Genomic DNA, 54,698 nt, shown 5'->3' with positions numbered 1-54,698 from the left:
GGGTTGCCCCGGAACACGGTTTCAACAAAGGCCATGCCCTCGCGGATCGCCACCGGGGTCAGGTTCACCCGGTCGGTCACATCGCCAATCGCATAGATCGACGGCACCGCGGTTTGCGAATAGGCATCGACCAAAATCTCGCCGCGCCGCCCGGTCTCGACCCCCAGCCCCTCAAGGCCCAGGTCATCGCTGTTCGGATCGCGGCCGATGGCGAACAGCACCTGATCGAAATGCATCTCCGATCCGTTGGTCGCCTTGACCTTGATGCCCGCGCCATCACGAACCATTTCCAGGATATTGGTGCCGCAATGGATATTGACGCCGTTCTGGCGCATCTCGTCGGCGATCAGCCCGCGCGCCTCGTCGTCAAAGCCTCGCAGGATCTGCGCGCCGCGATAGAATTGGGTGACCTGACAGCCCAGCCCGTTCAGAATTCCGGCGAATTCGCAGGCGATATAGCCACCGCCAACCACCAGAATCCGGTCCGGCAGGGTGTCGAGGTGAAAGATCTCGTTCGAGGTGATGGCCAGTTCGCCACCGGGAATATCCGGTGTTACCGGGCGGCCACCGCTGGCAATAAGGATGTGCTTGGCGGTGACGACCTCGCCGCTGGACAGCGCAATCGTATGGGCGTCGCGCAACCGGGCGCGGGCGTCATAGGTGGTCACCCCGGCGCCGCTCAGCAGATTGCGATAGATGCCCTCCAGCCGATCAAGCTCGGCCTCAAGCTTGCCGCGAAAGGCGGGCCAGTCGAACACCGGATCGCTCAGCGTCCAGCCATAGGCGCGGGCATCCTCGACCATCGCCGGATATTCGCTGGCAAAGACCATCAGCTTTTTCGGCACGCAGCCGCGGATTACACAGGTGCCGCCATAGCGGTCTTCCTCGGCCAGCGCGACTTTGGCACCGGTTTCCCCGGCCGCCACACGCGCGGCGCGCACGCCGCCCGATCCGCCACCGATGACGAAGAGATCATAGTCGAAATTGCTCATGTCCGTTTCCCCGAAAGGTCGCGCCCCATAGACCACAGCACCGCGCGAATGGCCAGAGCCGACACCGGGTCAGGCGGGGTAACTCGACCGCGCCTGCACCCGCCAGCGCCCGTCGATCCGCGTCACGATCCAGAGCGACGGATACACCCCGATCACCGACCCATCCGCGCGGTAGTGGGTGAATTCCACATCCAAATGCGCCTTGTTCGCATCCGCGTGAATGATCGTCCGACGGGTCCAGGCGCTGTGATGCCAGCCGCCGGTATCGGACCGGGCCAGAAAGGTGTCTACCCCGTAATCTTCTGCTTTTTCATAAACCTGGACGCCCGAGGTGGACAGGCGATAATGCGGGAAATGCAACGTTGCCCGCATGCCATCGCTGTCCTGCGCGTTCAGCGCGACCATGAAATCGTCCAGAACCTTCAGAGCCGCCTGCTCGACATCGGCCATCTTGCGTCTCCCTTGCGATGGCGCTCAGGCTGCGCGCAACGGTCAGGATTGTCCAGCAGCGCCCTCGTCGGTCGCAGCCATGTGGTTCAGTCGCTCAGATCGCGGAACAGGTTGTCGTCCTCAAGGAAATCCAGACGATCCTCTTCGATCGAGCCATCGTTGATGTCACGCACCTCGACCCGGCCATCGCCATAGCCGACCACGACCTTGTCGCAGATGTCGATGAACAGCCCGTTTTCCACCACCCCGGGGATCTGGTTCAGCACCATCGACAGCTGCCGGGCGTTGCCGATCCGGTTCAGATGCAGATCGAGAATGAAATTGCCCTCATCGGTAACAAAGGGGCTGGAACCGTTCATCCTGAGCGTCGAATTGCGGCCCAGCACATCCATCGAGATCAGCATCTCCTCGATCAGCGCCTGGCTGGTCTGCCAGCCAAAGGGAATCAACTCAAGCGGCAGCGGAAAGGCGCCCAACGCCTCGACCTCCTTGCCGACATCGGTGATCACGATCATCTGGTCACTGGCGGTGGCGACGATCTTTTCCTGCAGCAGCGCGCCGCCGCCGCCCTTGATCAGGTTCAAATCCTGGTCGAATTCATCGGCCCCGTCGATGGTCAGATCCAGCCACTTCGCCTCGTCCAGGCTGATCACCTGAATGCCGCAATCGCGGGCCAGTTCGGCGGTCCGGACCGAGGTCGGCACGCCCTTGATCTTGAGCCCGTCCTCGCGCACCAGCTCGCCCAGGCAGCGCACCATCCAGGCGGCGGTGGATCCGGTGCCAAGTCCGACCCGCATGCCATCCTCGACAAAGTCGACGGATCGCTTGGCGGCAACAAATTTGGCCTTGTCGATGGGTGAAAGTTCTCCGGACATGGGGCAGCTCCGTAAGGGGGTCGCCTCGCTTATAGGCAAGGCCGCACCGGGATGGTAGCCCGATGGCGCGCGTCATCGCCGCGGGGCGCGAAAACTATTGCACAAATAGTTTTCTCTAAGGCTTTTCGTCGAAAAGCCTTGCCACCGCCAGCCCCAGAACGCGCCCAAAACTGCACGCCCGAAATCTTTTTGGCAAAAAGATTGGGATCTATCCCCTTTAGATACGGTCGTCGGGTTCGCATCTTCTATTCAAGAGAGGGATGTTCGACCATGAAACCTTGAAGTGGTCCCATAAAACTGGACAGTCAGCTAGGTTCTGAGTTGGCGGCTCTCGAACACGATGCATGCTGACTTCTGTGCCGATGCGTTGAACGAGGCCATCGCCAAGCACGGCCCGCCCGATATCATGAACACGGATCGAGGCGGACAGTTCACCGGATCGGCATGGATCACGACATTGACCGAGGCCGGGGTGCGCATCTCGATGGACCGGCGCGGACGTTATCTGGACAACATCTTCATTGAGCGTCTCTGGCGAAGCCTGAAACAAGCGGCGATCTACCTCGAAGAAATCAATGATGGCTTCCAGGCCCGGCGTGTCATCAAGAGCTGGATGACATACTACAATACCAAGCGGCCCCATTCCGCGCTTGATCGGTGCCCGCCGGACCAAGCATACCGGACCGGCTTGGAAGAGCAAAAAGCAGCATGAAACCTAAACCCGATACACCTTGGAAACGCTGCGAACCTGTCCGAAAAGATGGGACGACTTCAAAGGAACCGTTAAGCCATGCATAGACCTCACTGAAATGAACCATCAGTACGCGGTCGCCTTTTTTTGGAATAGTGCGCTCCTCGGTCACGCGGGCCAACTCACGCTTCAACCGTTTGATCTCGGCGGCCTGCTCCGCAACCTCTGATCTGACGCTTGGCGACTTCGAAAACTGCGCCTTCCAAGTGTACAGCGACTTGCTACTGACACCTAACCGCTCGGCCACTTCACTGACCGCGTAACCACGCTCAACATCCTGCGCCACAGCGTCCCGCTTAAACTCGTCTGTAAATCGAATTCCCTTGCTCATATCGGTCCCCCCTTGGTCCCAAAATTACCAAGTGAAGCATCTAAAAATCTAGGGGCACCTCAGTCACGAGCTTGGCGGGCTTTGGCCAGTGTCGCTGCAGGAAGTCGCCGATCACCAACAGCCGTGCCTTCCCATAAATGCGATACTTGAACCGCCACGATTTCGCGCCACTGACTTTGACCAAGATGAACAACCCTTCAAGGTCGCTGACTTTGTAGGCCTTTTCTGTCGAATGTAGGTTTCGAATCTTGATATCGCTTAGCGACATGGTGGGGGTATGCAATTCTTTCAGTGTTCATCGTACCCCCAGAAATACCCCCAATGTGGGGGTGCGCTGCTGGACGCACCTAAACAGCGCCGGACAAACGACCTCGCCAATGACCTTATAAACAAGGGGAAATCGGACATCATCGTACAAGTCTGGATGATAAAATGGTGCCCCCACACGGACTCGAACCGCGGACCTACTGATTACAAATCAGTTGCTCTACCAGCTGAGCTATAGGGGCAATGGCGACCGTTTACGGCCTCTGGCACAGCCAATCAAGTGCGATCATCACGCTAGCTGCGGTTGGCGCGGGCCAACAGTGCGACGGCGGCCAGGCCGACAAGGATCACCAGGATTGCCGCCGGGGCGGCGTCGCCGATATTCTCAAGCGAGGCTTGGTCATGCACCCGTGTCGCGAGGGTGTCGTAGTTGAACGGGCGCAGCAGCAGGGTGGCGGGCAACTCCTTGACGCAATCGACAAAGACCAGCAGCAGCGCCGAGGCCAGGGTGCCGCGGATCAGCGGGAAATGCACCGCCCGCAGCACCTGGCCACGGCTGCGCCCCAGCGAGCGCGCCGCCATCGGCAGCGACGGTGACACCCGCCCGAATGCCGCATCCGCCGCCCCTTGGGCAATCGCAAAGAAGCGCACCGAATAGGCCAGGATCATAGCAAAGGCGGACCCGGTCAGGATCAGCCCGATATTCCGGCCGGTGACCGCCTCGACTGTGTCGGCCAGGGCGTGATCGACCTGCGCCAGCGGGATCAGGATGCCGACCCCCAGCACCGCCCCCGGCGCCGCATAGCCAATGGTGGTCAGCGGCATCAGCAGGCGCGGCAGCCGCCGCCCCGACAGGCGCACCCCATAGACCAGGAACACCGCCGCCAGCACCGTCAGCAGCGCCGCGATGCCGCCGACCGTCAACGTGTGCAGCAAGGCCCGCCCCAGCGCCGGATCGGCCCAGGCCCCGGCATTGTCCAACGCATGGCCGAGGATCACCGTGCTCGGCAGGACAAAGCCCAACAGCACCGGCAGGCAGCAGAGTGCACAGGCCAGCCAGCCGGCGCGCCCCTGCAATATCACCGGGCGCACCGGGCGATGGCCGCGCGCGGCGTTGTAATGGCGCGAGCGCCGCCGCGACAGCTTTTCGATCAGCACCAGCGCCACCACCAGGGTCAGGATCACGCTGGCGATCTGCGCGGCGCCACCGGCGTTGTTGCTTTCCAGCCAGGTCGAGAAAATCCCGGTGGTCAGGGTCTGCACCGCGAAATAGTCGACGGTGCCGAAATCGTTCACGGTTTCCATCATCACCACCGCGACCCCGGCGGCAATCGCCGGGCGCGCCAGCGGCAGCCCGACCCGGCGGAACCGGCCAAAGGCGCCGACGCCGAGTGACATCGCCACCTCTTCGCTGGCCCCGGCCTGTTCGCGAAACGCCGCCCGCGCCAGCAAATAGACATATGGGTATAGCGCCGCCGACAGCACCAGCACCGCCGCCCCCAGCGATCGGATCTGCGGGAACCAATAGTCGCGGGCGCTGGTCCAGCCCATCAGATGGCGCAGCCCGGTCTGCACCGGCCCGGCATATTCCAGGAAATCGACCAGCGAATAGGCCCCGACATAGGCCGGAATCGCCAGCGGCAACAGCAGCAGATAATCCAGCCAGCGGTCGCCCGGGAACCGGTAACGGGTGACGATCCAGGCCGCCCCGGTGCCCATCGCCGCAGTCAGCAGCCCGACTCCGGCCATCAACCACAGGGTGTTGGCCAGATAGCGCGGCAGGGTTGTCGCCCAGAGATGCGGCCAGATATTGTCGCCGCCCTGCAGCAGTGGCGCCAGCGCGATCCAGATCACCGCGAGGATCGGCGCGATCGCCAGCAGCGCAATCACGATTGCCCCCAGCGACCAGACCGATGGCCCGCTCAGCCGCCGTGGAATTTGTGTCGGAATCTCCACCATCCCTGCCCCATGCCGCAAACCGCTTTTACTGTCCAGCCGCGCCGCGATATAGAACCAGAGACCGAGCATGAGGGAAACGGCCGAAATGGAAATCGTCCTGCACGCAGGCGCGCATTGCACCGACGAAGACCGGCTGATGAAATGCCTGCTGAAGAACAAGCACCTGTTCCTGCCGCAGGGCATCGCCGTGCCGGGGCCATCGCGCTATCGCCGCCTGCTGCGCGACGCGGTGCAGGCGCTGGCCAAGGGCCCGCCCGCGGTCAATGCCCGTGACATCCTGCTGGACCAGATCGTCGAACAGGACGGCGCCCAGCGGGTGCTGCTGTCGAGCGAGAATTTCTTTTGCGTGCCGAAACTGGCGGTCAGCGAAGGCATGTTCTATCCGCGCGCCGAGGTTCGGATCGCGGAATTCGAGCAATTGTTCGCCGGCGATCAGCTGACTCTCTGCCTCGGCATCCGCAATCCGGCCAGTTTTCTGCCGGCGCTGTTCGCGCAGAGCCCGCAGGAGGAATTCCTGAGCTTTCTCGACGGCACCGACCCGACGCAACTGCGCTGGTCGGAATTGATCCGGCGCCTGCGCGCCGCCCACCCGGATGTGGAAATCGTGGTCTGGTGCAACGAGGATACGCCGCTGATCTGGGGTTCGGTGATTCGCGAGGTGGCCGGGCTCGAACATGGCACCAAGATCACCGGCGGCTTTGACCTGCTCTCCGAAATCATGAGCCGCGAGGGCATGCAGCGGTTCCGCGCCTATCTGCATTCGCATCCGGTGATGACCGAACGGCAGAAACGCCGGGTGATCGCCGCCTTCCTCGACAAATTCGCGATTGAAGAGGAAATCGAAGAAGAGCTCGACCTGCCCGGCTGGGACGAGGCCTATGTCGATTTCCTGACCGAGCAATACGAAGAAGACGTCTTTGCCATCGAACGCATCCCCGATGTCCATCTCATCGCCCCCTGAGGGCGCGCCCGGAGGGCTGTTCCTGGCGGCGCCGCCAGGGCTCGAGGCGGTGCTGGCCGAAGAGGCGCGCGAGCTGGGCCTGACCGGCGTCAGCATCGTCGCGGGCGGCGTTGAAACCGATGGCGGCTGGGCCGAGGTGCAACAGGCCAATCTCTGGCTGCGCGGTGCCACGCGGGTGTTGTGGCATATTGCCAGCTTTCGGGCGCTGCATCTGGCGCAGCTCGACAAACGCGCCCGGCGGCTGGACTGGGCGGCGATCCTGCGCCCGGATGTGGCAGTCAGGATCGAAACCACCTGCCGAAAATCGCGCATTTATCACGCCGGGGCCGCGACCCAGCGGGTGGCGCGGGCCATCACTGAAACCCTCGGCGCGCCGCGCGCGACCGAGGCTGGCACCGGGCTGCTGGTTCGGGTGCGGATCGAGGATGACCTCTGCACCATTTCCATCGACACCTCCGGTGAGCCGCTGCACCGGCGTGGGCACAAACTGGCGGTGGGCAAGGCCCCGATCCGGGAAAGCATGGCAGCGCTGTTCCTGCGCCAATGCGGCTATGACGGCTCCGAGCCGGTGCTCGACCCGATGTGCGGCTCCGGCACCTTTCCGATCGAGGCCGCGGAAATCGCCGCCGGGCTGGCGCCGGGGCGGTCCCGCGGTTTTGCCTTTGAGCAGCTCGCCGGGTTTGATGCCACCGCCTGGCAGGGTCTGCGCGCGGACGCGGCGCGTCCCGGCACCCCGGGCCTGACCTTTTATGGCCGGGATCGCGATCAGGGCGCGATCCGCATGGCGACAGAAAATGCCGAACGCGCCGGGGTGGCGGCGCTGACCCAGTTTGCCTGTCAACCAATCAGCGCGTTGACCCGCCCCGAAGGCGCGCCGGGGCTGATCATGGTCAACCCGCCCTATGGCGACCGGATCGGCAATCGCAACCTGCTGTTCGGCCTCTACGGCAGCCTCGGCCAGGTGCTGCGCGACCATTTCCGTGGCTGGCGCCTGGGGATGGTGACCAGCGATGGCGGGCTGGCCAAGGCCACCGGGCTGAATTTCGCCGAGATCGGGCCGCCGGTGCCGCATGGCGGGCTCAGCGTGAAACTCTACCGCACCGACGCGCTGCGCTGATCCTGGCCCGACAGGCCAGACGGAATCGCAAAGGCCCCCGCCGTTTCCGGCAGGGGCCTTGTCAATCAATCAGCCTGATGCTGCGCGAAAGCGCTGGCTCAGGAGGCTTCGGTGATGAATTTCACGGCGTCGCCAAAGGTCTGGATGTTTTCGGCGGCGTCATCGGGGATTTCGATCCCGAATTCTTCCTCGAACGCCATCACCAGTTCGACAGTGTCAAGGCTGTCAGCGCCGAGATCGTCGATGAACGACGCATTCTCAGCAACCTTATCCTCTTCCACACCCAGATGGTCGACAACGATCTTTTTCACCCGGTCTGCGACATCGCTCATGATACTTCCTCACGTCTTGGGCGCATTGGCCCGGTTCTGCCCTCGCCCCAGCGGGGTCGTGCTCGTCATGCCCATGTGGGCGGCTCGATCCCGCGGCTGCGGGTGCCTGGTGTCCTGGAACCCCCGGCGAAATATCAGCCGCCTATAGCATATGGCGCAAAGGAGGCAAACGCTTTCGCTGCCCGAATGCAACCGGCGGTTTCAGCGTCTCGACTCAAAGCATCGCCATGCCGCCGTTCACATGCAGGGTGGCGCCGGTGACATAGCCCGCCTCGGGACTGGCCAGATACAGCACCGCCGCGGCAATCTCGCCCGGCTCGCCCATCCGCCCCGCGGGCACCTGGCCCAGAATCGCGGTCTTTTGATCGTCGTTCAGCTTGTCGGTCATCGCCGTGGCGACGAACCCGGGCGCCACGCAATTCACCGTGATGCCGCGGCTGGCGACCTCATAGGCGATGCTTTTCGACATCCCGACCAGCCCGGCCTTTGACGCTGCGTAATTCGCTTGGCCCGGATTGCCGGTGGCGCCGACGATCGACGAGATATTGACGATCCGGCCCCATCGCGCCTTCATCATGGGCCGCATCACCGCCCGGCACAGCCGCATTGTCGAGGTCAGGTTGACCTCGATGACGCTCTGCCAATCCTCATCGCTCATCCGCATGAAAATCTGATCGCGGGTGATCCCGGCGTTGTTGACCAGCACATCGACCGATCCCATAGCCTCGACGGCCTGTTTCGGCAGCGCCTCGACCGCCGCCGCATCGCTGAGGTTGCAGGGCAGCACATGCGCTCGCTCGCCGAGTTCGACGGCCAGCGCCTCCAGCGGCTCCAGCCGCGTGCCCGACAGGCCGACGCTGGCCCCGGCACCATGCAGCGCCCTGGCAATCGCGCCACCAATTCCACCGGAGGCCCCGGTCACAAGTGCGGTCTTGCCGCTCAGATCAAACATCTCGCTCTCCATCCCGGACCAAGGTCCGCCTGCTTCCTCTGGTCAAAAATATCCTGCGGGGGTCCGGGGGTGCAAAACCCCCGGCCACGTCGCCAAATTTCTACCCTGTCCGACTCAGCCGCACCGGGCCCAGCCCAATCCGACTCAGCCCGACCCGACTCAGCCCTTCAGGCTTGCCGCCGCCGCGGCCACCTGATCCGGGGTGCCGACGGCGCGACATTCAATCTCGCGCGCGATGCGGCGGATCATCCCCGACAGCGCCTTGCCGGCACCGATTTCCCAGATCTCGCTGACCTCGTGGGCGGCCATCCACATCACGCTTTCACGCCAACGCACCGATCCGGTGACCTGCTCGACCAGCAGTGAGCGCAGGGTTTCCGGATCGCTGACCGGACCGGCCTCGACATTGGCGATCACCGGCACCGCTGGGCGCTGCAATTCGACATCGTCCAGGGCCTGGGCCATCGCCTGCGCCGCCGGTTCCATCAGGGCGCAATGGAACGGGGCGCTGACCGGCAGCAGCATCGCCCGCTTGGCGCCCCTGGCCTTGGCGATCTCCACCGCGCGTTCGACCGCCGCCTTGCTGCCCGACACCACCACCTGGCCCGGATCGTTGTCATTGGCAGCCTGACAGACATCGCCCTCGGCCGCCGCTTCGGCAATTTCGACGGCGGTGGCGAAATCAAGCCCCAGCAGCGCCGCCATCGCGCCCTGACCCACCGGCACCGCGCTCTGCATCGCGTCGCCGCGAATCCGCAGCAGCCGGGCGGCATCGGTGACGCTGAGCGCTCCCGCAGCCGCCAGCGCCGAATATTCGCCCAGCGAATGACCGGCGACACAGGCGGCATCGGTGATCTTCACGCCTTCGGATTCCAGCGCCCGGAACGCCGCCAGAGAGGTCGCCATCAGCGCCGGCTGCGCGTTGCGGGTCAGGGTCAGCGCCTCCTGCTCGCCCTCCCAGATCAGGGTCGAGAGTTTCTCGCCAAGTGCCGCGTCGACCTCGTCGAACACCGCCTTGGCGGCCGGATAGGTTGCGGCCAGCGCCTGGCCCATGCCGATGGTCTGGGCGCCCTGCCCGGGAAATACAAATGCGCGGCTCATTCTGCCCCCTCCGTCGCTGCCGGGCCTGCATTCGGCCCTTGGGGCCCGGGGATAGCGCGCCCGAGCGGCACTGTCCATCGCGATGCCCCGCGCAAAGCCGCAAGCCACCGCCTGCAAGCGGAACCGGACCACGCCACCGGCTACATTGTCCGCGCCAGCAGAAACCGGGCCATGACCCGCCGCAACCGCCCCGGCGCCGGGGCCGGATTTCTTTGCCCGTCGCGGCCACCCGACGGCGGTCTTTGACGCCAGCCATCCCTATGCTGGATGGGCAAGAGGCCGAGGGCACATTATCCCTGCAGGGCCAGACCCGGCCGCTGTCGTTTCCGTTTCGCCTGACCATCAGCGACGGCATCGGCGCCAACCTGCCCGACCCGGCGCCCCCGGCGCGTGTCGTCACCTTGTGCTTTGGCATTGAGGCGCGTCGATTGACCCGTCGCGCCCTTGCGCCGCTGCCGGTTCCGGGCTATGCGGACGCCGCCCCTGCACCATGCATGAACCGCGCAGTCTCTCGTGACCGGCCGGCAGGGGCGCAAATGGCCCGTCTATGAAATGCGCCTTGATAGAAATGGAGTGCACATGCCGCTTTATGAGCATGTATTCATCTCGCGCCAGGATCTTTCCAACGCGCAGGCTGAAGGTCTGATCGAACATTTTGCTGCCGTCCTGTCCGACAATGGCGGGAAGCTCGTGGATCACGAGTATTGGGGCGTCAAGACGATGGCCTACAAGATCAACAAGAACCGCAAGGGCCATTACGCCTATCTGCGCTCCGACGCCCCGGCGCCGGCAGTTCAGGAAATGGAACGGCTGATGCGGCTGCATGACGACGTGATGCGGGTGCTGACCATCAAGGTCGATGAGCACGCCGAAGGTCCGTCCATCCAGATGCAGAAACGTGACGAACGCGACGATCGCCGTCGCGAGCGCCGTTGATCCCAAGCCTGAAGAAAGGAACATAAGATATGGCTACCAAACCATTTTTCCGTCGCCGCAAGGTCTGTCCCTTCTCGGGTGATAACGCACCCAAGATCGACTATAAGGACACCCGCCTGCTGCAACGCTATGTCAGCGAACGCGGCAAGATCGTGCCGTCGCGCATCACCGCCGTTTCGGCCAAGAAGCAACGCGAATTGTCCCGTGCAATCAAACGCGCGCGCTTCCTCGCCCTGCTGCCCTACGCGGTCAACTGAGGAGCTGACACATGGACGTTATCCTTCTTGAACGCGTGGCCAAGCTGGGCCAGATGGGCGATGTGGTTTCCGTTAAGGCGGGCTACGCGCGCAACTACCTGCTGTTGCAGGGCAAAGCCCTGTCCGCCTCGAAAGAGAACATCGCCGCCTTTGAGGTTCAGAAAGCGCAGCTTGAAGCGCGTAATCTGGAAACCAAGAAAGAGGCCGAAGCCCTTGCTGAAAAGCTCGACGGACAGCAATTCGTCGTGATTCGGTCGGCCTCGGACGGCGGCAATCTCTATGGCTCCGTCACCCCGCGTGACGCCGCCGACGTCGCCGCTGCAGAGGGCTTTACCGTTGCCCGCAAGCAAGTGGTCATTCCGGACCCGATCAAAGAACTGGGCCTGCATGCGGTGCATATCACCCTGCATCCCGAGGTCGATGTGGTGATCACCCTGAACGTCGCACGTTCGCCGGAAGAGGCTGAAATTCAGGCCTCGGGCAAGTCGATCCAGGAACTCGCCGCCGAGGAAGAGGCCCAGGCCGAATTCGAAATCTCGGAATTGTTCGACGACATCGGCGCAGCCGCGTCGGACGACGACGACGATGCTCCGGCCCGCCCGCAAGCGGACAGCGACGACGACAACGACTGATCGTCTCGCCGACAGAAATCAGGGCCGCTCCACCTCTGTGGGGCGGCCCTTTTTCATGCGCTGACGGATTGAACAGGCACCAACAATCCATTGGCGCCAAAGCAAAAGGGCCGCTCGATCCGAGCGGCCCTTTGGTGTGAAATGACAGCCCGAGGGGCCGCCCTTATTCTTCGTCGAGCGCCTCGATGGCTTGTTGCAACTCTTCTTTGCTGACGGTCTTTTCCGTCACCTGGGCCAGCTCGACGACGTAATCGATGACCTTGTCTTCAAAGATCGGGGCGCGCATCTGTTGCTGCATCTGCGGGTTGTTCTGCACGAATTCAAAGAATTCGCGTTCCTGTCCCGGATATTGCCGCGCCTGATTCATCATCGCCTGGGTCATCTCCGCATCGGTCACCTCGACCTCGGCCTTTTGGCCAAGCTCGGCCAGCAACAGGCCCAGACGCACCCGGCGTTCGGCCAGTTTCCTGTGCTCGTCGGTGGTTTCGATGCTGTCGTGGTTGTGATCCTGGACGTCGGGGTTTTCCTCGTGCCAGAGCTGATGCGCGATCTGGCTGGCCTCGGCCTCAAGCAGGCTCGGCGGCAGCTCAAAGTTGACCTTGTTGTCCAGCGCATCCAGCAGGGCGCGCTTCATCACCGCGCGCGCGGCCTGCACATATTCGGCCTCGAGCCGCTCACCGATCTGCGCTTTCAGCGCATCCAGCGACTCGGCGCCGTATTTGGTCGCCAGATCATCGTTGACCTCGGCCTTCTTCGGCGCCTTCACTTCTTTGATGACGCAATCAAAGGTCGCCTCTTTGCCCTTCAGGTTTTCGGCCTGGTAATCAGCGGGGAACGTCACCGTCACAGCTTTTTCGTCACCGGCTTTGACGCCGACAAGCTGTTCCTCGAAACCGGGAATGAACTGACCTGAGCCCAAGACCAGCGGATAATCCTCGGCCGATCCGCCCTCAAAGGCTTCGCCGTCGACCTTGCCGACGAAATCGAACACCACCTGATCGCCGTCTGTCGACTCGGTTGTCTTGGCTTCGAAATCCTGTGCGCTTTCGGCCAGGTTTTCCAGGGCTTCCAGAACCGCCGCATCCTCGGCCTTCACCACCATGCGTTCCAGGGCGATGTCGGTGAGGTCAACCTCGGGGATCGCAGGCAGCGCCTCATAGGTCATGTCGACCACGACGTCGTCGCCCTCTTTCCAGTCTTCGCCGCCCTGCATCTTGATTTCGGGCTGCTGGGCCGGGCGGTCACCGCTGGCTTCGAAATGTTCGGACATGGCGCCGTCGATGGCTTCTTGCATCGCTTCGCCGATCATCCGGGCACCAAACTGCTTTTTCAGCAGGGCCATCGGAACCTTGCCCTTGCGAAAGCCCTTCATCTCGATCTCGGGCTGCGCTTCGGCCAGTTTGCCATTCACCTTGGCGTCCAGTTCCCCTGCGCTCAGGGTGATCTGGTAGCCACGTTTCAGGCCTTCGTTCAGGGTCTCGGTGACCTGCATCCTCTGTCGTCCTTTTCAAACCGGTCGGGCGCCGCACAGACGCGGGGCCAAAATCAGTGGCACTTCTATGAGCGGCGTTGCTGTCTTGCAAGGCGAAATCCCGCGTTTCATGGGGGACGCGAACGGGAACGCGGCGGCAATGCGGCATATCCAATGCTCGGCTGGTCAATCTCATCCGATGACCGCCTGGGCCGAGAATATTCGCACCGCGCAGACGCTCGCCGTTTCCACGGCACCCCTGCCGCAGCCGCCATCTGGCAAAGCCTGACGACATCCTTGTAGAAAGACCGTGGTGCGGGTGAAGGGACTCGAACCCCCACGCCAAAGGCGCCAGAACCTAAATCTGGTGCGTCTACCAATTCCGCCACACCCGCATCCCTGCCACCGCGAAACTACGCTGACAGGTTCGCGCTATCTAGCAAAGCCCGAGGAAGCTGGCGAGAGGGAAATTGCCGGTCGATTTGCCCGGTGGCGCCCCCCGCAGGCCATGCGCCACCACGGAACGCCCCAACATTTACTGAATGTTTCGACATTCCCGACATCCAGACCCGGAGGCCGGGAAAGGCCGGCAAATGGGGCACAGGACGGCGCGATTTCGCACGAATGCCCCGCATTGATCTGGTTGACGGCCAATTTCCGCCATATTCTGACGTCAAAAACGAGCCAGGCAAACAGGAACACGATCATGAAACCGATCACTGTCAAACACATCAACGACAACGCGACGCCCCGGGCGACGATCAACGGCTTTGTGGCTGGCACCAAGGTGCTGACGCTGGACGGTGAGCTGCCGGTCGAATTCCTGAACACCGGTGATCGGGTGATCACCCGGGACAGCGGCATGGCCGTGATCCGCAACATCCGCACCCACAAGACCCGCACCGCCGCCATCTCGATCGCTGCCGGATCGCTGGGCCATACCCGTCCCGACGCCGACATGGTGCTGCCCGCCGACCAAAAGGTTCTGGTCCGCGACTGGCGCGCCGAGGCACTGTTTGGTGAAAAACAAGCGCTGGTTCCGATTTCCCGCCTGGTTGACGGCCAATATGTCCGCGCCCTGGGCGAGGTCGAGCTGACGGTCTACGAACTGGAATTCGACGCCGATCACGTGATCTACGCTGGCGGCATGGAGCTGGAAGCCGAGGCCCGCGTGACCGAGGACGCCTGAGCCTTCCATATAACCTGAGCCTTCCATACAAGTTGAGAGAAAAGGAAAAGGGCTGCCCACCGGGGCGGCCTTTTTCCTTTGGCGGCGCTGGTTTCTGCCGCGCCTCAGCCGATCACCTCGCGCAGCACCTGCGGCAGCACCTCGGGCAGATCCTCGGCGATCAACCCCGGGCCAAACGCCTTTGCACAGCCCACATGCAACCAGGCCGCGTCGCAGGCGGCGCGAAACGGATCCCAGCCCCGCGCCAGCAATCCGGCGACGAACCCGGCCAGAACATCGCCGGCCCCGGCGGTTGCCAGCCAGGGCACCGCCCGCGCATAGGCGGCAGAGTTGACCGCACAGCGCCCGTCCGGCGCGGCGATCACTGTATCCGCGCCCTTGAACAGCACCACGCAGCCCGCCCGCGCCGCCGCCGCGCGGGTGGCATCGACCTTGGAAAACGCCGGGCCGCTGTCCGGCACCTGAGTCAGCCGCGCCGCGATGTCGGGAAACAGGCGCGCGAATTCACCCGCATGCGGGGTCAGGACACAACGCGCGGTCAGGTGCCGGAACAGCGCCCGCTCCTGCGCGATGGCGCTCAACGCGTCGGCGTCCAACACGACAGCGGGCGCGCTGGCCGCGTTGAGGGCCGCCGCGATCAACGGCCCTGCCCGGTCAATGCCCAAGCCCGGCCCAAGACAGAGCGCGGTGATCCTTCGATCCTCCAGCACCGCCGTCAGCGCCTCGGCATCGTCGACCCGGCGCAGCATGATCGCGGTGATCTGCGCTGCGACCTCCATCTGCGCCGATCCGGGCACCCCCAGCGTCACCAACCCGGCACCGATCCGCAACGCCCCGCGCGCCGCCAGCCGCGCGGCACCGCTGCGAGCGGCGCCGCCAGACAGGATCAGGGCATGACCATGGGCGAATTTATGGCCGTTGGGTTTGGCCAGGTTTCCCAGGCGGTCTTGGTCCAGCAGCTTCGCTGGTGGATTGGGGCGCACCGGGGCAATTGCCCCGGGCCTCATCCCCAGACCGATATCCTTGATCACCAGCTTGCCGCAGAGCTCCGGCCCTTGACCAAGCACATGACCCAACTTGGCGCTGTCGAAAGTGACCGTCAGATCCGCCCGAACGGCCGCCGTACCCAGCACCTTGCCGCTGTCGCTGCAGAGGCCGGAAGGCAGATCGACGGCGACGACGCGCGCGCTGTTATCCCGCAGCGCCCCTAACAGCGGTGCCGCAACCGGCCGGGTCAGCCCGGTGCCGAACAGCGCATCGACGATCAGCGCGCCGGGCTGCGGCGCAAGCCCGCCCTCGGGAAAGCCCTGCACCGCCCCGATCTCGCACCAGCGCTGATAATTCGCCCGCGCGTCCGGTGGCAGGTTTTCCGGGTTGGCGGCCAGATAGACCGCCACCTCCCAGCCCCAGCCGCTGAGCAGCCGCGCCACCACAAAACCATCGCCGCCATTGTTGCCCGGCCCGCAGAGCACCACGGCACGCGCCGGCACACCCGCCAGATCAGGCCATTGCGCAAAAATCGCCGCGACCACGCCCTGCCCGGCCCGCTCCATCAGCTCGAGCCCGGAGACCGCGCCGCTGTCGATCGCCGCCTGTTCCAGAGCCCGCATCTGCGCCGCCGTCAGGAGTTCCTGCATTTCGACCCCATGTTTTCATTTCGCCTAATTTTTAGTCTAGTCGCACAAAAAAATGTCGCGGCCCCTGCGGGCGTAGCCGACTTGCCGATGTCACGACGATAGCCAATTGTGGCCCCTGAGTGAAAGTGGTCTGACAGCGGTCGGACGGGTCTGCGGAGGAGTTTCCGATGAAAAAGATCGAAGCAATCATCAAGCCTTTCAAACTTGATGAAGTAAAAGAAGCGCTTCAGGAAGTTGGCGTTCAAGGTCTCTCGGTGATCGAGGTTAAGGGCTTTGGACGGCAAAAGGGGCACACCGAATTGTATCGCGGTGCTGAATATGTGGTCGACTTCCTACCGAAAGTGAAAATCGAGGTCGTCCTCGATGACGACCAGGTGGATGGGGCCATTGCGGCCATCATCGATGCCGCAAAGACCGAAAAGATTGGCGATGGCAAGATCTTCGTCTCGTCGGTCGAACAAGCTGTCCGCATCCGCACCGGTGAATCCGGTTCGGACGCGCTTTAACGGACTTCCAAAACGAAGGGATTTAGGGAATGAGCAACAAGGTTCTCAATCTTATTAAGGACGAAGAGGCGGAATACGTCGACATTCGTTTCACCGACCCGCGCGGCAAGCTGCAACACGTCACCGTATGCTCCGATCTGGTCGACGAGGATTTCCTCGAAGAAGGCTTTATGTTCGACGGGTCGTCGATCGAAGGCTGGAAATCGATCGAAGCCTCGGACATGAAACTGATGCCCGACTCCGAAAGCGCCTATGTCGATCCGTTCTATGCCGAAAAGACGATCTGCATCCATTGCTCGGTCGTCGAGCCCGACACCGGCGAGTCCTATGACCGTGACCCGCGGGGCACGGCGCAAAAAGCCGAGGCCTATCTGAAATCCTCAGGCATCGGCGATGTCGCCTATATGGGCCCGGAAGCGGAATTCTTTCTGTTCGACGACGTCAAATACTCTGTGGCGATGAACAAGGTCTCGTTTGAAGTCGACGCGCTGGACGCGGCCTGGAACACCGACACCGATTACGAGATGGGCAACACCGGCCACCGTCCCGGCGTCAAGGGCGGCTATTTCCCGGTCAACCCGGTCGATGACGGCCAGGACATCCGCGCCGAAATGCTGTCGACGATGAAACGTATCGGCATGAAGGTCGACAAGCACCACCATGAGGTGGCGTCGTGCCAGCACGAGCTGGGGCTGATCTTTGGCAGCCTGACCCATCAGGCCGACGAACTGCAGAAATACAAATACATCATCCACAACGTCGCTCAGGCCTATGGCAAATCGGCGACCTTCATGCCCAAGCCGATCAAAGGCGACAACGGCACCGGGATGCATGTGAATATGTCGATCTGGAAAGACGGCAAGCCGTTGTTTGCAGGCGATAAATATGCCGACCTGTCGCAGGAGGCGCTGTATTACATCGGCGGCATCCTGAAACATGCCAAGGCGCTGAATGCCTTTACCAACCCGGGCACCAATTCCTACAAACGCCTGATCCCCGGTTTCGAAGCACCGGTTCTGCGCGCTTATTCGGCCCGCAACCGGTCGGGTTGTGTCCGGATCCCCTGGACCGAAAGCCCCAAGGCCAAACGCGTCGAGGCCCGGTTCCCCGATCCCTCCGCCAACCCCTATCTGTGCTTTGCCGCATTGCTGATGGCCGGTCTGGACGGGATCAGGAACAAGATCGATCCCGGCGAGGCGATGGACAAGAACCTCTATGACCTGCCGCCCGAAGAGCTGGCCGATATCCCGACCGTCTGTGGGTCGCTGCGTGAGGCCCTGACCGAGCTTGAGGCCGACATGGACTTCCTGCTGGCCGGTGACGTTTTCACCAAAAGCCAGATCGAGGGCTATATCGCGTTGAAGATGGAAGAGCTGGAACTCTACGAGCACACACCGCACCCGGTGGAATATGCGATGTATTATTCCTGCTGATCGCGCAGAAAATGACAGCATCAAGGGCGCCCCATGCGGGCGCCCTTTTTCTTTGGCGCCTCGGGATGCGGCGAAAACAGGTCAGAATCACGCCGGTTCTGCCCCCTTGCGGGCGAAACGCGCCTTTGAGAGCCCGTCAACAAGAGTGGTGATTTCGCCAGATTGTCCACGTTTCATGGGGTATTTCAGGCGGGACTAAGACAAACCGGGCCGGAATGGGGCACCCTGCCCCGAAAACTCCGCGATGCCGCAAAATTGAGGGATCTGCGTTCCCATTTTCATCTCAATTGACTGCGACATTGGGCTCAACGGGGAAAGAAATCCCTGATCACGCGGAAGAACCGGAGACTCACATGTCTGCCAACACCAAACAGATCGATGCAGCGCTGCTGTTCACTGACGAAACCCTGTTCAACGCCGCGCGCCTGGCAGGCCCGGCGCGACAGGCCCTCGACCTGTTCGGCGCCAATGGCAATGTGAAGGTCGAACCCGGCTATGACCGTATCCGCTTTGTCAGCCCGATCGCCAGCATCGAAGCCCGCATTGACGAGGTCGACCATGCCGATCCCGATGCGCCGAAGCTGCTTGGCCATATCACCCCCAGCCTCCGCCTGCTGATCAGCCTGCGCCAGCATCAGGCTCTGCCCTTCGCCGATCAGGGGGCTCTGGTCGCGCTGCTGGCCGAAGTGCTGCACGGCTGGATCGAAATCACCGGCGCGCCGTTCCTCCAATGGCTGGACACTGACACCATCCTGCCCTCGGCCCGGTTCCAAGCGGTGGTCACGCCGATCCGCTGGAAATCCGCCGAGGTTGAGGGGCCCGAAGCCGCCGCAGAAATGCCCGCAGATAACGCCACGGACAAGCCCCCCCCCAACGTCGCCAATACCGCCAGCCGCCCGACGATTGCCATGCCCCGCCGTGTCAAAGCGACCGGGGTCGAACGCAACCGTCGCTGTGGCACCGCCATCGATATGGTGCAGTTCAAGGCCCAAATCAAAGCCGCCAGACAGGCCCGGGCCTGGGCGGGTCTGAGCGACGCGCCGTTGCTGCCTGAACTGGCCAGGATCGGCAGCGAATCGCTGGAAGATGTGTTCCGCGTCGAGGTTGAACTGCCCAAGGGGATGATCGCCAATCTCGACCGCGAAGTGTCGATGGAGCGCCGGGTCGCCACCTGGACGATGAATGCCTCGGTCGCGGTCTTTGCGCCGCCGGTCGGCGCGGCGATGCTGACCTATAACGTCCTGCGCGGCGAAAACTTTCGCCTCACCGCACAGGCGCTGACCCTGACCGGCGCGTTCATGGGCCTCGGGCTGACCAAGGCGGTTGCCGCCACCATCGCCACGGTTGCGGTGCTGCCGCTCTGATCCCTCACAAATCGTCAATCCGCACCAGGTAGGTGTGGATTCCGAACACCACCGCCCCGGATTTCGGCAAGCGCCAGAGGGTTTGCCGTTCGCTGCGCAGATAAGGCAGCCCGGCGCGCCGGATCTTGTCGGAATATTCCAGCATCGGACGGAACAGCGCGGTGTCATCGGTCGGCAGCCAGTTGAAGCGCCACAATGGCCGCCCCGCCTGCACCCCGTCCAGCATCCGCTGCACCCGCTTGCCGATCCCGGCATCATAGTCCGGCACCGGATCGTGAATCCGCATCATCGGTCGCCCGATCTTTTGCGCCAGGGTCCAGGCCGAAGGGAAACACAGCACCGCACCGGTCAGCAGATGCTCCGCCGCCTCGTCGGGACGCTGCAGCAGGCACAGGTCCTCCTGCACCAGATGCCCCAGGGTCGCCAGAGGATCGGCCCGATCGATGACCACAGTCACCGCATCGGGGCGCAGAACCTCGGCTTTCCCGACGCGATAGGCCCGCGCGTCCGCCAGCTGCGCCAACACCGTCGACAGCAATTCCTGTGCCGCCGCCTGCCCCTCGGGCAGCAGCGCGATCACATCCCCCCGCCGTTCGGCGATCAGCCGGGCCCGCAGCGCCATCTGCGCGGCAAAGGCATCGTCCTGCAACAACCAGTTGCCAGGGTCGAGCGGCGCAACCCCCGGCAGGGCGCGGCGGTCGGCCTCGCTATAGGGCAAGGCGGATTGAAAGATCGGTTCCATCCGTTCTTTCTGCGCCCGGATCGGCAGCTGTGCAACTCTGCGTGACATTGCCCGGCACTGCCTTGCCCCGCAGCCATGGCTGGCACAGGCTGGGCACAAATTTCAGGAGAGAGCCATGCCAACCACCCGCCTCAGCTTTGCCGGACATGACGGCGCCCTGCTCGACGCGCGGCTGGACCTGCCCGACGGGCCGCGACTGGCCACCGCGCTGTTTGCGCATTGCTTTACCTGCGGCAAGGACATCACCGCCGCACGCCGCATCTCACAGCGCCTTGCCAGTATGGGCATCGCGGTTTTGCGGTTTGATTTCACCGGCCTGGGCCATTCTGGGGGCGAATTCGCCAACACCGATTTCACCTCGAATGCCAGCGATCTGGTATTCGCCGCCCGGCATCTGGACAGCCTCGGCACCCCACCGGATCTGCTGATCGGCCATTCGTTGGGCGGGGCCGCGATCCTGCGCGCGGCGGGCGATATCCCGTCGGCCAAGGCGGTGGTGACCATCGCCGCGCCCTTCGATCCGGCGCATGTGGCAAACAATTTCGGCGCGGCGCTGGAGCGGATTCGCCAGGACGGCGTGGCCGAGGTGCAGCTGGGTCCGCGCGCCTTTTCGATCACCCGCGATTTCGTTGAGGACATCGAAATGGCCAATCTGGAACCGGCGATCAAGGCGCTGCACCGGGCGCTGCTGATTCTGCATGGGCCGCGCGATGAGGTCGTCGGGATCGACAATGCCGCGCAGATCTTTACCGCTGCAAAACATCCCAAGAGCTTTGTCACCCTCGATGATGCCGATCACCTGATCAGCAATCCCGCCGATGCCGATTACGTCGCCGAAGTCATTTCCGCCTGGGTGCTGCGCTACCTGCCGCTGGCCGCCCCGGCGCCGCCACCGGGGGCGCCCGAGGGCATCTTGCGGGTGTCGGAGGTCGATCCGAACGGCTTCATGCAAGACATCAACAATGGTCCATATCACCATGTTATTGCAGACGAACCTGAAAGCTACGGCGGCACCAACCGGGGCATGTCGCCCTATGGGTTCCTGTCTGCCGGGCTGGGCGCCTGCACCTCGATGACGATCCGCATGTATGCCCGGCGCAAGGGCTGGCCGCTGACCCATGTGCAGGTCGATATCAGTCACGACAAGGTGCATGCCCAGGATGCCGCCGACAAGGGCGAGGCCAAGGCCGACACCTTTCTCCGCCGGATCCGGCTGGAAGGCGATCTCAGCACAGAACAACGGGCCAAGCTGTTGGAAATCGCTGATAAATGCCCGGTGCACCGGACGCTTGAGCGCAGCTCGACCGTGCAGACCGAACTGGTGTAACGCAAAACGCGGCCCGTTTCGGGGCCGCGTTTCAATCCTCGATCAGGCCGCTGGATCAGCCGCGGGCGCGCCCGACCAGCTTCCACACGGCGGGCAGCAGCAGCGCCGCCAGCGCCAGTTTCATGGCATCGCCAATGACAAAGGGCGTCAGCCCCCAGGCCAGGATCGGTTTGTCCCAGCCATGCAGCGTGCCCAACCACAGCAGCCCCGGCACATAGAGCACCAGATTGCCGATCAGCATTGCCAGCGCCATCCACAGCACCGACCGATCCCAGCCACGCCGCGCCAGCAGGCCCAGCACCCCGGTGGCCAGCACATAGCCAACCAGATAACCGCCGGTCGAGCCGGTCATATAGGCGATGCCCGAAAGCTCGGCGGTCGAGGATTGGAACACGTCAAAGCCAAGAACGCCGATCAGCATATAGCCCAGGATCGTGGTCAGCCCGAGCCGGGCGCCATAGGCCGCACCGATACTGAGCACCGCGAAAGTGCCCATGTTGATCGCCACCGGCGAGGGCGGCACGGCAATCTTGATCTGCGCCATCAGGGTCAACAGGGCAATGCCTGCAACCACCAGGATCGCTTGTTTGATACGCAGGGCGCTGCCCTCGGTCGGGCCGAAGGTTTCGGTCAGAACCTTGTTTATCATCGGTGAATTCATCACCGCCGGTTTCATCGTCGCCTGGGTCATGGTCATCCTCGTTGCTGGTGTCGCGTAGGTTTTGCGGCGTCAGTTCATAGGATGCAAGCCCTTCGCCCCCTCGCGGTAGAAAAGAGTATCCATTGTATAAGATTTTTGCGGACCGCTGACCATCCAGACCGCGCGCCAGTCCGGCCAGGCGCTGAAATCATAGGCAACGCGGTAGTCATCCGGCGGGCAGATATGATGCGCGCTGGCCTTTGCGCCCGTCGCATCGAAGTGGTGGAAATCGCGGCCGTCCGAAAACCGGACGATCAGCTCGTCCGCGCCTTCGGACCAGAGGTAATCGCGGGTAAAGGCCAGTGGCGGCATCGGCCCCTCCGGCCCGTTCATCCGCAGCAGGCCGGTTTCGTGCTGGCGCAGCCCCTCGCCCGCAGGCGCAAAGACCACCTGCCCCTCGGCCTGGCCGCTGGTCCCGTCGCCATGCCGGATCCGGCGCTGAAGCCGCCAGATGCCGGAAAAATCTGCCAGCCGTGGCATCTGCGCCCCTTCCCTTGTCGCGCCGTCACACCGGGGGTAAAGACCGGGCGAGCCTGAGTAAAGGAACCGCCGATGATCCCCCGCTATTCCCGCCCCGACATGGTCGCCATCTGGGACCCTGCCACCAAATTCCGCATCTGGTATGAGATCGAGGCGCATGCCTGCGACGCCCAGGCCGATCTGGGGGTGATCCCGCGCGCCAATGCCGAAGCGGTGTGGAAAGCCAAGGATGTCGAATTCGACGTCGCCCGGATTGATGAGATCGAGGCGGTGACCAAACATGACGTCATCGCCTTTCTCACCCATCTGGCCGAACATATCGGCAGCGACGAGGCGCGGTTCGTGCATCAGGGCATGACCTCATCCGATGTGCTCGACACCACGTTCAACGTGCAGCTGGTACGGGCCTGCGACCTGCTGCTGGCAGATATGGACCGCTTGCTCGTGGCGCTGAAAAAGCGCGCCTATGAGCATAAGGACACGGTCCGCATCGGGCGCAGCCACGGCATCCACGCCGAGCCGACAACGATGGGGCTGACCTTTGCCCGGTTTTATGCGGAAATGGATCGCAACAAGAACCGGCTTGAAAAGGCCCGGTGGGAGGTTGCCACCGGCGCGATTTCCGGCGCGGTCGGCACCTTCGCCAATATCGACCCGGCGGTCGAGGATCATGTCTGCGCCAAGCTGGGCCTGCGGCCCGAGCCGGTCAGCACCCAGGTGATCCCGCGCGATCGCCATGCCATGTTCTTTGCCACCCTCGGGGTGATCGCCAGCTCGATCGAAAACGTTGCCACCGAAATCCGTCACATGCAGCGCACCGAGGTGCTGGAAGCCGAGGAATTCTTCTCGAAGGGTCAGAAGGGGTCGTCAGCGATGCCGCACAAGCGCAACCCGGTGCTGACCGAAAACCTGACCGGGCTGGCCCGGCTGGTGCGCTCGGCGGTGATACCGGCGCTGGAAAACGTGGCACTCTGGCACGAGCGGGACATTTCTCATTCTTCGGTCGAACGCGGTATTGGCCCGGACGCGACGATCCACCTGGATTTCGCCCTGAACCGGCTGGCCGGGGTCGTCGAAAACCTGAAAATCTATCCCGACAACATGCTGGCCAACATGAACAAATTCCGCGGCCTCGTGATGTCGCAACGGGTGCTTCTGGCGCTCACCCAGGCCGGTGTCAGCCGCGAGGATTCCTATCGCCTGGTGCAGCGCAACGCGATGAAGGTTTGGGAACAGGGCGCCGATTTCAAGACCGAGCTGCTGCAGGACCCCGAGGTCACCGCCGCCCTGTCTCCCGCCGAGATCGAGGAAAAGTTCGACCTTGGCTATCACACCAAACATGTCGACACGATCTTTGCCCGGGTGTTTGGCGCCAACTGACCCGATGCGCTGACCGGGGGCGGCAGCCTGCTGCGGCCGCCCTCACCTCAGCCCCTTGTCGACCCGCCCGCGCTTGGTTACGCTTGCCGCATCAACCAACCGGTGCTCCATGAAAATCGGCATATTGCAAACCGGCCATGTCCACCCGTCGATGGGGGAACAGGGCGATTATGACGTGATGTTTGAACGCCTGCTCGGCGGTCAGGGCTTTGACTTCACATCCTATGATGTCGAGGGCGGGGTGATCCCCGGAGATCCGCAAGACTGCGACGGCTGGCTGATCACAGGCTCGAAACACGGCGCCTATGAGGACCACCCCTGGATTCCGCCGCTCGAGGATTTCATCAGGGCGGTCAAGGCCGCCGACGTGCCCCTGATCGGCGTGTGTTTCGGCCATCAGATCATCGCCCAGGCGCTGGGGGGCAAGGTCGAGAAATATGCCAGGGGCTGGTCGGTCGGTCGCAAGCTCTATGATTTCGGCGGACAGACCATCCCGCTGAACGCCTGGCATCAGGATCAGGTGACCGAGGTGCCGGAGGGTGGGCAGGTCGTCGCCTCCAGCGAATTCTGCGCCAATGCCGCCATTGCCTATGGCGACAAGATTTTCACCCTGCAGCCGCATCCGGAATACAACGCCCAGGCCCTGGCCGGGTTGATCCGCCATCGCGGCCCCGGCGTGGTGCCGTCGGATCTGCTGGCCCAGGCCGAGGCCGATCTTGCCGCGCCGGTCGATGCACAGGCGATGGCCGACCGATTCGCCGCCGTCTTCAAAGGGACATCCGAATGAGCGACTGGACCGACACCCTGCCCGACCCGGCCCGGGCCTATCTCGAAGGCCGCCGCCTGGACGAGGTCGAATGCATCATCGCCGACCTGCCCGGCATTGCCCGGGGCAAGGCGGTGCCAGCGTCGAAATTTGCCCGCCAGCAGAATTTTCACCTGCCCAATTCAATCTTTTTCCAGACCATCACCGGCGATTGGGGCGAAGCCGCGGGCAAGGACGGCTTTACCGAGCCTGACATGATCCTGCGCCCTGACATGACCACCGCCACCGCGGCGCCATGGACAGGCGACTGGACAGTGCAGGTGATCCACGATGCTTTTGACCGCAAGGGTCAGGCGATCCCCTATGCGCCGCGCAACGTGCTGAAACGGGTGTGCCAGCTTTATGCCGACAAGGGCTGGAAGCCGGTGGTGGCGCCGGAGATGGAATTCTACCTGGTGGCGCGCAACATCGACCCGGCCAAGCCGATCGAGCCGATGATGGGCCGCTCCGGCCGTCCCGCCGCCGCCCGTCAGGCCTATTCGATGACCGCCGTGGACGAGTTCGGCCCGGTGATCGACGACATCTATGATTTCGCCGAAGCGCAGGGCTTCGAGATTGATGGCATCACCCAGGAGGGCGGCGCCGGACAGCTGGAGATCAACCTGCGCCACGGCAATCCGGTGAAACTGGCGGATGAGGTATTTTACTTCAAACGCCTGATCCGCGAGGCGGCGCTGCGCCACGATTGCTTTGCCACTTTCATGGCGAAACCGATCGGCGACGAACCCGGCAGCGCCATGCATATCCATCATTCGGTGATCGACCTGGCAACCGGCAAGAACCTGTTCACCGGTCCGCAGGGCGGCGAGACCGATGCCTTCTTCACCTTCATCGGCGGTTTGCAGCAGCATCTGCCGGCCGCAATGCCGCTGCTGGCGCCCTATGTGAATTCCTATCGCCGCTATGTGAAAGACCACGCCGCCCCGATCAATCTGGAATGGGGGCGCGACAACCGCACCACCGGCATCCGGGTGCCGATTTCGGACACCGAGGCGCGGCGGGTGGAGAACCGGGTCGCCGGGATGGATTGCAACCCCTACCTCGGCATCGCCGCCTCGCTGGCGGCGGGCTATCTCGGTCTGGTCAATGAGGAACGCGCCGGCAAGCAGTTTCGCGGCGACGCCTATGAGGGCGAAGGCGATTTCCCCCGCACCCTGGGCGAGGCGCTGGATGTGTTTGACCAGGCGACGGCACTGACCGAGATCCTCGGACCGGAGTTCTGCCGGGTCTATTCGATCGTGAAACGCACCGAATACGAGGAATTCCTCGGCGTGATATCGCCCTGGGAGCGTGAGCATCTTCTGCTGAACGTATGAACCGCCTGCTGCATCTGAACGACCGGCCCGGACATTATCCCGACAGCTGGTATGCCGCCGACGCCCCGGCGCTGGCGGCCTTCGCGCCGCTCAAAGGTGCCGCCCGCGCCGATGTCTGCATCATTGGCGGCGGCTACACCGGGCTGTCGGCGGCGCTGCATTGTGCCCAGCAAGGGCTGACCACAATTCTGCTCGAGGCGCAGCGCGTCGGCTTCGGCGCGTCGGGACGGAATGGCGGTCAGCTCGGCTCCGGCCAGCGGATCGACCAGCTTGGCCTGACGAAAATGGTCGGCGCGGATGCCGCCCGCCTGCTCTGGGATCTGGGCGAAGACGCCAAATCCCTGGTCAGGTCACTGATCCGGGATCACGCCATCGACTGCGATCTGAAACCCGGGGTCGCCTGGACCGGCGGCAGCACCGCCGAGGTGGCGGATCTGCACCGGCTGGCCGAACACCTGGCCACGCAGCATGGCTATGAGCAGATCGAGATCCTCGACCGCGCCGCCTGCCAGGCCCTGTGCCCGAGTGACGCCTATTGCGGCGGCATCCTCGATCAGGCTGCGGCGCATCTGCAGCCGCTGGCCTTTGCCCGCGGCCTCGCCCGCGCCGCCGCCGCTGCCGGGGCCCAGATCCATGAACGCGCCGAGGTGCATCACCTCACCCCGGGCCGCCCCGGCAGCCCGGCCAAGGTGCAGACCGGCCAGGGCCATGTGCTGGCCGATCACGTCATCCTGGCCACCAATGGCTATGGCACCGGCCTGCACCGCCAGACCGCCGCCCGGGTCCTGCCGATCAACAATTTCATCATTGCCACCGAACCGCTGGGCGATTCTGCGGCGCGGGTCCTGACCCGCGATGTCGCCGTTGCCGACAGTAAATTCGTGGTCAATTACTTCCGCCTCAGCGCCGACAAACGGCTGCTGTTCGGCGGCGGTGAAAGCTATGGCGACCGGTTCCCCAGCGACATCGCCGCCAAGGTGCGGGCACCGATGGCCAGGATCTTTCCGCATCTCGCAGATGTGCGCATCGATCATGCCTGGGGCGGCACCCTGGCGATCACCATGAAACGCCTGCCCTATTTCGCCCGGCTGGCGCCGGACATCCTCTCGGCCTCGGGCTATTCCGGCCATGGCCTCGGCACCGCCACCCAAGCCGGTCAGCTGATGGCGCTGGCCATCGCCGGGCAAAGCGCCGGGTTCGACACCATGGCGCGCCTGCCGATCCCGCCCTTTCCCGGCGGCGCCGCCCTGCGCACGCCGCTGCTCAGCCTAGCGATGAGCTGGTTCGCCCTGCGCGACCGGCTCGGATTCTGATCCGCCGCCCCGCCGCTTCATCTTGCCAGAAATATTCCGGGGGAGTCGCGGCGCCGCCGCGACGGGGGCAGCGCCCCCGATCTCGCCGGTTTACGCCGGATAACCGGATTTTTCATTGTGCGAAGCGGGTCGCGTCGTTTAGAAAATCTGAAAGAGCAGTTCAGGAAAGCCGAAAATGACTCAGCCGCCAAACGTCTATGATGCCGAACCGATCCCGGAGTCCGCCCGTGCCGAGATCGACCGCCTGCTCAGCTCCGGCGATCTGTTCCGCTACACCGCCGCAGACGACGCGCCGGTGGCACTGCTGGAACGCGAATTCGCCGATATGATGGGCGCGAAATACGCGCTGGCCACCGCCTCCTGCTCGGCGGCGCTGTTCCTGTCACTGAAGGCGCTTGATCTGCCGCGCGATGCAAGGGTGCTGATCCCGGCCTTCACCTTTGCCGCCGTGCCTTCGGCCATCCTGCATGCCGATTGCCAGCCGGTGCTGGTCGAGGTCGGCGACAATTACCGGATCGATCTTGAGGATTTCGCCGCCAAATTGCCCGGCGCCGATGCGGTGATGATCAGCCATATGCGTGGCCATACCTCGGATATGGATGCGATCATGGCCCTGTCCGAAGCCGCCGACCTGCCGGTGATCGAGGACGCGGCGCATTCGCTGGGCACCAGCTGGCACGGGCGCAAGATCGGCACCATCGGGCGGATCGGCTGTTTTTCGTTCCAATCCTACAAGCTGTTGAATTCCGGCGAAGGCGGCATCCTGATCACCGATGACCCGGAACTCATCGCCCGCGCCGTGATCATGTCGGGGGCTTACGAGCATAACTGGAAGAAGCACAAAGGCCCGCAGGGTGACAATTCGCCCGAGCTTGAGCAGGCCTTTGCCCGCTGGCAGAACAAGCTGCCGCTTTACAACACCCGGCTGTCCAACCTCGCCGCCGCGATCGTGCGCCCGCAGCTGGCCGAGGTGCCGCGCCGGGTGCGCGATGGGCGGCGCAATCACGATTACCTGGCGGCGCGGCTCAATGCCTCACCCTGGATCTCGGTGCCTGACAAGCTCGGCCCGGAACAGCGGGCGCCGGATTCGCTGCAATTCAACCTCGAGGGGCCGACCGTCGACCAGACCCGCGCCTTTCAGGCCGCCGCCGCCGAACGCGGCGTCTCGATCCAGGTCTTTGGCCTGTCCAGCGACAACGCGCGGGCGTTCTGGAACTGGGAATTCCTCGGCAAGACCCCGGATCTGCCGCGCACCCGGTCGATGCTGATGAAGGCCTGTGATACCCGCCTGCCGGCCCGGCTGACGCGACCAGACCTGGACTGGATCGGCGACGCCATTCTGGCGGCGGTCGAGGCGGTGATGGGCGGCACCGACCGGCAGTTCGGCACCTGATCTAGAGGCAGCGCACCGTGCCCTTCAGCGCCGGATGGGCCGCTTCGGCGGCGCTGAGGACGATATCGCAGAGCAGCCTGCGCACCTCGGCGGCGATCCGTTCGGGCAGATCCAGCAGGGCCCCGGCCCGGGCGCTCAGCACGATCCGCCGGGTCAGCGGCGCAAACGGCAGCGGCAGAATCTCCAGCCCCGGCAACAACCGCCTTGCCCGCATCAGGGCCAGTGGTGGCAGGATGGTCCAACCCTCGCCCTGCGCCACCATCGCCAGCAGCGCGTGATAACTGTCGAGCTCGAAGCGATGCGCCAGGGTCAGATCCTGCTGGGTCAGATGCGCCGCCACCAGCCGCCCCATGTGGTGGCGGGTGGTGTAATGCACCAGCGGCCGCATCCGCAGCTGGCTCAGGATATCGCCCCCCGGCGTCAGATCGCCCTGTTTCACCGCGATCACGAAATCCTCGGACCAGAGCGGATGCACCTCGGCCCAGGGCGGCACCGGCCCCATTTCGGCGGCAACGATCACATCCAGCGCCTGCGCGTCGAGCTGGTCATAGAGCATATGGCTGGCGTTGGTTTCCAGCAGGAACTGGCACCCCTCCAATTGCCCGGCCAGCCGGGTCAGCAGCCGCGGGGTGATATCGGCCTCAAGATCGTCGATCATCCCCAACCGCAGCCGCGACAGCGACTTGCCGCTCTGCGACTGCACCTCGGCCCGCGCCTGCGCCGCTTCGTTCAGGATCGCCTCGGCCCGGCGGCGAAACGCCTCGCCCGCGGCGGTCAGCACAATCGGGCGGGCATTACGCAGCAACAGCGTCGCGCCAAGCGCGGTTTCAAGATTGGTCAATTGCTGGGATACGGCGGAGGGGCTGGCCCCCAGACGCCGCGCCGAGGCCGAGATCGAACGTTCCTCGGCCGTGGCGACAAACACTTCGATCCCCCACAGGGTGATCCGTCCGGTATTCTCGGCCATCCTGGATCAGACGTCGAGGTCGGACAGTTTCTTTTGCAACGCGGCCAGCTGTTTCTTGATCGCGTCCAGATCCTCGTCCTTGGCGGCGGGTTTGGATGTGCCGGTTGCCGCCGGTTGCTCGTCGGTCGGCGCCTGTGCCGGGCCGTTCCAGCCCCCAGAGAAACCGCCGGTTATCGCCTTCAGAAACGCCTCTTGCTGGGCTTGCATCGCGTCGAACCCGGGCATTTTTGTCATCGGGTTGATGCTGGTCATGTTTTCCATGATCTTGGATTGACCATCGCGCAGCATGTCATAGGACATCTGCAGGAATTGCGGCACCACGGTCGAGGCCTGGGTGGTGTAGCTGCGCACCAGATCGTTCAGCACCCTCAATGGCAGCACGTTTTCGCCGCGCCCCTCATGTTCGGTGATGATCTGCAACAGATATTGCCGGGTCAGGTCGTCGCCGGATTTCAGATCGACGATCTGCACCTCGCGGCCATCGCGAATGAATCCCGAGATGTCCTCAAGCGTCACATAGTCCGAAGTCTCGGTGTTATAGAGCCGGCGCGAGGCGTAGCGCTTGATCAACAACGGGTTAGTCTTGTCAGCCACGGCGCGTCCTCCGGTCATGCAGCACTGCAGCAAAGCCTAGGCCAGCAATTTGAAAAAAGAAAGCAAATGTCGGCATCGCGCTGAAATCCATGCGGAATGCACGATTGTGCTGGGTTTTCTCATAGACCGAAAACAGAAAGGGCGGGCCCAAGGCCCGCCCAATCCCATTGCACCCCTGAACTAGGGAGGAGCGTGGGGGTGCAATGTCGTGACTTATTTGGCCGCCGCTTTTTTGGTCGCGGTGGTCACGTCTTTGGTGGCTTTCTTGACAGCTGCCGACGCTTCTTCGGTCAGGTCTTTGCCTGCGGCCATCATCAGTTCCATGGCTTCGGATTGAACTTTTTTCGCGATTTCAGCGAAAGCGGCCATGTGCTCGGCCGACATTTCCGCGTAGGTCGAAGCGAAATCGGTAATTGCCTTGGCGTAATCTGCAGGCTCGGATTTGGCTTTGGTCATTTCGGTGACTTTGGACAGGGTGTCCTTGGTCCATTTCGAGGTGATCTCGGCGGATTTGTCAGCGGCATCCAAATAAACACCCGACAGTTTCTCGCTCAGCGAGGCTTGGGTTTTGAATGCATCGTCAAACGCGCTGGTGTCGACCGGCATTGCGCCCATCATGTCTTTCATCATCGCGGTGAAATCTTGCGTCTTGGCCATTGGTTTGATCCTTTTCCTGGCATCCGGAACCATGCGCCCCGGTGTTGTTTCCGTTGCTTAGAATATGCATGCTGCAGCGCAGCATTTCAAGTGAAATTTCTGCGACGCAGCATATTTCTGGAAAACTCAGGAAATTTTCTTATAAATCAGCCTTCTCGGCCGGGTGCACATAGGTGCCCGGCGCCGGGCACAGGGCTGGATGGCTCGAATCACCGGGCTCCCGGGCCGCAATCTTCTTGCCCGACCGCGTAGCCAGCCATTTGCCCCAGCGCGGCCACCAGCTTCCTTCATGGAATTTCGCCGCCGCAAACCAGCCTTCCGCATCTGGGCTGGTGTCGGCATTGGTGTAATGGCCGTATTTCATCTTTGACGGCGGATTGACGATCCCGGCGATATGGCCGGATTCGGACACCACAAAGGTCAGCGCGGTCGAGCTGGTATTCTGCATGCCGCGATAGCAATCCCGCCAGGCGGCGATGTGATCGGTCTGGCAGGTCACCGCAAAGATCGGCAGATCCACGTCACTGAGGCGCAGCGTCTCGCCGAACATCGGCAACCCATCCGAGGCGAACAGGTTCTTCTGGCAGAGGTTGCGCAGATATTGCACCGACATCTTGCCCGGCAGGTTGGTGCCATCGCCGTTCCAATAGAGCAGGTCAAACGCCGGTGGCGCCTCGCCCATCATGTAGGATCGGATCGCCGGGCGATAAACCAGGTCGTTGGAGCGCAGGAACGAAAAGGTCCGAGACATGATATGGCTGCGCAGATAGCCCCGCTCGGCCACCTCGGCCTCGATCCCGTCGATGAAATCATCCTGCAGGAAGGGGGTGAATTCGCCCTGTTCGGAAAAATCGGTGAGCGCGGTAAAGAAGGTCGCGGATTTGATCGAGGTGTCGCCGCGCTTTTTCATCAACGACAGGGTGATCGCCAAGGTGGTGCCGGCGATGCAATAACCGACGGCGTTCACCTGTTTTTGGCCGGTAATCGCCTTGACCTCGCGGACCGCGGCCAGGAACCCATCCTCGATATAATCCTCAAGCGCGGTTTCGCGATAGGTCGGATCGGGGTTGACCCAGGACACGACGAACAGGGTAAAGCCCTGGTCGACGATCCATTTGATCATCGAATTCTGCGCCTTGAGGTCGAGAATGTAGAATTTGTTGATCCAGGGCGGAAAGATGATCAGCGGCGTGGCATGGACGGTTTCGGTGCTTGGCGCATATTGGATCAGTTCAAGCATCTGGTTGCGGTAAACCACCTGCCCCGGCGATGCGGCGATATTCTCGCCCAGCTGGAACGCGGTCTCATCCGCCAGCCGCACCAGCAATTCGCCGTCATTCGCCTCGATGTCGCGAACCAGGTTTTCCAGCCCGTCGATCAGGCTCTGGCCTTCGGTCGCGGCGGCCTTTTCCAGCGCGTCCGGGTTGGTGGCCAGAAAATTGGTCGGCGCCATCATGTCGACGATCTGATTGGCGAAATAGGTCAGACGCTTGCGTTCCAGCGGGTCAAGCCCCTCGCTGTCCTGCACCGCCTGCCCGATCGCCTGGGCGTTCAGCTGGTATTGCTGTTTGACGAAATTGAAATAGGGATTGCTGCGCCAGAGCGGATTGGAAAATCGCGGATCCTCGGGCCCGTCATCCTCGGGGGCGACCAACGCGCCCTTGGCCAACACCTGCTGCGCCTCGATGAAATGCTTGACCGACTTGCCCCAATATTCGAGCTGATGCTCGAATATCTTGGCCGGGTCCTGCAGCATCTCGCTCCAATAGGCCCCGGCCGCCTTGGAAAAGACGCTGGGGTCCGGGGCGTTCAATTCCGGTCGTGCGGCATCGCGGCGTGAAAAGGCGTTGACCAGCCGTTGCGACAGTTCCTCGACCCGGGCGAGGTTTTCATGCAACCGGTCCAGATGCTCCGAATCCGGTGCTGCCTGGCCATTTTCATTGTCCTGAGTTGCCATGGCGACGAATCCCTCCTAGATTGCTGCTGTGCAGCATCGCGAGACGTCACCTGACGCGGGAGGCAATGCGGCGGAAAAGCCGGGCACGCCCGAACCAACGGAGACGACAATGCGCTTTATGGCAACTTACGACCTTATGGAGACGGTGCGCAACACCAACCAATGGCTGGGCGCAACCGCTCAGGCGATGGCCTCCTACCCGGCCTTCGCTATGGTTCCCAACCCCGGCCTGCAAATGATGGCCGCCTGGGGCGAAGTCGCCGAACGCAGCTTCGCGCGGATGGCGGCCAAGCCGGACTGGGGCATTCATTCGGTCACCTGCGAAGATGGCCGCGACCACCTGGTCACGATTGAAAAGGTGATCGAGCGCCCGTTCGGCGATCTCATCCATTTCAAAGTTGCCGGTCGCGACGCCAAGCTGCGCAAAATCCTGCTGGTCGCGCCGATGTCTGGCCATTACGCCACGCTGCTGCGCTCAACCGTGCAATCGCTGCTGCCGGATTGCGAACTCTATATCACCGACTGGCACAATGCCCGCGACATCCCGGTGTCGGCTGGCAAATTCGACATCGAGGACTACACCCTCTACCTGGTTGATTTCATGAAAGAGCTGGGGCCCGAGATCAATGTCATCGCGGTCTGCCAGCCGGCGCCACTGACCCTGGCCGCCACCGCCTATCTGGCCGAGCTCGAACCAGAGGCGCAGCCGCGCACCTTGACCCTGATCGGCGGCCCGATCGACCCGGATGCCACCCCGACCGATGTCACAGATTTCGGCAACCGCGTCACCATGGGCACCCTGGAAGAGACGATGATCCAGCGCGTCGGCTTCAGCCATGCCGGTGTCGGGCGCAAAGTCTATCCCGGCCTGCTGCAATTGTCGTCTTTCATATCGATGAACTCGGACCGCCATTCCAAGGCCTTCACCGATCAGATGTTCCGCGTCGCGCGGAACGAAGCCTCGGATCACGATGCACACAACCGGTTCTATGACGAATATCTGGCGGTGATGGACATGACGGCAGAATTCTACCTGACCACTGTGCACCGCATCTTTAAAGAGGGCGAGATCGCCAAGAACGATTTTGTCGTTGATGGTCACAAGGTGGATATCGGCGCGATCACCCGGGTCGCGGTCAAGACCGTCGAGGGCGAAAAGGACGACATTTCCGCGCCCGGTCAATGCAAGGCGGCACTGGATCTGCTGACCGGGTTGCCCGAGTCGAAAAAGGCCTGGCATGTCGAACCGGGCGCCGGACATTACGGCATCTTTGCCGGCAAGTCCTGGCGCAACAACATCCGGCCCCTGGTGATGGATTTCATCGATAGCAATGCCGAAGCGGCCAAGGCCAAGCTGACAGTCGCCCAATAAACCCAAAATACACCACGTCCGGTGGGGCGCAACGCCGCCCCACCCGGCCTGATACGATTGCGATCTAACCGGCGATAGCCCGCAACAGGCGTTTGCGCGCGTCCGGGATGGTGCGGATTTCCAGCCCGGTAAAGACATGCAGCGTGTTCATCTGCGCATCCACCACCGCATGGTCACTGACCCAGCCGCCCATCAGCAGATAGGTCCTGAGCAGCGGCGGCATCCCCAGCATCGCGCGTTTCGCATCCGGCTTGCGCCGCAGCCGTTTTGCAAATTGGAACACCTTCGGCGCCTTGACCCGGGGCAGCCAGCGGGCCGGGGCCAGGTGGCCGTCTTTCAGCATTGCGAAAGCGTCGTAATATTGCTTGGCGTCGGTGCCGTGGAACGACGAACAACCAAACAGCAGCTCGACGCCATTGTCGTCGACGTAATGGGTCACCACGCTCCAGGCGACGCGTAGGATATCCGCGTCACGCCAGTCCGGATGCACGCAGAACCGGCCGATTTCCAGCATCGGGCCATCGAAATCCTTGAGCGCCGAAAGCTCATAATATTGCGCGGAATAGCTGCGGTCGATGTCATCGGCAGCAGCCAGCGGCAGGATCCGAAAACAGCAGACCAAGGTGCCGCTGCGCCGGTCCTCGACCAGAACATGCTCGCAGACCGCATCAAAGGCGTCTTCATCCAGCGGCGCGTCGGGCGCGCCGCCAAACGTCAGACTGCGCAGCCGTTGGGCGGCGCGAATATCATCGGAATTTTCGGCAAATCGGGCGATGTAGCGCCCCTTGTTCAGCGACAGCATGTCCGGTCTCCCCCGGGTGGCCACCCAACAAATATGGGCACCGCCATCTGCCTTGCAAGATATGACATTCCGGCGACGGGACTTAATTCAACGATCGGACGTGGCCCGACGGCCACGCCGCACCGAGACGCCGCAAAAAGCAGCCGCCAAACAGGTTATCCACCCAACATGTCACTGGCCGAGAATCGGCCAAGATTGCCCAAAAGCTGGCGCAAAAAGCCCTTGTTGGCGGCCGAGGATGAGGTCACCCGGCGCGACAACGGCACCACATTGCCATCCTTCAGGCCAAAGCGTTCGACATTGGACACCAACCCGCGCTGGTTGAAACTGATCGCCACCACCTGGCGGTCGATCACCTCGGGGCGGCGCGGCCCAATGGTGCGCATCCGGCTGTGGATGTAGTAATAACCGCTGTCTTCCAGCAAGCCGCCGGTCGCCGGTTCGCCGATCTTTTCCAGAACCGACTGGCGATTGTCCTTGCCGACAACGATCTGGGCCAGTTCCTCGTCAATGGGCACATAGCCGTGGTCGCGGTAAATCGGCGTACAGGCCAATGTCAGCGCAAGGCAGGCACCCAGTGCCGCTGTTCTGATTGCGTTGGTCATGCCCGGCATCGCCACCCTCTTGTCCCGACCGTTGCGGCCCTCTATCACGCTTACATAACCCTGCACAGCGGTTCAAGAAAGGATCAAGACGCTATGAATGTCCCGACATCGGCATCCTTTCGCGTGTCCGACCTGGCCGCGAACCGGTCCACCGCATTTGAGATCACCCCAGATGCCGCCGCGCGCGCCGCGATCGCCGAGGAATTGGCGCTGATCGGGCTGCGAAAGCTGCGGTTTTCCGGGACTCTGACCCCGGAGGGCGCCAAGGGCTGGCGGCTGGACGGCGATCTCGGCGCCACTGTCGTGCAGCCCTGTGTGGTCACCCTGGCCCCGGTCACCTCGCGGATCGACGAAAAGGTCACGCGCCGCTATGTCGCGGGACTGCGCGACAGCACCACCTCGCTGGAAGAGACCGAGATGCCGGAGGATGTCGATGTTGAGCCGCTGGGCGACAGGATCGACGTCGAGGCGGTGCTGGTCGAGGCTTTGGCGCTGGCGTTGCCGCTCTATCCGCGCGCCGAGGACGCCGCACTCGAAACCAGCGAATTCGCCGATGCCGGGGTCACCCCGCTGCGCGACGCCGACCTGAAACCCTTTGCCGGGCTCGCCGCCCTGCGCGACAAGCTGACCGACGAGGACTGACCGCCCCCGGCCCGGCACCCGGCCACAGCGCCCACCCAGCCCCCACCGGCACCGCAAAGAATCGCTTGCATCCCTGTCTGTCCGCAGTATTTTCGCGCCTCTCCCGGAATTGGGGTTGAATGCGGGGCCTTGGGCGGACTAAGAGCCTCAGATGAGTTATGCGGGCCAATCGGCCCGGCCGAGAAACCGGGCTGTAGCCCTCCAGATGAACTTGAGAATGTGACATGGCTGTCCAGCAGAACAAAGTTTCCAAGTCGCGCCGCAACAACCGTCGCGCCCATGACGCGCTGGTCGCCGCGAACCCGAATGAATGCCCGAACTGCGGTGAGCTGAAGCGCCCGCATCATGTTTGTGGCGCGTGCGGGCATTACGCCGATCGCGAAGTGATCGCACAGGCCGACATCATCGACCTGGACGAAGACGCGGCCTGACGCATCGGGCGAGCGTTTACATGATCGGCCCCAAATCTGGGCCCAATCTTGGCCCCAAGACCGGCTTGCTCAGCGACAGCGCCCCCCAGCAGGGGGCGCGCGTTGTCATCTCTGTCGATGCGATGGGCGGCGACCAGGGCCCGGCCATGGTCGTGGCTGGCATCGCCCGGTCGCTGAAGAACAATCCACATATCCATTTCCTGCTGCACGGCCCCAAAGCCGAGCTTGAGCGCCTGATTGCGCGGCGCAAAGGCATGTCCGAGCGGGTGGAAGTCCGTGACGCCGCCGAGGTGGTGACCATGGATGACAAACCCGGCCACGTGATGCGCCATGGCCGCAACACCTCGATGTGGTCGGCGCTGGATTCGGTGCGCTCCGGCGAGGCGACGGTCTGTGTCTCCTGCGGCAACACCGGCGCGTTGATGGCGCTGTCGATGATCCGCCTGCGCAAGCTTGAGGGCGTCAACCGCCCCGCCATCGCGATTCTCTGGCCCTCTAGCAACCCGACCGGGTTCAACGTGATGCTGGATGTCGGCGCCGATATCCGCGCCGATCAGAACGACCTGCTGCAATATGCGCTGATGGGCGCCGCCTATGCCCGCAACGGGCTGCAGATCGACCGCCCCCGGGTCGGGCTGCTGAATGTCGGCACCGAGGAACACAAGGGCCGGGCCGAGCTGAAGGTCGCCCACGACATGATCGACACCGCCCAGCAGGACGGCAAGTTCGAATTCGTCGGCTTTGTCGAGGGTGGCGATATTCCCGGCGACCGCTGCGATGTGATCGTCACCGACGGATTCACCGGCAATGTGGCGCTGAAAACCGGCGAAGGCACCGCCAAGCTGATCGGTGATCAGCTAAAACAGGCCTTCAAATATTCGCCGCTGTCGCGGATCGCGGCGCTGCTGGCGCTGACCTCGATGCGCCGCCTGCAGATAAAAATCGACCCGCGCCGGGTCAATGGCGGGGTGTTCCTGGGTCTGAACGGCACCGTGGTAAAATCACATGGCTCCGCCGATGCAACCGGGATATCGGCGGCGATTCAATTGGCGTTCAAACTGGGGCAATCCGGCTTTACCGATAAGATCGCGGCCCGGGTTGCATCCGCGTCCTCACTGGAACAGGATGCCGCCAGGCAGGGGAGCAAGGCTGAATGACGACACGCGCGGTGGCGACGGGAATAGGGCATTACCTGCCCGAAAACGTGGTCGAAAACAGCTGGTTCGAGGACAAGCTGGACACTTCAGACGATTGGATTCGCACCCGCTCGGGAATCGAGCGACGGCATTTTGCCGCCGAGGGCGAAACCACATCGCATATGGCGACCAAAGCGGCCCGTGCGGCGCTGTTGATGGCCGAATTGCAGCCCGATGACATCGACGCGCTGATCGTCGCCACCTCGACCCCGGACCTGACCTTCCCCTCGGTTGCCACCATGGTGCAATCCGAACTGGGCATGACCCGCGGCTTTGCCTTTGACGTGCAGGCGGTCTGTGCCGGGTTCATTTTCGCGCTGGTCAATGCCAATGCGCTGATCGTTTCCGGTCAGGCCGAGCGGGTGATGATCATCGGTGCCGAAACCTTCAGCCGGATCATGGACTGGGAAGACCGGGCCACCTGCGTGCTGTTTGGCGACGGCGCCGGGGCGCTGATCCTTGAGGCGCGCTCGGGGTCTGGCAATTCCCAGGATCGCGGCATCCTGTCCAGCGATCTGAATTCCGACGGCCGTTATCGCGATATGCTCTATGTTGACGGCGGCGTCTCGACCTCGGGCACCAGCGGCAAGTTAAGAATGCAAGGCAACCCCTTGTTTCGGCAGGCAGTTGCCAAGCTGGCCGCGACCGCCAACACCGCTCTGGAAAAGGCCGGGCTGGCGCATGCGGATGTCGACTGGATCGTGCCGCATCAGGCCAATATCCGGATCATTCAGGGCACCGCCAAGAAACTGGACGTGCCGATGGATCGGGTGATTGTCACGGTTCAGGACCACGGCAACACCTCGGCGGCATCGATTCCCCTGGCTCTTTCGGTGGGGGTCAGCACTGGCCAGATCCGGCCCGGTGACCTGCTGGTGGCCGAAGCGATTGGCGGCGGATTGGCCTGGGGGGCGGTCGTCCTGCGCTGGTAGCGGATTTTCTATCTTTAACTCCTCTTTCCAACCCCCCGTTATTGACTTGCTTTTTCCCACACGCCAAGGTTGCCTTCAGCAAATGGGGATTAGCATGGCTGACAAAACGCTGACGCGTATGGATCTGAGCGAAGCCGTCTTTCAAGAGGTTGGCTTGTCGCGAAACGAATCCGCGCAACTGGTCGAATCGGTTCTTCAACATGTCTCCGACGCGCTGGTGCGTGGCGAGCAGGTGAAGATTTCTTCCTTTGGCACCTTCTCGGTCCGGGACAAGGCCGCCCGCATGGGGCGCAACCCCAAGACCGGAACCGAGGTGCCAATCAACCCGCGCCGGGTCCTGACCTTTCGCCCATCGCACCTGATGAAAGATCAGGTCGCAACTGGCAACAAAGGCTAGTTAGGCCAATGGCCAAATCCGCGGATGCATTCCGCACCATCAGTGAAGTTTCGGAATGGCTGGAAACGCCAGCTCATGTGCTGCGCTTCTGGGAGAGCAAATTCGTCCAGGTGAAGCCGGTCAAACGGGCCGGCGGGCGCCGCTATTATCGCCCTGGCGATATGGAATTGCTGGGCGGCATCAAGCACCTGCTGCATGAAGAGGGAATGACGATCAAGGGCGTGCAAAAGCTGCTGCGCGAACGCGGGATTGGCCATGTTGCCGGACTCTCGCCGAAGGCGGCGATTGCGCGGGACAGCGCCGAACCGGCGGATGAGCGGCGTGATCCACCACAAGCCATGCCACAGGCCGAGACCGGCATCACCGCCCCGCCGCAGCCGGTCGCCCCGCCCCCTGAGCCGCCGCTGACCGCTCCGCCGGTCGCGGAGTCCGCCGATGATGAGACCGACGCCCCTGCCCCCGAATTCCCGCCAAAACCGCGGCGGTTTACCGCCCCGGACCCGGACACCACGACCATTGTGCCGTTCCGCCATGACGACAGCACCAGCCCCGCCGCCGAAGCGCCGGAGGAGGATGCCGCGCCTGCTGCCCCGGCCCGGCCTGCACCGATTGTGGTTGATGTGCCGCCCGATCCGCAGGACGCGGATCTGGCCGCCGGACCCGGCCTGCTGACCCTGATCGCCCGGCGTCAGGTGCCGCTTACCGCCAGCGCCGCCGCCAAAGCGACGCCGTTGGTCGAGGCGTTGAAAACCTGGGCCGAGCAACAATCGAAACTCTGAGAAACCGCGATCTGCAGCTGGTGGATTTAACCCTTGCCACTGGCCACAGATTTGATACCACGCGGGCAGTTCGGGCTATAGCGCAGCCTGGTAGCGCGTCCGTCTGGGGGACGGAAGGTCGCAGGTTCGAGTCCTGCTAGCCCGACCAAATCACCTCATGCCGTTTCTGACATCGGCTCTTTCACCCAGGCCCAGGCTTCGGCCTCTTCGGCCATCGGGAAAATCCGGATGTCGACCCGGCTGACCAGCCTGGCAAAGCCGACAAACGGGCGCACCCAGCCGGAATCGGTGACAATCGCATAGCGATCCAGCGCCTGCACCGCGTCCCATTTCATCCCGATCAGCGATTTGTCGAACAGCAACTCCGGGTCGAAGCCGCCAAAATGTTTCAGCCGTACCAGCGCGTTGAACTTGCCACCCTTGTCCAGCCGCTCGCGGAAGGGGCGCACCAACGCCTCGATCTGATCGTCGTCCATGTAGCCGTCCAGCTCGAAGGCCAGCACGTCGTCATCGCCCGACTCCAGCATCCGCAGCCCCGGTGTCTCGGGTTTGCGCGGCTTCTCGGTCAGATCACCGGCCCAAGCCTCGGCCTCGGCCCGCTCCTTGGCGCCAAAGGCACGGACCTGCATCCGCGGCACGATCGGGTTGAGGTAACGCACCAGGCCCGCCATCACCCGGTTGTCAGTGATCAGCGCGCAGCGGGGCATTTTCGACAATTCCCCCAGCAGCCCCATCTCGTGCAGCACGTCCTCGAGCATCGCACCGGCGGAAACATCGGTGAACTCTTCCAGATCGACCAGCAGGCCAGCCCGGCCAGCGGAATCGAGCGCCTTGTGAAACTCCGGATAGAACCGACGCACCTCATCACGGGTCACCTCGCCAATGACCTTGATCCGCAACAGCGGGGAGTTCGAGGTGTCGAGGGTAATCATGTCAGCCTCCTGATCTGGGTCACACGGGACAACGCCACGCCTGACTCCGAGATGGGGCATGCCGCGGGGGATTCAAGTGATCCGGGATGCCCACGCTTGCGGTATCGCTCGAGGAGCGTGCAGGAAGAAGCTGAATTTCTTGGATTGTTAGTTCCCATCGCGACATCGCGGCAGGCCTGAAAAAGGGGCCGACGCGAACGCCGGCCCCGATCAAATCACGTTTCGATGCTCAGGCCAGATCGGCGAAGAGATACACGTCGTCGTCGCTGATCTTGTCGAACACCATCTTGGTGCGCTTGCCGATCTCAAGGTCGTCCACCAGCCCGTCACGGAAGCGGACATAGACAAACGGCCCGCCGTCCAGCTTGACATAACCGAGGCCAAACGGACCGGTCGGCGATTTGCGCATCACTGTCCAGGTGTAGATCTCACCCTCGCCGGAATGCTCTTCCCAGACCGTTTCCGCCTTGTGGCAGAGCGGGCAAAGGCTGCGCGGATACCAATGGATCTCGTTACACGCCGGGCAGCGCCGGACCATGAACTTGCCTTCCTTGGCCGAATCCCAAAACAGCTTGGTTTCTTCGTTCTTGTCGACCTTGGGGTATTTGTGGCTTGTCTCGACCATTATCCACGCTCCAGAATTGCTGCGGCTGACCCGTGGCGCACCGTCAGGGTGCCGCCAATGCCGGTCACCAGGGCGATGTCACAATTGGGCACCTGAACCTTTTCATGCGCTTCGCCGCGCAATTGGCGCACGGCTTCAAGCACTTTGGTCATGCCGCCGCGGTTCACCGGGTGGTTGTTGCAGAGGCCACCGCCATCGGTGTTGAACGGCAATTTGCCGACACCCGAGATCAGGTTGCCGTCCTGCACGAACTTGCCGCCCTCACCCTTCTTGCAGAAGCCCATATCTTCGATCTGCATCAGCACGGTGATGGTGAAACTGTCATAGATCGAGGCGTATTTGATGTCGTTGACCGTGACACCCGCCTGTTCCAGCGCCTTGGGCCCGGACACACCCAGACCGGATTTCGTCAGGTCCAGAACGCCGCCGCCCGCTTGTCCCTTGAGGAACTGCGCCGCCGACAGAACGTTGACGATCGGCTTACCCAGCGATTTGGCGATTTCCGGCGTGGTCATCACAAAGGCGCCACCGCCCTCGGACACGACGCAGCAATCGAACATATGCAGCGGATCGGCGATCATCGGCGAATTCACCACGTCCTCGACCGTTACAACACCCTGCAGCATCGCATTCGGGTTGTATTGCGCATGCTGGGATGCGGCGACCTTGATCCAGGCGAGCTGTTCGCTGGTGGTGCCGAATTCATGCATATGACGCTGCGCGGCCAGGGCATAGAGGTTCGGCGGCGTGCCATTGTAGCCGGCTTCAAAGCCATGTTCAGCGCCCGGAACCCGGACCACTGGCGGCGCGGTGCGCGGTTTGCCCGCAAGGGTGCAGAGCGCCACCTTGCATTTGCCCATGACGATCGCTTCGGCCATCTTGCCGACATGCATCACATAGGACGACCCGCCGGTGTCGGTGCTGTCGTAATGGGTCAGCTGGTTGGTCAGGCCCAGGTAATCGGCCATCGCCATGATACCACCCGGGGCGTCACCGCCGCAGAAATACCCGTCCACATCGTCCCAGCTCAGACCGGCATCCTTCAGGGCGCCATCCGCGACTTCTGCGTGCAGTTGCCAGATCGACTGATCCGGGCACTTTCGCAGAGGATGTTCATAAATGCCTGCAATACAGGCCTTTCTCTTAATGCTCATAAGCAGTCCTTTTCCCGTGTTCGGGGAAATATTACTTGCCGACCGGTCGAAGTCCACCCGGCAAATGGCAGGTCAGCGCCACTTTTCATCTATGTGCGATGGCTCTAGGGTTCGGCGGAACTCGCCCCGGCAGATCGGGCAATATGGGGACATGAATGACCGGGATTTACGCCAGCCAGCACCTTAGGACAATGATCGCCGCCGGACAGATCCGCGCCACGCCTGAGGTGAGCGAGGCGCAGATTCAGCCCGCCAGCCTGGATCTGCGGCTGGGCAACCGGGCCTGGCGGGTGCGCGCCTCGTTCCTGGCCGGGCATGGGCGCAAGGTCGCCGACCGGATGGCCGAATTCGAAATGCATCAGGTCGACCTGAGCCATGGCGCGGTGTTGGAAAAGGGCTGCGTCTATGTGGTGCCCTTGATGGAATCCCTGGCCCTGCCTGCCGGGCTGGAAGCAATGGCCAATGCCAAAAGCTCGACCGGGCGGCTCGATCTGCTGACCCGGGTGATCACCGATGGTGGCGAGGAGTTCGACCGGATCCCGGAGGGCTATCACGGCCCGCTCTACGCCGAGATTTGCCCGCGCAGCTTTTCGGTTCTGGTGCGCCCTGGCATGCGGCTGAACCAGATCCGGTTTCGCAACGGCGCTGCGGTGCTGGATGACGACGCCTTGCGCGCCCTGCACGCGCGGGTGCCGCTGGTCGATGGCAAGGCAATGATTGACGAAGGGCTCGGCTTTTCCGTCGATCTGCGCCCCGAGGGCAGCGATCTGGTCGGCTTTCGCGCCAAACCGCACACCGGGGTCATCGATCTCGACAAGATCGGGCAGTACGACCCGGCCGACTACTGGGAAGAGGTGCGCAGCAAGACCGGGCAGATCATCCTCGATCCCGGCGCCTTTTACATTCTGGTCAGCCGCGAGGCGGTCTGCATCCCACCGGATCACGCTGCCGAAATGGCACCCTATGTCGCGATGGTCGGTGAATTCCGGGTGCATTACGCGGGCTTTTTCGACCCCGGCTTTGGCTGGGCCGAAGCCGGGGGTGCCGGGTCGCGCGGGGTGTTGGAGGTGCGCTGCCACGAGGCGCCATTCGTGCTGGAGCATGGTCAGGTGGTCGGGCGGCTGATCTATGAACGCATGCAGGACCGACCGGAAACGCTCTATGGCACCGGAATCGCGTCGAATTATCAGGGTCAGGGTCTGAAACTATCCAAGCATTTCAAGGCGATCTGATCACCAGCGGGCGCAGTTGATCCATCGGTCCGCAAAGTTACCCCTGCGAATTCCTGCCGCTCGCCGCGCTCGAAAGGCTTAGCTGTCGTCGGACAGACGTTGCCGGGATTTGCCGCCCTTGCCGGCCTTGCCCATCAGCCCGTCAATGCCGGCATTGATGCCCCGGCCCATGACGCGCCGAATGACCTGGTTGATCACCATGTTGATTATGCGGTTCAGATCCATTGGATCCTCCTGTCTCTGCGCTCAATTCACTGCCAACTCTATCGCCGGATCGCGCCCTTTTTATGGCGTCAATTCTGATCCGGCGCAGCGTCGTCGTGATCTTGGTCGTCGTGATCTTGGTCGTCGGGCAGGTCAGTCCCCCCGGCATCTTCGAACATATCCACCTGGCTGGCATCCTGCGCATCCGCGTCCTCTTCACCCGGCGCGCCCGGCGGTGGCCGGTTGTCGAGCAAGCCAGCGGCGCGCAGTTCCTTCAGCCCTGGCAGATCGCGGGCGGTTTCCAGCCCGAAATGATCGAGGAAGTTCGGCGTCACCACGAATGTCACCGGGCGGCCCGGCGTCATCTTGCGGCGGCCAAAGCGGATCCAGTCGAGTTCCAGCAATTGATCGATGGTGCCACGCGACACCGAAACACCACGGACCTCTTCGATCTCGGCCCGGGTGACGGGCTGATGATAGGCGATGATCGCCAGCGTTTCGATCGCGGCACGGCTCAGCTTGCGGGTCTCGACCGTCTCTTTCTGCATCAGAAACCCGAGGTCCGGCGCGGTGCGGATTGCCCAGGCATCGCCGACCCTGACCACCTGAACCCCGCGCCCTTCATAGCGTTTGCGCAGCGCGGTCACCGCCGCCTGCCCGTCCGATCCATGCGGCATCCGCGCGTTCAGATCGGCGACACTGACCGGATCGGCGGTGGCGAACAGGATTGCCTCGACCATCCGCTCCTGCTCGTCCAGGGGCGGCGCTTCGAACAGGGTTTCGCGCGGCGCTTTGGCGTTGTCAGGGGTGTCGGTCATTTCTCTGGCGCCTCGCCCCGGTCGCGGCGGCGCAGCTGGATGGCGCCGAACACCTCGGATTGGCGCAGCTCAACCAGCCCCTCCTTGGCCAGTTCCAGAGAGGCCGCAAAGGTCGCGGCATGGGCCGAGCGGCGCGACATCCGGTCCAGCTTCCAATCCTCAGGCAGATAGGCGGCGATATCGGTCCAATTGCCAGCAAAGCCGATCAATTTGCGCATCCGGTCCAGCGATTGTTCCATCGTGTGAATGTGCAGGCGGTCCATCACGAAAGGGCGGAATTCATCCTTGGTGCGGATGCGTGCATAGGCCTGCATCAGGTCCAGAAGGGTGGCAGTGTAGCTCACCCGGCGCACCCGAGTTACATCCTCGGTGATGCCCCGGGCAAAGAAATCGCGCCCCATCTGGTCGCGCGCCATCAGCCGCGCCGCCACGTCGCGCATCGCCGCCAGCCGTTCCAGTTGAAACGCCAGATGCGCCGCCAGATCCTCACCCGAAGGGCCGTCCTCTGTCGGGTCGGGAGGCAGCAGCAGCCGGGATTTCAGAAACGCCAGCCAGGCCGCCATCACCAGATAATCGGCGGCGAGTTCGATCCGCAACTTGCGGGCCTGTTCGACAAAGACCAGATATTGCCGGGCCAGCTGCAGCACCGAAATCTTCAGCAAATCGACCTTTTGGGTGCGCGCCAGGCTCAACAGCAGATCGAGCGGCCCTTCATAGCCGTCGACGTCAATGATCAGCGCCTCGGCGGCCAGCCGGTCGGCGACCGAAACCGCGTCTTCCTGAAATTCCTGCTCAGCCATGCAAGCGCCCGTTCAACAAGGCCTCCAGCTTGGCTTCCATCGCCGGAATGTCAATCGCATCCGGGGTGCGGCGGGCGGCCATGGCGCGTTCGGCCCGGGTCTGCGCTGCGGCGCTCATCCGGCCCGACGCCTCGACCACCGCCCGGCGGGTCGCCAGATCGGCATTGCACAGCAACACCACATCACAGCCCGCCGCCAGCGACGCGGCGGCCAGATCAGCGGGGGGGCCAGCCAGCGCCTTCATGCTGATATCATCGGTCATCAGCAGCCCGTCAAAGCCCAGGTCCTGGCGGATGCTCTCGATCATCGGCGCATTCAGCGTCGCTGGGGCATCGCCCCAGGCCGGATAGGTGATATGCGCGGTCATGCCCAAGGGCAGGTCATTCAGGGCGCGAAACGGCACCGCGTCCGAGGTCGCCCAATCCAGCGGGCTGATATCGACCACCGGCAATTCCAGATGACTGTCAGCGACGGCGCGGCCATGGCCGGGAATATGTTTCACCACCGGCAGCACGCCGCCGGCCAGATGTGCCTCGGCCACCACCCGGCCAATCGCGGCTACCTCTTCGGGATCCGTGCCATAGCAGCGGTTTTTCAGGAACGGGTGGGTCGCCTCGCTGGCCAGGTCGACCAGCGGCGCGCAATTGCAATCGACCCCGATGGCGCGCAGCTCATCCGCAATCAGCCGGTAGCGCAGATACATCGCCTCATCCGCATGCAGCCCGGCGCGGGTGACATGCGCCAGCGGTGGCAACCAGTCGCGCCAATGCGGCGGCCGCAGCCGTTGCACCCGCCCGCCCTCCTGATCGATCAGGATCGGCACGTCACGGCCCACGCTGTCGCGCATCTCCGCGGTCAGGGCGCGCACCTGGTCTGGGCTGTCGATATTGCGGGCAAAGAGGATGAAGCCAAAGGGATCGGCCTCGCGGAACAGCGCCTTTTCCGCCGCGCTCAGCCGCAAACCTTCGGCATCCAGAATGGTGGCGCCAAAAGCCATGTCAGGTCACTTGGTCATGACCGGGATGCATTCGGATTTCTGCGCGACAAAGGCCGCGCAAAACCGGCGGGCATCCGAGATATCGGCAAAGCCCATCGCCCGCAGCCGATAGAAGGCACGGCCACCCGAGCTGGCCTTTTGCACCACCCTGAGCTTGCCCTCCAGATAATCACCGAACTGCGCATCGAATTTCGTCCAGGCGCGCTGCGCATCCTCGGCGCTGTCAAAGGCACCGAGCTGGGCCAGCGGCGTATGGGCGGGAATGGTCACCGGGTCGATATCGAGGCTGGGCACCAGCGGCACGGGCGCGTTGATCGGACCGGACCCGACCGAGGCCGCAGCGGGCAGGGTTTCGGCATCCGGCTTTGACGCTGCGGCGGGGGGCGTGATGACCAGCTGCGCCGGGCGCGGACGCGGGCGCAGTGACCGGGCCAGGCCCTTTTTCGGCTTGACCGCCGCGACGTCTACTTTTGCGCCCGAAGCGCCGGTTTCTGCATCGGCCTCGGCCCGGGGCTTCACCAGCGGATCAAGCTTTTTCGCATTGGCGGCCAACGCCGTGGCCAGATCCTCGATCCGGCCAGAACGCCCGGGCGATGCGGCAGATGCCGAAACCTGGGTAATCTGCGATCTGGCGAGCAGGGCCGAATTGGCGACATCTTCTTCGGACAGCCCGATTGGACGCGGCGCCAGGATCACCTGATCCGGCGGCGCCGCTGCGGCGCCCTGGCCGGCAACACGATTCACCGCCAGCCCCTGATTGGGCGCAGGCTTGCCACCCGGCGTTTCCGGGCGCACCCGCATTTCGCCGCTGACCGCCTGGATCACCGGGATGCCAGACACGTCGCGCTGCATCATCTTGTAGCCCCAGACGCCGATACCGACGACCAGCGCCAGCGACAAAACGCCCGCCGCCGCATTCACCACTGTGCCTATGGATTGCCCGTTAACGACCGCGTAGTCGCGATCGTCTGCCTGCATCTGTGCCATCTCGCCTCGCTCGCCGGGCCCCTGCCCGGTTCGGATCGGTCTATCTTGACTCTGCTCCTCCCGGCACGGTGCAATTAACGCATCTCATTCGCCGGAGTTACGCCAAGAATACCAAGACCTGACGAAATGACAACGGCGCTGGCACGTGCCAGGGCGATTTTCGCCTGCGACGTGGCTTGATCGCCCTCCTGCAGGAACCGCAATTGCGGCTCTTCATGGCCGCGATTCCACAAGGCGTGGAAATCCCCGGCCAGATCATAGAGGTAAAAGGCGATCCGATGCGGCTCATGGGTGCGCGCGGCAAGCTCGACCTGACGCGGCCATTCGGCCAGGGCCCGGGCCAATTTCAACTCGGCCGGGTGCACCATGCCAGAGAGGTCGGCAACGGCGAGCTGGGCGTCATCACAGTCGATCCCGGCGTCGGCCGCGCGGCGCAGCACGCTGTTCACCCTGGCATGAGCATATTGCACATAGAACACCGGGTTTTCGCGGGTCTGTTCGGTCACCTTGGCGAAATCGAAATCCAGCGGCGCGTCATTCTTGCGGGTCAACATCACGAACCGGGTCACGTCCGGGCCAACCTCGTTGACTACATCGGCCAGGGTGACAAAGGTGCCGGCGCGTTTGGACATCTTGAACGGCTCACCGTTCTTGTAGAGCTTGACCAGCTGGGTCAGCTTGATGTCGAGCGGCACGCGCCCCTCCGACAGCGCCGAAACCGCCGCCTTCATCCGCTTGACATAGCCGCCGTGATCGGCCCCGAATACGTCAATAAGCGCGTCGAAGCCTCTGGAAACCTTGTCGAAATGATAGGCGATATCCGGAGCGAAATAGGTCCAGCCGCCGTCCGATTTCTGGATCGGGCGATCGACGTCATCGCCGTGGTCGGTGCTCTTGAACAGGGTCTGTTCGCGCGGTTCCCAATCCTCAAGGGTCTTGCCCTTGGGCGGTTCGAGCGTGCCGCGATAGATCAGGCCCTTGGCGTCGAGATCGGCAATCGCCGCCTCGATCTTGCCGGTGCCGTAGAGCGATTTTTCCGAAAAGAACACATCCATCTTGACCCCGAGCCGGGCCAGATCGGTGCGGATCAGATCCATCATCGCCGCGGTGGCGAATTCACGGATATCCTGCAGCCAGACCTCTTCGCCCTGGCCGACAAAGGCGTCCCCGACCTTGTCCTTCAGCGCCTGACCGACCGCGATCAGGTAATCGCCGGGATAGGTGCCATCGGGAAAGGCGACCTCCTGCCCATGCGCTTCGAGGTAGCGCAGATAGACCGAGCGGGCCAGGACGTCGACCTGAGCGCCACCGTCGTTGATGTAGTATTCCCGGGTCACCAGATGGCCGGTATAGGCCAGCAGAGAGGCCAGGGCATCGCCGAACACCGCCCCCCTGGTGTGGCCAACATGCAGCGGGCCGGTCGGATTGGCCGAGACATATTCGACATTGACCTTGGCACCCTGCCCCAGGTCGGAGCGGCCGAATTCGCCACCAGCCTGCAAAATCCCCTGGATGACGCCCTGCCAGACCTCGGTCGACAGCCGCAGGTTCAGGAACCCCGGCCCGGCGACCTCGGCGCTGTCGATGCGCGGATCGGCGGCCAGTCGTTCGGCCAGCGCCTCGGCAATCTCGCGCGGCTTTTTGCCTGCGGGTTTGGCCAGCACCATTGCGGCATTGGTCGCCATATCGCCATGCGCGGCGTCGCGCGGCGGCTCAACCGTGACATTGCCAGTGACCAGCCCCTCGGGCAGCACCCCGGCGCCGGTCATCTCATTCAGGCAGTCGATCACCAGGCTGCGGATGTCGGAAAAGATGTTCATGGCCATGTCCTGCGAAGATCAGCCTGCGGTTTAGCATCACGCGCTGCGAACGCAACCGGGCTGTGCGTCACATGTCGCGGTGCTAACCGCCCGATCCCGCCGGTGTCAGCCCCTCGATCCCGCCGAGCAGCCTGGCATGTTCCTGGATGGCGAACCGGTCGGTCATGCCTGAGATGTAATCACAGACGATCCGCGCCAGCGCCACCTTGTCGCCTTCGATATCGGCCACGTCCTTGCGCCATTGCTTGGGCAGCAGGTCGGCCTGATCCATGAACAGAGGGAACAGATCGCTGATCACCTGGGTGACCTGTTTGCGCACCACGATCACCTCGGGCGCGCGATACATCCGATGGAACAGAAAGCTGCGGATCTGTTTGAGATCCCGCCAGAGCGCGGGCGAAAACTGCACCATCATCCGCCCGGCAGCGCGGATATCGGTGACATCCTGCGGGTCCAGGGCGGCCAGATTGGTGCGGCTGACAGCGATCACATCCTCGACCAGGACGCCAAAGAACCGGCGCAGCGCCTCGTGGCGACGGCGATAATAGTTTAGACCGGGATAGCGCCGGTCCACCGCCGCAAAACACTCATCAAGGATTGGCAATTCGGCCAGCTCATCGGTCGAAAACAGTTCGGCCCGCAGCCCGTCATGCAGGTCGTGATTGTTATAGGCAATGTCATCAGACAATGCCGCGACCTGCGCCTCAGCCCCGGCATGGCTGTGCAATTCCAGATCGTGCCGGGCGTTGTATTCGGCCAGCGCATAGGGGATCGGCGGGGTCACCGGTCCATTGTGTTTGGCAATGCCTTCAAGGGTTTCCCAGCTGAGGTTCAACCCATCCCATTCGGCGTAATGACGTTCCAGCCGAGTCACGATGCGGATCGCCTGGGCGTTGTGGTCAAAGCCGCCATAGGGGGCCATCAGCACATGCAGCGCGTCCTCGCCGGTATGGCCGAACGGCGGATGCCCCAGGTCATGCGCCAGCGCCACCGCCTCGGTCAGCTCCAGGTCGAGCCCGAGCGTGCCGGCAATGGTGCGCGCCACCTGCCCGACCTCAATCGAATGGGTCAGCCGGGTGCGATAATAATCGCCCTCATGTTCGACAAACACCTGGGTCTTATGCTTGAGGCGACGAAACGCCGAGGCATGGATGATCCGGTCCCGATCCCGCTGAAAACAGGAGCGAAAGGTGCTTTCTTCTTCGGCCACCAAACGGCCCCGCGTCCGCTCTGGACGGCTGGCATAGATCGCGCGCATTTTGGTCCCCGGGGCCTTTTGCGGCCCTCACTTGTCGCCCATTTGTTGACTGCTTATATTGCAGAGACGCGACTTGCAAAATCTCCCGCGAAGCTCCCACCGGAAGAGGCCTCAGATGAACCTGCCCCCCAACGTCACAGACCGCGCCTTTTCCCGGCTCGCTGAAATCGGCGCGGGCGACGACGGCATGGCGCTGCGTGTCGCCGTCGAAGGCGGCGGCTGTTCGGGCTTTCAATATGAGATCAAGCTCGACGCGGTCGACCCTGATGACCTGGTGTTGGAAGGCCAGGGGCAAAAGGTGGTGGTGGATAGCGTGTCGCTACCGTTTCTGACCGGCGCCACCATAGATTTCAGCGAAGAGCTGATTGGCGCGCGCTTTGTCATCGAGAATCCGAATGCCACCAGCTCTTGCGGATGCGGCACTTCATTTTCCATGTGAATCATTCACTTCTGCGGCGAATCTTATCCATCGCATGACCCCTATTCCGCTGGAACAATCCCGGTTCTGACCGCAGTCACCAGGCGCCGGTCCGCCATCACCCGATCATAGATCAGATAGGCGCCCGAGGCGATCACGATGCTGACGCCGAGCAGGATATGCACGCCCGGCACTTCGCCAAAGAACACCGCACCAAGGATCACCATCCAGACGAATTGCAGGTTCATCAGCGGCGTCACCGCATAGGCGACCAGCTGCCGCAGTGCCACCACCAGGATCCAGCGAGCGGCAAACAGCACCGTCGCGTAGCCCGCCGCCCAACCGAAATCGACCAGCGGCATCGGCACATAGACGAACGGCAGCGCCAAAGCCATCACCGCGACCAGCGCCAGATTCGGGTACAGCACCTGCGCCAGGGCATTCTGTTCGAACCGGCCGATATAGCGCGCCATGATCATCGACAGGGTGCCGCAGAAACTGGCCGCCAGAGCAATGGCATGGCCGGGGCCAAAGGTCGCCACCCCTTCGGGAAACAGGCACAGCACCCCGACAAAGCCCGCCGCCAGGGCAAACCAGACAGCCGGGCGCAGGTGTTCCCCCAGCACCGGGCCGGACAGCAACCCGGCAAACAGCGGAACCAGCCCAATGAAAACAAAGACCTCGGCAAAGGGCAGCAGGCGGAACGCATAGAAATAGCAGGTCGCCGACACCACTGTCATCACCGAGCGGATCGCCATGGCGCGCGGGCAGCGGGTGCGCAGACCGCCCCCTGAGCCGCCGCCTTTCAACCGGTCGGCGGCCAGGCTCATCGCCACCACCAGCCCACCGGAAACCACATAAAGCTGCGGCGCGGCATAGGCGCCCGCCAACAGCTTGGTGATCGCGTCGGCTGACGAGATCAACGCGGTGTAGAGCAGAACCATCAAGGTGCCGCTCAGCGCCGCGCTTTTCATGAGCCCCGCCCTCATGCCAGCCTCTGCAGCGGCATCGGCATTGGCAATCCGGTGCGGGCAAAGCCGGCAAAGAAGGCATCGAAATCAGCGCAGGCGGCTTCGGCCTCTTGCAGGACCAGCATCGCGTCGTCGTTCAGCATTTCAGCAACATAGCCGCGCATCCGGCCCCAATCACCACTGCGGCTGCTGTCGAGGTCGAGCATCGCCTGTGACATTTGGCGCAACGGTGCCGAGCGGCGCGGCGCGGCGTGAAAGCTGAGCGGGCCAAAACTGACCGGACGCGCAAAGGCCCTGTCACCGGCCATCGAACGCGACCAGTTGCAGACCAGGAATTCGTGGTAATCGTCATGGCTCGGCGTGGCGCAATCGTCAGCAGCAATGACGAAGCTGGCAGTGTGAGTGGTCAGCCAATCGTCCCAGATCGCCGGTGGCATGACATTGGCATAGCGCATCGCGACGCAGATTTCGGCCAGCAGGTCGGCGTTCTGATCGAGATAGGCCAGCGTGCCAGCAAAGGTCAGGCTCTTTTCGGCTTCCAGACCGAAATCCAATGACTTTCGACCATATTCGGTGAGATAGAAAATCGTATGGGTCAGCTCATAGGCGGCCTTCTTGTTCGGCATCGCGAAAGTGGCTGAACGTGAGATGAAACCATGCAGGCGATCGGTCAGGCCGCCATCTTCGGGCAGAGGGTCACGGCCCCGACGCAGCATCAGGCGGCGCGCTTCGGCGCGTTGCAGATCCGACAGTTCGGCCCGGGCCAGCCCCTGATCCGCGGCCCAATCGACGAGCCGCGCGCCCTTGTCGCCGCCGATGCCCAGGTCTTCGAGGTCCAGGCAGATCGACAGCAGAAAGCGATAATATTGCGGGAAAAAGCTGAGGCGCTTTTCGATGCCGTTGTAGAACTCCTGGTGCACCGCGAGGGCCTGTTCGTCAGGCTGCGTGCCGGTGCATTCCAGGATGTTCAACAATTCGGCGTTTTCCTTCAGCCAGAAGACATCGTCACCCAGGCGACGGTCCTCTGCGAAGCTTGCCGTGAGGGCGGCCAGACGGTCGGCCTCGCTCCGGGCGCGGGATGGGAAGGACAGTTGAACTACGTTGGTCATGGGATCATCTCCTTGTTTCCAGCGGCGAACCCTGTCGCCCCCTCATCCGCACCTAGGATCGTGGCTTACGAGCCCGACGAGAACATGTGGGTCGCGTCGCCCTCAATGACGGCGGTTTCCGCTTTCGGAGCCGAACCCGAGGAGAACATTTCCACGGCGTCGCCTTCGATGGCGGCGGTGGTTTTCACCGGGGCGGAGCCCGAGGAGAACATCTCAACCGCGTCACCTTCGATGGCCGCGGTGGTTTTCACCGGAGCGGAACCCGAAGAGAACATCTCAACCGCGTCACCTTCGATGGCCGCGGTGGTTTTCACCGGAGCGGAACCCGAAGAGAACATCTCAACCGCGTCGCCTTCGATGGCCGCAGTGGTTTTCACCGGGGCGGAGCCCGAGGAGAACATTTCCACGGCGTCGCCTTCGATGGCCGCGGTGGTTTTCACCGGAGCGGAGCCCGAAGAGAACATTTCGACGCCTTCGCCGATCAGCGCGGTGACCGAAGCCGCCGGAGCCGAGCCGGAGGAGAACATCTCGACGCCTTCACCAGCCAGGGCGACAGTGGATGCGACGGGGGCGGAACCTGACGAGAACAGGCCGGTCACGTCGCCGGTCAGGGCGTTGCTGGATGCGGAGGGCGCGGAGCCCGAGCTGAACATTTCAACGGCGTCGCCGTCGAGCAGGCTTGCGCCGGAATTTTGCTGAATTTCAGTGGCGATGTAGTGTTTGCGAAGTGCTGACATCTTGTGTCTCCAAGGTTGCGGTTGATACCAAAACGCTTGCACGCACCCGCTGACTGACAAACACGAATTTCTGTTCAAACGTGTTGAGAAATTCAAATCCACATCGCATAGGCGCCGCAACCAATTGTATTAAAACAATAAAATTGTGATCGAAAAAACGCCGAAAGCGGCTGCATTTGCGATCAGCCAATTTCGAAAGTGACGCGATAAAGATCCAGACAGCAATTCAATGTGACGCCATTAGGATGCAATTGGTTAACTGTCACGTCCCGTAAGCTGGTAAGGAATTTTCTTGAACAGCTCTGGTTTGAGTTT

General features: G+C 63.0%; 58 protein-coding genes, 3 tRNA genes and 1 pseudogene (1 of these 62 running past the window's edge). 27 read left to right on the top strand and 35 right to left on the bottom strand.

All coding sequences use genetic code 11. From position 1 onward, the window contains the following. From gor to rpiA, 3 genes are all read right to left on the bottom strand, one after another. Positions 1-992, bottom strand: partial view of a glutathione-disulfide reductase gene (gene gor, locus P1U48_RS04915; RefSeq protein ID WP_301067753.1) — the 5' portion only. It extends 370 nt beyond the left edge of the window; only the first 992 of its 1,362 coding nucleotides appear in the window; it begins with the start codon at positions 990-992; the stop codon falls past the left edge of the window. 69 nt (positions 993-1,061) lie between these two features. Further along, positions 1,062-1,442, bottom strand: coding sequence for a hypothetical protein (locus P1U48_RS04910; protein WP_301067751.1), 381 nt, complete (start codon positions 1,440-1,442; stop codon positions 1,062-1,064). A gap of 86 nt (positions 1,443-1,528) precedes the next feature. Next, positions 1,529-2,317 (bottom strand): ribose-5-phosphate isomerase RpiA, encoded by a 789-nt coding sequence (gene rpiA, locus P1U48_RS04905; protein WP_301067749.1) that lies wholly within the window; start codon positions 2,315-2,317, stop codon positions 1,529-1,531. A gap of 316 nt (positions 2,318-2,633) precedes the next feature. Here rpiA and P1U48_RS04900 point away from each other — a divergent pair, with 316 nt between their 5' ends. Continuing rightward, positions 2,634-3,029, top strand: a complete 396-nt coding sequence (locus tag P1U48_RS04900) for an integrase core domain-containing protein (RefSeq protein ID WP_301067905.1) — start codon at positions 2,634-2,636, stop codon at positions 3,027-3,029. Positions 3,030-3,117: 88 nt separating this feature from the next. Here the strand turns inward: P1U48_RS04900 and P1U48_RS04895 are convergent. From P1U48_RS04895 to P1U48_RS04880, 4 genes and pseudogenes are all read right to left on the bottom strand, one after another. Beyond that, positions 3,118-3,399: pseudogene (locus P1U48_RS04895) on the bottom strand (transposase); the annotation flags it as partial. A gap of 40 nt (positions 3,400-3,439) precedes the next feature. Continuing rightward, the gene (locus P1U48_RS04890; RefSeq protein WP_301067748.1) at positions 3,440-3,667 is read right to left on the bottom strand and encodes an Arm DNA-binding domain-containing protein; all 228 of its coding nucleotides are present in this window, start codon (positions 3,665-3,667) and stop codon (positions 3,440-3,442) included. A 165-nt stretch (positions 3,668-3,832) separates the two neighbouring features. Then, positions 3,833-3,908 (bottom strand) — tRNA-Thr (locus P1U48_RS04885). Positions 3,909-3,960: 52 nt separating this feature from the next. Continuing rightward, positions 3,961-5,625, bottom strand: coding sequence for an iron ABC transporter permease (locus tag P1U48_RS04880; protein ID WP_301067904.1), 1,665 nt, complete (start codon positions 5,623-5,625; stop codon positions 3,961-3,963). A 67-nt stretch (positions 5,626-5,692) separates the two neighbouring features. On the opposite strand from P1U48_RS04880, the gene P1U48_RS04875 reads away from it, so the two are divergent. After that, positions 5,693-6,586: a hypothetical protein gene (locus P1U48_RS04875; RefSeq protein WP_301067747.1), complete on the top strand. Its 894-nt coding sequence runs from the start codon at positions 5,693-5,695 to the stop codon at positions 6,584-6,586. Further along, entirely contained in the window at positions 6,564-7,703 is a 1,140-nt protein-coding gene (locus tag P1U48_RS04870) for a class I SAM-dependent RNA methyltransferase (protein ID WP_301067746.1), read from the top strand. Before P1U48_RS04875 ends, P1U48_RS04870 begins: the two co-directional genes overlap by 23 nt. Positions 7,704-7,801: 98 nt before the next feature. Here P1U48_RS04870 and P1U48_RS04865 read toward each other — a convergent pair whose 3' ends face one another. From P1U48_RS04865 to fabD, 3 genes are all read right to left on the bottom strand, one after another. After that, entirely contained in the window at positions 7,802-8,035 is a 234-nt protein-coding gene (locus P1U48_RS04865; protein WP_301067745.1) for an acyl carrier protein, read from the bottom strand. A gap of 214 nt (positions 8,036-8,249) precedes the next feature. Beyond that, positions 8,250-8,987 (bottom strand): 3-oxoacyl-ACP reductase FabG, encoded by a 738-nt coding sequence (gene fabG, locus P1U48_RS04860; protein ID WP_301067744.1) that lies wholly within the window; start codon positions 8,985-8,987, stop codon positions 8,250-8,252. Positions 8,988-9,146: 159 nt separating this feature from the next. Next, on the bottom strand, positions 9,147-10,088 hold the full coding sequence (gene fabD, locus P1U48_RS04855) for an ACP S-malonyltransferase (protein WP_301067743.1): 942 nt from the start codon (positions 10,086-10,088) through the stop codon (positions 9,147-9,149). A gap of 260 nt (positions 10,089-10,348) precedes the next feature. Between fabD and P1U48_RS04850 the strand changes: the two genes are divergently transcribed. Genes P1U48_RS04850 through rplI form a run of 4 tightly spaced genes read left to right on the top strand, consistent with a single transcriptional unit; the run spans position 10,349 to position 11,913 of the window. Beyond that, positions 10,349-10,639: a hypothetical protein gene (locus P1U48_RS04850; protein WP_301067742.1), complete on the top strand. Its 291-nt coding sequence runs from the start codon at positions 10,349-10,351 to the stop codon at positions 10,637-10,639. 28 nt (positions 10,640-10,667) lie between these two features. Beyond that, positions 10,668-11,024 (top strand): 30S ribosomal protein S6, encoded by a 357-nt coding sequence (rpsF, locus tag P1U48_RS04845; protein WP_301067741.1) that lies wholly within the window; start codon positions 10,668-10,670, stop codon positions 11,022-11,024. Positions 11,025-11,053: 29 nt separating this feature from the next. Further along, positions 11,054-11,281: a 30S ribosomal protein S18 gene (gene rpsR / locus P1U48_RS04840; RefSeq protein WP_301067740.1), complete on the top strand. Its 228-nt coding sequence runs from the start codon at positions 11,054-11,056 to the stop codon at positions 11,279-11,281. Between the two features lie 11 nt (positions 11,282-11,292). Further along, complete coding sequence (rplI, locus tag P1U48_RS04835; protein ID WP_301067739.1) at positions 11,293-11,913, top strand: 50S ribosomal protein L9; 621 nt, start codon at positions 11,293-11,295, stop codon at positions 11,911-11,913. A 163-nt stretch (positions 11,914-12,076) separates the two neighbouring features. On the opposite strand, the gene tig is transcribed toward rplI, so the two are convergent. Both tig and P1U48_RS04825 read right to left on the bottom strand, forming a co-directional pair. Beyond that, on the bottom strand, positions 12,077-13,405 hold the full coding sequence (gene tig, locus P1U48_RS04830) for a trigger factor (RefSeq protein ID WP_301067738.1): 1,329 nt from the start codon (positions 13,403-13,405) through the stop codon (positions 12,077-12,079). Positions 13,406-13,695: 290 nt separating this feature from the next. Further along, a tRNA-Leu gene (locus P1U48_RS04825) sits at positions 13,696-13,779 on the bottom strand. Positions 13,780-14,090: 311 nt separating this feature from the next. Here P1U48_RS04825 and P1U48_RS04820 point away from each other — a divergent pair. Then, positions 14,091-14,573 carry a Hint domain-containing protein gene (locus P1U48_RS04820; RefSeq protein WP_301067737.1) on the top strand — a complete coding sequence of 161 codons (483 nt, stop codon included), beginning with the start codon at positions 14,091-14,093 and terminating at the stop codon, positions 14,571-14,573. A gap of 104 nt (positions 14,574-14,677) precedes the next feature. Here P1U48_RS04820 and P1U48_RS04815 read toward each other — a convergent pair whose 3' ends face one another. Further along, complete coding sequence (locus P1U48_RS04815; RefSeq protein ID WP_301067735.1) at positions 14,678-16,210, bottom strand: NAD(P)H-hydrate dehydratase; 1,533 nt, start codon at positions 16,208-16,210, stop codon at positions 14,678-14,680. 167 nt (positions 16,211-16,377) lie between these two features. On the opposite strand from P1U48_RS04815, the gene P1U48_RS04810 reads away from it, so the two are divergent. The 3 genes from P1U48_RS04810 to P1U48_RS04800 all read left to right on the top strand — a co-directional run bounded on the left by P1U48_RS04810 (position 16,378) and on the right by P1U48_RS04800 (position 19,513). Further along, positions 16,378-16,716: a P-II family nitrogen regulator gene (locus tag P1U48_RS04810; RefSeq protein ID WP_301067733.1), complete on the top strand. Its 339-nt coding sequence runs from the start codon at positions 16,378-16,380 to the stop codon at positions 16,714-16,716. Between the two features lie 29 nt (positions 16,717-16,745). Then, the gene (glnA, locus tag P1U48_RS04805) at positions 16,746-18,149 is read left to right on the top strand and encodes a type I glutamate--ammonia ligase (protein WP_301067731.1); all 1,404 of its coding nucleotides are present in this window, start codon (positions 16,746-16,748) and stop codon (positions 18,147-18,149) included. 353 nt (positions 18,150-18,502) lie between these two features. After that, entirely contained in the window at positions 18,503-19,513 is a 1,011-nt protein-coding gene (locus P1U48_RS04800; RefSeq protein ID WP_301067729.1) for a hypothetical protein, read from the top strand. A gap of 4 nt (positions 19,514-19,517) precedes the next feature. Here P1U48_RS04800 and P1U48_RS04795 read toward each other — a convergent pair whose 3' ends face one another. After that, positions 19,518-20,303: a DUF3445 domain-containing protein gene (locus tag P1U48_RS04795; protein WP_301067727.1), complete on the bottom strand. Its 786-nt coding sequence runs from the start codon at positions 20,301-20,303 to the stop codon at positions 19,518-19,520. Positions 20,304-20,370: 67 nt separating this feature from the next. On the opposite strand from P1U48_RS04795, the gene P1U48_RS04790 reads away from it, so the two are divergent. Further along, positions 20,371-21,582, top strand: a complete 1,212-nt coding sequence (locus P1U48_RS04790) for an alpha/beta fold hydrolase (protein ID WP_301067725.1) — start codon at positions 20,371-20,373, stop codon at positions 21,580-21,582. A gap of 55 nt (positions 21,583-21,637) precedes the next feature. Here P1U48_RS04790 and P1U48_RS04785 read toward each other — a convergent pair whose 3' ends face one another. Together P1U48_RS04785 and P1U48_RS04780 are read right to left on the bottom strand one after the other, a co-directional pair. After that, a complete protein-coding gene (locus P1U48_RS04785; RefSeq protein WP_301067903.1) occupies positions 21,638-22,273 on the bottom strand; it encodes a biotin transporter BioY in 636 nt (211 codons plus the stop codon). Between the two features lie 39 nt (positions 22,274-22,312). After that, positions 22,313-22,762, bottom strand: coding sequence for a DUF6314 family protein (locus P1U48_RS04780; protein ID WP_301067723.1), 450 nt, complete (start codon positions 22,760-22,762; stop codon positions 22,313-22,315). 72 nt (positions 22,763-22,834) lie between these two features. Here P1U48_RS04780 and purB point away from each other — a divergent pair, with 72 nt between their 5' ends. The 5 genes from purB (at position 22,835) to P1U48_RS04755 (ending at position 28,990) form a co-directional block, all read left to right on the top strand. Then, the gene (purB, locus tag P1U48_RS04775) at positions 22,835-24,142 is read left to right on the top strand and encodes an adenylosuccinate lyase (RefSeq protein ID WP_301067721.1); all 1,308 of its coding nucleotides are present in this window, start codon (positions 22,835-22,837) and stop codon (positions 24,140-24,142) included. A gap of 109 nt (positions 24,143-24,251) precedes the next feature. Next, complete coding sequence (locus P1U48_RS04770) at positions 24,252-24,929, top strand: type 1 glutamine amidotransferase (RefSeq protein WP_301067719.1); 678 nt, start codon at positions 24,252-24,254, stop codon at positions 24,927-24,929. Beyond that, entirely contained in the window at positions 24,926-26,284 is a 1,359-nt protein-coding gene (locus tag P1U48_RS04765; RefSeq protein WP_301067718.1) for a glutamine synthetase family protein, read from the top strand. Before P1U48_RS04770 ends, P1U48_RS04765 begins: the two co-directional genes overlap by 4 nt. Continuing rightward, positions 26,281-27,597, top strand: coding sequence for an FAD-binding oxidoreductase (locus P1U48_RS04760; RefSeq protein ID WP_301067717.1), 1,317 nt, complete (start codon positions 26,281-26,283; stop codon positions 27,595-27,597). The genes P1U48_RS04765 and P1U48_RS04760 overlap by 4 nt, the downstream gene beginning before the upstream one ends. A 175-nt stretch (positions 27,598-27,772) precedes the next feature. Beyond that, positions 27,773-28,990, top strand: a complete 1,218-nt coding sequence (locus P1U48_RS04755; protein ID WP_301067715.1) for an aminotransferase class I/II-fold pyridoxal phosphate-dependent enzyme — start codon at positions 27,773-27,775, stop codon at positions 28,988-28,990. Between the two features lies 1 nt (position 28,991). Here the strand turns inward: P1U48_RS04755 and P1U48_RS04750 are convergent, their stop codons facing one another. The 4 genes from P1U48_RS04750 to phaC form a co-directional block, all read right to left on the bottom strand. Continuing rightward, positions 28,992-29,957: a LysR family transcriptional regulator gene (locus tag P1U48_RS04750; protein ID WP_301067714.1), complete on the bottom strand. Its 966-nt coding sequence runs from the start codon at positions 29,955-29,957 to the stop codon at positions 28,992-28,994. 6 nt (positions 29,958-29,963) lie between these two features. Continuing rightward, positions 29,964-30,551: a polyhydroxyalkanoate synthesis repressor PhaR gene (phaR, locus tag P1U48_RS04745; RefSeq protein ID WP_301067713.1), complete on the bottom strand. Its 588-nt coding sequence runs from the start codon at positions 30,549-30,551 to the stop codon at positions 29,964-29,966. A 213-nt stretch (positions 30,552-30,764) separates the two neighbouring features. Next, complete coding sequence (locus P1U48_RS04740; protein ID WP_301067902.1) at positions 30,765-31,208, bottom strand: phasin, PhaP; 444 nt, start codon at positions 31,206-31,208, stop codon at positions 30,765-30,767. A 139-nt stretch (positions 31,209-31,347) separates the two neighbouring features. Continuing rightward, positions 31,348-33,165, bottom strand: coding sequence for a class I poly(R)-hydroxyalkanoic acid synthase (gene phaC / locus P1U48_RS04735; RefSeq protein ID WP_301067712.1), 1,818 nt, complete (start codon positions 33,163-33,165; stop codon positions 31,348-31,350). A 109-nt stretch (positions 33,166-33,274) separates the two neighbouring features. On the opposite strand from phaC, the gene phaZ reads away from it, so the two are divergent. Then, on the top strand, positions 33,275-34,537 hold the full coding sequence (phaZ, locus tag P1U48_RS04730) for a polyhydroxyalkanoate depolymerase (RefSeq protein ID WP_301067710.1): 1,263 nt from the start codon (positions 33,275-33,277) through the stop codon (positions 34,535-34,537). 64 nt (positions 34,538-34,601) lie between these two features. On the opposite strand, the gene P1U48_RS04725 is transcribed toward phaZ, so the two are convergent. Continuing rightward, complete coding sequence (locus P1U48_RS04725) at positions 34,602-35,339, bottom strand: GNAT family N-acetyltransferase (protein WP_301067709.1); 738 nt, start codon at positions 35,337-35,339, stop codon at positions 34,602-34,604. A gap of 155 nt (positions 35,340-35,494) precedes the next feature. Next, positions 35,495-35,944, bottom strand: coding sequence for an outer membrane protein assembly factor BamE (bamE, locus tag P1U48_RS04720; protein ID WP_301067708.1), 450 nt, complete (start codon positions 35,942-35,944; stop codon positions 35,495-35,497). Positions 35,945-36,037: 93 nt separating this feature from the next. Between bamE and P1U48_RS04715 the strand changes: the two genes are divergently transcribed. The 7 genes from P1U48_RS04715 to P1U48_RS04685 all read left to right on the top strand — a co-directional run bounded on the left by P1U48_RS04715 (position 36,038) and on the right by P1U48_RS04685 (position 40,469). Then, positions 36,038-36,586 carry a DUF177 domain-containing protein gene (locus P1U48_RS04715; protein ID WP_301067707.1) on the top strand — a complete coding sequence of 183 codons (549 nt, stop codon included), beginning with the start codon at positions 36,038-36,040 and terminating at the stop codon, positions 36,584-36,586. 224 nt (positions 36,587-36,810) lie between these two features. Beyond that, positions 36,811-37,017 (top strand): 50S ribosomal protein L32, encoded by a 207-nt coding sequence (gene rpmF, locus P1U48_RS04710; protein ID WP_301067706.1) that lies wholly within the window; start codon positions 36,811-36,813, stop codon positions 37,015-37,017. A 20-nt stretch (positions 37,018-37,037) separates the two neighbouring features. Then, complete coding sequence (gene plsX, locus P1U48_RS04705) at positions 37,038-38,174, top strand: phosphate acyltransferase PlsX (protein WP_301067705.1); 1,137 nt, start codon at positions 37,038-37,040, stop codon at positions 38,172-38,174. Next, a complete protein-coding gene (locus P1U48_RS04700; protein ID WP_301067704.1) occupies positions 38,171-39,145 on the top strand; it encodes a beta-ketoacyl-ACP synthase III in 975 nt (324 codons plus the stop codon). Before plsX ends, P1U48_RS04700 begins: the two co-directional genes overlap by 4 nt. A gap of 94 nt (positions 39,146-39,239) precedes the next feature. Then, positions 39,240-39,542, top strand: coding sequence for an integration host factor subunit alpha (gene ihfA / locus P1U48_RS04695; RefSeq protein WP_301067703.1), 303 nt, complete (start codon positions 39,240-39,242; stop codon positions 39,540-39,542). 8 nt (positions 39,543-39,550) lie between these two features. Beyond that, the gene (locus tag P1U48_RS04690; protein ID WP_301067701.1) at positions 39,551-40,321 is read left to right on the top strand and encodes a MerR family transcriptional regulator; all 771 of its coding nucleotides are present in this window, start codon (positions 39,551-39,553) and stop codon (positions 40,319-40,321) included. A 71-nt stretch (positions 40,322-40,392) separates the two neighbouring features. Then, a tRNA-Pro gene (locus P1U48_RS04685) sits at positions 40,393-40,469 on the top strand. A 7-nt stretch (positions 40,470-40,476) separates the two neighbouring features. Here the strand turns inward: P1U48_RS04685 and P1U48_RS04680 are convergent. The 3 genes from P1U48_RS04680 to P1U48_RS04670 all read right to left on the bottom strand — a co-directional run bounded on the left by P1U48_RS04680 (position 40,477) and on the right by P1U48_RS04670 (position 43,032). Then, positions 40,477-41,253, bottom strand: a complete 777-nt coding sequence (locus P1U48_RS04680) for an STAS/SEC14 domain-containing protein (protein ID WP_301067700.1) — start codon at positions 41,251-41,253, stop codon at positions 40,477-40,479. A 229-nt stretch (positions 41,254-41,482) separates the two neighbouring features. After that, positions 41,483-41,878, bottom strand: coding sequence for an OB-fold domain-containing protein (locus tag P1U48_RS04675; RefSeq protein ID WP_301067698.1), 396 nt, complete (start codon positions 41,876-41,878; stop codon positions 41,483-41,485). Next, the gene (locus tag P1U48_RS04670; RefSeq protein ID WP_301067697.1) at positions 41,878-43,032 is read right to left on the bottom strand and encodes a thiolase domain-containing protein; all 1,155 of its coding nucleotides are present in this window, start codon (positions 43,030-43,032) and stop codon (positions 41,878-41,880) included. Before P1U48_RS04670 ends, P1U48_RS04675 begins: the two co-directional genes overlap by 1 nt. 155 nt (positions 43,033-43,187) lie before the next feature. Here P1U48_RS04670 and P1U48_RS04665 point away from each other — a divergent pair, with 155 nt between their 5' ends. Next, on the top strand, positions 43,188-44,264 hold the full coding sequence (locus tag P1U48_RS04665) for a 2'-deoxycytidine 5'-triphosphate deaminase (RefSeq protein ID WP_301067696.1): 1,077 nt from the start codon (positions 43,188-43,190) through the stop codon (positions 44,262-44,264). Between the two features lie 78 nt (positions 44,265-44,342). Here P1U48_RS04665 and P1U48_RS04660 read toward each other — a convergent pair whose 3' ends face one another. The 7 genes from P1U48_RS04660 to P1U48_RS04630 all read right to left on the bottom strand — a co-directional run bounded on the left by P1U48_RS04660 (position 44,343) and on the right by P1U48_RS04630 (position 51,148). Then, entirely contained in the window at positions 44,343-44,489 is a 147-nt protein-coding gene (locus tag P1U48_RS04660; protein ID WP_301067695.1) for a hypothetical protein, read from the bottom strand. A 68-nt stretch (positions 44,490-44,557) separates the two neighbouring features. Next, entirely contained in the window at positions 44,558-45,286 is a 729-nt protein-coding gene (gene scpB, locus P1U48_RS04655) for an SMC-Scp complex subunit ScpB (protein WP_301067694.1), read from the bottom strand. Then, entirely contained in the window at positions 45,283-46,086 is an 804-nt protein-coding gene (locus P1U48_RS04650) for a ScpA family protein (protein ID WP_301067693.1), read from the bottom strand. The genes scpB and P1U48_RS04650 overlap by 4 nt, the downstream gene beginning before the upstream one ends. Further along, on the bottom strand, positions 46,079-47,083 hold the full coding sequence (locus P1U48_RS04645) for a glycoside hydrolase family 3 N-terminal domain-containing protein (RefSeq protein ID WP_301067692.1): 1,005 nt from the start codon (positions 47,081-47,083) through the stop codon (positions 46,079-46,081). Before P1U48_RS04645 ends, P1U48_RS04650 begins: the two co-directional genes overlap by 8 nt. A 6-nt stretch (positions 47,084-47,089) precedes the next feature. Further along, positions 47,090-48,061 (bottom strand): SPOR domain-containing protein, encoded by a 972-nt coding sequence (locus P1U48_RS04640; RefSeq protein ID WP_301067691.1) that lies wholly within the window; start codon positions 48,059-48,061, stop codon positions 47,090-47,092. 83 nt (positions 48,062-48,144) lie between these two features. Beyond that, positions 48,145-49,890 carry an arginine--tRNA ligase gene (gene argS, locus P1U48_RS04635; protein ID WP_301067689.1) on the bottom strand — a complete coding sequence of 582 codons (1,746 nt, stop codon included), beginning with the start codon at positions 49,888-49,890 and terminating at the stop codon, positions 48,145-48,147. 82 nt (positions 49,891-49,972) lie between these two features. Next, a complete protein-coding gene (locus P1U48_RS04630; RefSeq protein WP_301067688.1) occupies positions 49,973-51,148 on the bottom strand; it encodes a deoxyguanosinetriphosphate triphosphohydrolase in 1,176 nt (391 codons plus the stop codon). A 115-nt stretch (positions 51,149-51,263) separates the two neighbouring features. Here P1U48_RS04630 and P1U48_RS04625 point away from each other — a divergent pair, with 115 nt between their 5' ends. Further along, positions 51,264-51,587, top strand: coding sequence for an iron-sulfur cluster assembly accessory protein (locus tag P1U48_RS04625; RefSeq protein ID WP_301067686.1), 324 nt, complete (start codon positions 51,264-51,266; stop codon positions 51,585-51,587). A 41-nt stretch (positions 51,588-51,628) separates the two neighbouring features. Here the strand turns inward: P1U48_RS04625 and P1U48_RS04620 are convergent, their stop codons facing one another. From P1U48_RS04620 to P1U48_RS04610, 3 genes are all read right to left on the bottom strand, one after another. Beyond that, a complete protein-coding gene (locus P1U48_RS04620) occupies positions 51,629-52,555 on the bottom strand; it encodes a DMT family transporter (protein WP_301067685.1) in 927 nt (308 codons plus the stop codon). After that, on the bottom strand, positions 52,552-53,646 hold the full coding sequence (locus tag P1U48_RS04615; RefSeq protein ID WP_301067683.1) for a hypothetical protein: 1,095 nt from the start codon (positions 53,644-53,646) through the stop codon (positions 52,552-52,554). The genes P1U48_RS04620 and P1U48_RS04615 overlap by 4 nt, the downstream gene beginning before the upstream one ends. Positions 53,647-53,711: 65 nt before the next feature. Further along, positions 53,712-54,383 carry a DUF6749 domain-containing protein gene (locus tag P1U48_RS04610; protein WP_301067682.1) on the bottom strand — a complete coding sequence of 224 codons (672 nt, stop codon included), beginning with the start codon at positions 54,381-54,383 and terminating at the stop codon, positions 53,712-53,714. Positions 54,384-54,698 lie beyond the last annotated feature (315 nt).

It is taken from the genome of Pseudooceanicola sp. (genome assembly GCF_029213205.1).
Taxonomy (GTDB): domain Bacteria; phylum Pseudomonadota; class Alphaproteobacteria; order Rhodobacterales; family Rhodobacteraceae; genus Pseudooceanicola.
Note: the sequence above shows the minus strand (reverse complement) of the source record. Positions and strands in the feature narration are given on the sequence as shown.

Excerpts from the sequence above, each read along its gene's own strand:
- P1U48_RS04910 (WP_301067751.1), bottom strand. The coding sequence starts at position 1,442 with ATGGCCGATGTCGAGCAGGCGGCTCTGAAGGTTCTGGACGATTTCATG.
- rpiA (WP_301067749.1), bottom strand. The coding sequence starts at position 2,317 with ATGTCCGGAGAACTTTCACCCATCGACAAGGCCAAATTTGTTGCCGCC.
- P1U48_RS04890 (WP_301067748.1), bottom strand. The coding sequence starts at position 3,667 with ATGTCGCTAAGCGATATCAAGATTCGAAACCTACATTCGACAGAAAAG.
- P1U48_RS04880 (WP_301067904.1), bottom strand. The coding sequence starts at position 5,625 with ATGGTGGAGATTCCGACACAAATTCCACGGCGGCTGAGCGGGCCATCG.
- P1U48_RS04875 (WP_301067747.1), top strand. The coding sequence starts at position 5,693 with ATGAGGGAAACGGCCGAAATGGAAATCGTCCTGCACGCAGGCGCGCAT.
- P1U48_RS04870 (WP_301067746.1), top strand. The coding sequence starts at position 6,564 with ATGTCCATCTCATCGCCCCCTGAGGGCGCGCCCGGAGGGCTGTTCCTG.
- P1U48_RS04865 (WP_301067745.1), bottom strand. The coding sequence starts at position 8,035 with ATGAGCGATGTCGCAGACCGGGTGAAAAAGATCGTTGTCGACCATCTG.
- fabG (WP_301067744.1), bottom strand. The coding sequence starts at position 8,987 with ATGTTTGATCTGAGCGGCAAGACCGCACTTGTGACCGGGGCCTCCGGT.
- fabD (WP_301067743.1), bottom strand. The coding sequence starts at position 10,088 with ATGAGCCGCGCATTTGTATTTCCCGGGCAGGGCGCCCAGACCATCGGC.
- P1U48_RS04850 (WP_301067742.1), top strand. The coding sequence starts at position 10,349 with ATGCTGGATGGGCAAGAGGCCGAGGGCACATTATCCCTGCAGGGCCAG.
- rpsF (WP_301067741.1), top strand. The coding sequence starts at position 10,668 with ATGCCGCTTTATGAGCATGTATTCATCTCGCGCCAGGATCTTTCCAAC.
- rpsR (WP_301067740.1), top strand. The coding sequence starts at position 11,054 with ATGGCTACCAAACCATTTTTCCGTCGCCGCAAGGTCTGTCCCTTCTCG.
- rplI (WP_301067739.1), top strand. The coding sequence starts at position 11,293 with ATGGACGTTATCCTTCTTGAACGCGTGGCCAAGCTGGGCCAGATGGGC.
- tig (WP_301067738.1), bottom strand. The coding sequence starts at position 13,405 with ATGCAGGTCACCGAGACCCTGAACGAAGGCCTGAAACGTGGCTACCAG.
- P1U48_RS04820 (WP_301067737.1), top strand. The coding sequence starts at position 14,091 with ATGAAACCGATCACTGTCAAACACATCAACGACAACGCGACGCCCCGG.
- P1U48_RS04815 (WP_301067735.1), bottom strand. The coding sequence starts at position 16,210 with ATGCAGGAACTCCTGACGGCGGCGCAGATGCGGGCTCTGGAACAGGCG.
- P1U48_RS04810 (WP_301067733.1), top strand. The coding sequence starts at position 16,378 with ATGAAAAAGATCGAAGCAATCATCAAGCCTTTCAAACTTGATGAAGTA.
- glnA (WP_301067731.1), top strand. The coding sequence starts at position 16,746 with ATGAGCAACAAGGTTCTCAATCTTATTAAGGACGAAGAGGCGGAATAC.
- P1U48_RS04800 (WP_301067729.1), top strand. The coding sequence starts at position 18,503 with ATGTCTGCCAACACCAAACAGATCGATGCAGCGCTGCTGTTCACTGAC.
- P1U48_RS04795 (WP_301067727.1), bottom strand. The coding sequence starts at position 20,303 with ATGTCACGCAGAGTTGCACAGCTGCCGATCCGGGCGCAGAAAGAACGG.
- P1U48_RS04790 (WP_301067725.1), top strand. The coding sequence starts at position 20,371 with ATGCCAACCACCCGCCTCAGCTTTGCCGGACATGACGGCGCCCTGCTC.
- P1U48_RS04785 (WP_301067903.1), bottom strand. The coding sequence starts at position 22,273 with ATGACCCAGGCGACGATGAAACCGGCGGTGATGAATTCACCGATGATA.
- P1U48_RS04780 (WP_301067723.1), bottom strand. The coding sequence starts at position 22,762 with ATGCCACGGCTGGCAGATTTTTCCGGCATCTGGCGGCTTCAGCGCCGG.
- purB (WP_301067721.1), top strand. The coding sequence starts at position 22,835 with ATGATCCCCCGCTATTCCCGCCCCGACATGGTCGCCATCTGGGACCCT.
- P1U48_RS04770 (WP_301067719.1), top strand. The coding sequence starts at position 24,252 with ATGAAAATCGGCATATTGCAAACCGGCCATGTCCACCCGTCGATGGGG.
- P1U48_RS04765 (WP_301067718.1), top strand. The coding sequence starts at position 24,926 with ATGAGCGACTGGACCGACACCCTGCCCGACCCGGCCCGGGCCTATCTC.
- P1U48_RS04760 (WP_301067717.1), top strand. The coding sequence starts at position 26,281 with ATGAACCGCCTGCTGCATCTGAACGACCGGCCCGGACATTATCCCGAC.
- P1U48_RS04755 (WP_301067715.1), top strand. The coding sequence starts at position 27,773 with ATGACTCAGCCGCCAAACGTCTATGATGCCGAACCGATCCCGGAGTCC.
- P1U48_RS04750 (WP_301067714.1), bottom strand. The coding sequence starts at position 29,957 with ATGGCCGAGAATACCGGACGGATCACCCTGTGGGGGATCGAAGTGTTT.
- P1U48_RS04740 (WP_301067902.1), bottom strand. The coding sequence starts at position 31,208 with ATGGCCAAGACGCAAGATTTCACCGCGATGATGAAAGACATGATGGGC.
- phaC (WP_301067712.1), bottom strand. The coding sequence starts at position 33,165 with ATGGCAACTCAGGACAATGAAAATGGCCAGGCAGCACCGGATTCGGAG.
- phaZ (WP_301067710.1), top strand. The coding sequence starts at position 33,275 with ATGCGCTTTATGGCAACTTACGACCTTATGGAGACGGTGCGCAACACC.
- P1U48_RS04725 (WP_301067709.1), bottom strand. The coding sequence starts at position 35,339 with ATGCTGTCGCTGAACAAGGGGCGCTACATCGCCCGATTTGCCGAAAAT.
- bamE (WP_301067708.1), bottom strand. The coding sequence starts at position 35,944 with ATGACCAACGCAATCAGAACAGCGGCACTGGGTGCCTGCCTTGCGCTG.
- P1U48_RS04715 (WP_301067707.1), top strand. The coding sequence starts at position 36,038 with ATGAATGTCCCGACATCGGCATCCTTTCGCGTGTCCGACCTGGCCGCG.
- rpmF (WP_301067706.1), top strand. The coding sequence starts at position 36,811 with ATGGCTGTCCAGCAGAACAAAGTTTCCAAGTCGCGCCGCAACAACCGT.
- plsX (WP_301067705.1), top strand. The coding sequence starts at position 37,038 with ATGATCGGCCCCAAATCTGGGCCCAATCTTGGCCCCAAGACCGGCTTG.
- P1U48_RS04700 (WP_301067704.1), top strand. The coding sequence starts at position 38,171 with ATGACGACACGCGCGGTGGCGACGGGAATAGGGCATTACCTGCCCGAA.
- ihfA (WP_301067703.1), top strand. The coding sequence starts at position 39,240 with ATGGCTGACAAAACGCTGACGCGTATGGATCTGAGCGAAGCCGTCTTT.
- P1U48_RS04690 (WP_301067701.1), top strand. The coding sequence starts at position 39,551 with ATGGCCAAATCCGCGGATGCATTCCGCACCATCAGTGAAGTTTCGGAA.
- P1U48_RS04680 (WP_301067700.1), bottom strand. The coding sequence starts at position 41,253 with ATGATTACCCTCGACACCTCGAACTCCCCGCTGTTGCGGATCAAGGTC.
- P1U48_RS04675 (WP_301067698.1), bottom strand. The coding sequence starts at position 41,878 with ATGGTCGAGACAAGCCACAAATACCCCAAGGTCGACAAGAACGAAGAA.
- P1U48_RS04670 (WP_301067697.1), bottom strand. The coding sequence starts at position 43,032 with ATGAGCATTAAGAGAAAGGCCTGTATTGCAGGCATTTATGAACATCCT.
- P1U48_RS04665 (WP_301067696.1), top strand. The coding sequence starts at position 43,188 with ATGACCGGGATTTACGCCAGCCAGCACCTTAGGACAATGATCGCCGCC.
- P1U48_RS04660 (WP_301067695.1), bottom strand. The coding sequence starts at position 44,489 with ATGGATCTGAACCGCATAATCAACATGGTGATCAACCAGGTCATTCGG.
- scpB (WP_301067694.1), bottom strand. The coding sequence starts at position 45,286 with ATGACCGACACCCCTGACAACGCCAAAGCGCCGCGCGAAACCCTGTTC.
- P1U48_RS04650 (WP_301067693.1), bottom strand. The coding sequence starts at position 46,086 with ATGGCTGAGCAGGAATTTCAGGAAGACGCGGTTTCGGTCGCCGACCGG.
- P1U48_RS04645 (WP_301067692.1), bottom strand. The coding sequence starts at position 47,083 with ATGGCTTTTGGCGCCACCATTCTGGATGCCGAAGGTTTGCGGCTGAGC.
- P1U48_RS04640 (WP_301067691.1), bottom strand. The coding sequence starts at position 48,061 with ATGCAGGCAGACGATCGCGACTACGCGGTCGTTAACGGGCAATCCATA.
- argS (WP_301067689.1), bottom strand. The coding sequence starts at position 49,890 with ATGAACATCTTTTCCGACATCCGCAGCCTGGTGATCGACTGCCTGAAT.
- P1U48_RS04630 (WP_301067688.1), bottom strand. The coding sequence starts at position 51,148 with ATGCGCGCGATCTATGCCAGCCGTCCAGAGCGGACGCGGGGCCGTTTG.
- P1U48_RS04625 (WP_301067686.1), top strand. The coding sequence starts at position 51,264 with ATGAACCTGCCCCCCAACGTCACAGACCGCGCCTTTTCCCGGCTCGCT.
- P1U48_RS04620 (WP_301067685.1), bottom strand. The coding sequence starts at position 52,555 with ATGAGGGCGGGGCTCATGAAAAGCGCGGCGCTGAGCGGCACCTTGATG.
- P1U48_RS04615 (WP_301067683.1), bottom strand. The coding sequence starts at position 53,646 with ATGACCAACGTAGTTCAACTGTCCTTCCCATCCCGCGCCCGGAGCGAG.
- P1U48_RS04610 (WP_301067682.1), bottom strand. The coding sequence starts at position 54,383 with ATGTCAGCACTTCGCAAACACTACATCGCCACTGAAATTCAGCAAAAT.